53 protein-coding genes (1 of these 53 running past the window's edge) are annotated in these 57,671 nt (G+C 67.7%); 33 read left to right on the top strand and 20 right to left on the bottom strand.

The genetic code is table 11. The features are described from left to right. Positions 1-1,281, top strand: the 3' portion of a protein-coding gene (locus tag AZG88_RS06275) for an ABC transporter substrate-binding protein (protein WP_005247457.1). The gene continues 42 nt to the left of window position 1, outside the view; the window shows 1,281 of its 1,323 coding nt (coding positions 43-1,323); its start codon lies off the left edge, out of view; the stop codon is at positions 1,279-1,281. Between the two features lie 69 nt (positions 1,282-1,350). On the opposite strand, the gene AZG88_RS06270 is transcribed toward AZG88_RS06275, so the two are convergent. From AZG88_RS06270 to AZG88_RS06255, 4 genes are read right to left on the bottom strand one after another with little or no spacing between them, the layout of a single operon-like run. Continuing rightward, positions 1,351-2,145, bottom strand: a complete 795-nt coding sequence (locus AZG88_RS06270; RefSeq protein WP_005247455.1) for an ABC transporter ATP-binding protein — start codon at positions 2,143-2,145, stop codon at positions 1,351-1,353. Next, the gene (locus tag AZG88_RS06265; protein WP_025432852.1) at positions 2,142-3,161 is read right to left on the bottom strand and encodes an ABC transporter ATP-binding protein; all 1,020 of its coding nucleotides are present in this window, start codon (positions 3,159-3,161) and stop codon (positions 2,142-2,144) included. Before AZG88_RS06265 ends, AZG88_RS06270 begins: the two co-directional genes overlap by 4 nt. Continuing rightward, positions 3,154-4,143: a branched-chain amino acid ABC transporter permease gene (locus tag AZG88_RS06260; protein ID WP_005247450.1), complete on the bottom strand. Its 990-nt coding sequence runs from the start codon at positions 4,141-4,143 to the stop codon at positions 3,154-3,156. The genes AZG88_RS06265 and AZG88_RS06260 overlap by 8 nt, the downstream gene beginning before the upstream one ends. Before the next feature lie 4 nt (positions 4,144-4,147). Beyond that, a complete protein-coding gene (locus AZG88_RS06255; protein WP_025432851.1) occupies positions 4,148-5,518 on the bottom strand; it encodes a branched-chain amino acid ABC transporter permease in 1,371 nt (456 codons plus the stop codon). A 226-nt stretch (positions 5,519-5,744) separates the two neighbouring features. Between AZG88_RS06255 and polA the strand changes: the two genes are divergently transcribed. Continuing rightward, a complete protein-coding gene (gene polA, locus AZG88_RS06250; RefSeq protein WP_061044226.1) occupies positions 5,745-8,489 on the top strand; it encodes a DNA polymerase I in 2,745 nt (914 codons plus the stop codon). Between the two features lie 19 nt (positions 8,490-8,508). Here the strand turns inward: polA and trxA are convergent, their stop codons facing one another. Both trxA and AZG88_RS06240 read right to left on the bottom strand, forming a co-directional pair. Next, positions 8,509-8,877 (bottom strand): thioredoxin, encoded by a 369-nt coding sequence (trxA, locus tag AZG88_RS06245; RefSeq protein WP_005247443.1) that lies wholly within the window; start codon positions 8,875-8,877, stop codon positions 8,509-8,511. A 73-nt stretch (positions 8,878-8,950) separates the two neighbouring features. Next, positions 8,951-9,949: a helix-turn-helix domain-containing protein gene (locus tag AZG88_RS06240; protein WP_025432850.1), complete on the bottom strand. Its 999-nt coding sequence runs from the start codon at positions 9,947-9,949 to the stop codon at positions 8,951-8,953. Between the two features lie 194 nt (positions 9,950-10,143). On the opposite strand from AZG88_RS06240, the gene AZG88_RS06235 reads away from it, so the two are divergent. Beyond that, positions 10,144-11,049 (top strand): DMT family transporter, encoded by a 906-nt coding sequence (locus AZG88_RS06235; RefSeq protein ID WP_005247438.1) that lies wholly within the window; start codon positions 10,144-10,146, stop codon positions 11,047-11,049. Here the strand turns inward: AZG88_RS06235 and AZG88_RS06230 are convergent, their stop codons facing one another. After that, positions 11,050-11,571 (bottom strand): 2'-5' RNA ligase family protein, encoded by a 522-nt coding sequence (locus AZG88_RS06230; protein ID WP_005571116.1) that lies wholly within the window; start codon positions 11,569-11,571, stop codon positions 11,050-11,052. It lies immediately after the preceding gene. A 19-nt stretch (positions 11,572-11,590) separates the two neighbouring features. Between AZG88_RS06230 and AZG88_RS06225 the strand changes: the two genes are divergently transcribed. The 4 genes from AZG88_RS06225 (at position 11,591) to AZG88_RS06210 (ending at position 15,528) form a co-directional block, all read left to right on the top strand. Continuing rightward, positions 11,591-12,688 carry an isocitrate/isopropylmalate dehydrogenase family protein gene (locus AZG88_RS06225; protein WP_061697215.1) on the top strand — a complete coding sequence of 366 codons (1,098 nt, stop codon included), beginning with the start codon at positions 11,591-11,593 and terminating at the stop codon, positions 12,686-12,688. Between the two features lie 148 nt (positions 12,689-12,836). Further along, on the top strand, positions 12,837-13,766 hold the full coding sequence (locus AZG88_RS06220; RefSeq protein ID WP_005247432.1) for an ABC transporter substrate-binding protein: 930 nt from the start codon (positions 12,837-12,839) through the stop codon (positions 13,764-13,766). A gap of 20 nt (positions 13,767-13,786) precedes the next feature. Further along, positions 13,787-14,770 carry an amino acid ABC transporter permease gene (locus AZG88_RS06215; RefSeq protein WP_005247430.1) on the top strand — a complete coding sequence of 328 codons (984 nt, stop codon included), beginning with the start codon at positions 13,787-13,789 and terminating at the stop codon, positions 14,768-14,770. Beyond that, on the top strand, positions 14,767-15,528 hold the full coding sequence (locus AZG88_RS06210) for an amino acid ABC transporter ATP-binding protein (protein ID WP_005247428.1): 762 nt from the start codon (positions 14,767-14,769) through the stop codon (positions 15,526-15,528). The genes AZG88_RS06215 and AZG88_RS06210 overlap by 4 nt, the downstream gene beginning before the upstream one ends. Before the next feature lie 39 nt (positions 15,529-15,567). Here AZG88_RS06210 and AZG88_RS06205 read toward each other — a convergent pair whose 3' ends face one another. Further along, positions 15,568-16,461, bottom strand: coding sequence for a class I SAM-dependent methyltransferase (locus tag AZG88_RS06205; protein WP_005247427.1), 894 nt, complete (start codon positions 16,459-16,461; stop codon positions 15,568-15,570). A 249-nt stretch (positions 16,462-16,710) separates the two neighbouring features. On the opposite strand from AZG88_RS06205, the gene rpsA reads away from it, so the two are divergent. Further along, positions 16,711-18,195 carry a 30S ribosomal protein S1 gene (gene rpsA / locus AZG88_RS06200; RefSeq protein ID WP_025432847.1) on the top strand — a complete coding sequence of 495 codons (1,485 nt, stop codon included), beginning with the start codon at positions 16,711-16,713 and terminating at the stop codon, positions 18,193-18,195. 147 nt (positions 18,196-18,342) lie between these two features. Here the strand turns inward: rpsA and AZG88_RS06195 are convergent, their stop codons facing one another. Next, positions 18,343-18,561: a hypothetical protein gene (locus tag AZG88_RS06195; RefSeq protein WP_005247422.1), complete on the bottom strand. Its 219-nt coding sequence runs from the start codon at positions 18,559-18,561 to the stop codon at positions 18,343-18,345. A gap of 170 nt (positions 18,562-18,731) precedes the next feature. Between AZG88_RS06195 and coaE the strand changes: the two genes are divergently transcribed. Beyond that, on the top strand, positions 18,732-19,946 hold the full coding sequence (coaE, locus tag AZG88_RS06190; RefSeq protein ID WP_061697214.1) for a dephospho-CoA kinase: 1,215 nt from the start codon (positions 18,732-18,734) through the stop codon (positions 19,944-19,946). A gap of 1 nt (position 19,947) precedes the next feature. Here coaE and AZG88_RS06185 read toward each other — a convergent pair whose 3' ends face one another. Further along, positions 19,948-20,466 (bottom strand): DUF402 domain-containing protein, encoded by a 519-nt coding sequence (locus AZG88_RS06185; RefSeq protein ID WP_005260402.1) that lies wholly within the window; start codon positions 20,464-20,466, stop codon positions 19,948-19,950. 77 nt (positions 20,467-20,543) lie between these two features. Between AZG88_RS06185 and uvrB the strand changes: the two genes are divergently transcribed. The 3 genes from uvrB (at position 20,544) to AZG88_RS06170 (ending at position 24,250) form a co-directional block, all read left to right on the top strand. Further along, positions 20,544-22,706, top strand: a complete 2,163-nt coding sequence (gene uvrB / locus AZG88_RS06180) for an excinuclease ABC subunit UvrB (RefSeq protein ID WP_005260403.1) — start codon at positions 20,544-20,546, stop codon at positions 22,704-22,706. Between the two features lie 30 nt (positions 22,707-22,736). After that, positions 22,737-23,609, top strand: a complete 873-nt coding sequence (locus tag AZG88_RS06175; RefSeq protein ID WP_025432845.1) for an SCO6745 family protein — start codon at positions 22,737-22,739, stop codon at positions 23,607-23,609. A 188-nt stretch (positions 23,610-23,797) separates the two neighbouring features. Beyond that, positions 23,798-24,250, top strand: coding sequence for a universal stress protein (locus AZG88_RS06170; RefSeq protein ID WP_005247414.1), 453 nt, complete (start codon positions 23,798-23,800; stop codon positions 24,248-24,250). Positions 24,251-24,263: 13 nt separating this feature from the next. Here the strand turns inward: AZG88_RS06170 and AZG88_RS06165 are convergent, their stop codons facing one another. The 4 genes from AZG88_RS06165 to AZG88_RS06150 all read right to left on the bottom strand — a co-directional run bounded on the left by AZG88_RS06165 (position 24,264) and on the right by AZG88_RS06150 (position 28,910). Continuing rightward, positions 24,264-24,650 carry a DUF732 domain-containing protein gene (locus AZG88_RS06165; RefSeq protein WP_005247412.1) on the bottom strand — a complete coding sequence of 129 codons (387 nt, stop codon included), beginning with the start codon at positions 24,648-24,650 and terminating at the stop codon, positions 24,264-24,266. Further along, the gene (locus AZG88_RS06160; protein WP_061697212.1) at positions 24,647-26,929 is read right to left on the bottom strand and encodes a HelD family protein; all 2,283 of its coding nucleotides are present in this window, start codon (positions 26,927-26,929) and stop codon (positions 24,647-24,649) included. Before AZG88_RS06160 ends, AZG88_RS06165 begins: the two co-directional genes overlap by 4 nt. A gap of 160 nt (positions 26,930-27,089) precedes the next feature. Then, the gene (locus tag AZG88_RS06155; protein ID WP_061697211.1) at positions 27,090-28,052 is read right to left on the bottom strand and encodes a DoxX family protein; all 963 of its coding nucleotides are present in this window, start codon (positions 28,050-28,052) and stop codon (positions 27,090-27,092) included. Between the two features lie 168 nt (positions 28,053-28,220). Further along, entirely contained in the window at positions 28,221-28,910 is a 690-nt protein-coding gene (locus tag AZG88_RS06150) for an MBL fold metallo-hydrolase (RefSeq protein WP_061697209.1), read from the bottom strand. Between the two features lie 151 nt (positions 28,911-29,061). Between AZG88_RS06150 and uvrA the strand changes: the two genes are divergently transcribed. Beyond that, entirely contained in the window at positions 29,062-32,058 is a 2,997-nt protein-coding gene (gene uvrA / locus AZG88_RS06145; protein ID WP_179443384.1) for an excinuclease ABC subunit UvrA, read from the top strand. A gap of 6 nt (positions 32,059-32,064) precedes the next feature. On the opposite strand, the gene AZG88_RS06140 is transcribed toward uvrA, so the two are convergent. After that, positions 32,065-32,811, bottom strand: a complete 747-nt coding sequence (locus tag AZG88_RS06140; protein WP_061697205.1) for an alpha/beta fold hydrolase — start codon at positions 32,809-32,811, stop codon at positions 32,065-32,067. Positions 32,812-32,930: 119 nt separating this feature from the next. Between AZG88_RS06140 and AZG88_RS06135 the strand changes: the two genes are divergently transcribed. After that, positions 32,931-33,632 carry a helix-turn-helix transcriptional regulator gene (locus AZG88_RS06135; RefSeq protein WP_061044233.1) on the top strand — a complete coding sequence of 234 codons (702 nt, stop codon included), beginning with the start codon at positions 32,931-32,933 and terminating at the stop codon, positions 33,630-33,632. 7 nt (positions 33,633-33,639) lie between these two features. Here the strand turns inward: AZG88_RS06135 and AZG88_RS06130 are convergent, their stop codons facing one another. Together AZG88_RS06130 and AZG88_RS06125 are read right to left on the bottom strand one after the other, a co-directional pair. Beyond that, on the bottom strand, positions 33,640-34,053 hold the full coding sequence (locus AZG88_RS06130; protein WP_061044234.1) for a DUF1801 domain-containing protein: 414 nt from the start codon (positions 34,051-34,053) through the stop codon (positions 33,640-33,642). 1 nt (position 34,054) lies between these two features. Then, complete coding sequence (locus tag AZG88_RS06125; RefSeq protein WP_061044235.1) at positions 34,055-34,438, bottom strand: DUF1844 domain-containing protein; 384 nt, start codon at positions 34,436-34,438, stop codon at positions 34,055-34,057. Positions 34,439-34,815: 377 nt separating this feature from the next. Here AZG88_RS06125 and infC point away from each other — a divergent pair, with 377 nt between their 5' ends. The 17 genes from infC (at position 34,816) to AZG88_RS06040 (ending at position 53,181) form a co-directional block, all read left to right on the top strand. Next, positions 34,816-35,472 carry a translation initiation factor IF-3 gene (gene infC, locus AZG88_RS06120; RefSeq protein WP_080606194.1) on the top strand — a complete coding sequence of 219 codons (657 nt, stop codon included), beginning with the start codon at positions 34,816-34,818 and terminating at the stop codon, positions 35,470-35,472. 57 nt (positions 35,473-35,529) lie between these two features. Continuing rightward, positions 35,530-35,724 carry a 50S ribosomal protein L35 gene (gene rpmI, locus AZG88_RS06115; RefSeq protein ID WP_005247390.1) on the top strand — a complete coding sequence of 65 codons (195 nt, stop codon included), beginning with the start codon at positions 35,530-35,532 and terminating at the stop codon, positions 35,722-35,724. Positions 35,725-35,787: 63 nt separating this feature from the next. Then, a complete protein-coding gene (gene rplT, locus AZG88_RS06110) occupies positions 35,788-36,177 on the top strand; it encodes a 50S ribosomal protein L20 (RefSeq protein WP_005247385.1) in 390 nt (129 codons plus the stop codon). A gap of 41 nt (positions 36,178-36,218) precedes the next feature. Continuing rightward, positions 36,219-37,028: a TrmH family RNA methyltransferase gene (locus tag AZG88_RS06105; protein ID WP_061697204.1), complete on the top strand. Its 810-nt coding sequence runs from the start codon at positions 36,219-36,221 to the stop codon at positions 37,026-37,028. A 93-nt stretch (positions 37,029-37,121) separates the two neighbouring features. Beyond that, positions 37,122-38,207 carry a phenylalanine--tRNA ligase subunit alpha gene (gene pheS / locus AZG88_RS06100; RefSeq protein WP_005247377.1) on the top strand — a complete coding sequence of 362 codons (1,086 nt, stop codon included), beginning with the start codon at positions 37,122-37,124 and terminating at the stop codon, positions 38,205-38,207. A 67-nt stretch (positions 38,208-38,274) separates the two neighbouring features. Beyond that, positions 38,275-40,761 (top strand): phenylalanine--tRNA ligase subunit beta, encoded by a 2,487-nt coding sequence (gene pheT, locus AZG88_RS06095; protein ID WP_061044236.1) that lies wholly within the window; start codon positions 38,275-38,277, stop codon positions 40,759-40,761. Between the two features lie 44 nt (positions 40,762-40,805). Continuing rightward, positions 40,806-41,204 carry a hypothetical protein gene (locus AZG88_RS06090; protein WP_061697203.1) on the top strand — a complete coding sequence of 133 codons (399 nt, stop codon included), beginning with the start codon at positions 40,806-40,808 and terminating at the stop codon, positions 41,202-41,204. Positions 41,205-41,272: 68 nt separating this feature from the next. Continuing rightward, on the top strand, positions 41,273-42,328 hold the full coding sequence (argC, locus tag AZG88_RS06085; RefSeq protein WP_005247372.1) for an N-acetyl-gamma-glutamyl-phosphate reductase: 1,056 nt from the start codon (positions 41,273-41,275) through the stop codon (positions 42,326-42,328). Beyond that, the gene (gene argJ, locus AZG88_RS06080; protein ID WP_061044237.1) at positions 42,325-43,569 is read left to right on the top strand and encodes a bifunctional glutamate N-acetyltransferase/amino-acid acetyltransferase ArgJ; all 1,245 of its coding nucleotides are present in this window, start codon (positions 42,325-42,327) and stop codon (positions 43,567-43,569) included. The genes argC and argJ overlap by 4 nt, the downstream gene beginning before the upstream one ends. Continuing rightward, positions 43,566-44,492: an acetylglutamate kinase gene (gene argB, locus AZG88_RS06075; protein WP_061697202.1), complete on the top strand. Its 927-nt coding sequence runs from the start codon at positions 43,566-43,568 to the stop codon at positions 44,490-44,492. The genes argJ and argB overlap by 4 nt, the downstream gene beginning before the upstream one ends. Further along, on the top strand, positions 44,489-45,688 hold the full coding sequence (locus tag AZG88_RS06070) for an acetylornithine transaminase (protein WP_061044238.1): 1,200 nt from the start codon (positions 44,489-44,491) through the stop codon (positions 45,686-45,688). The genes argB and AZG88_RS06070 overlap by 4 nt, the downstream gene beginning before the upstream one ends. Continuing rightward, complete coding sequence (gene argF, locus AZG88_RS06065) at positions 45,685-46,632, top strand: ornithine carbamoyltransferase (RefSeq protein WP_061044239.1); 948 nt, start codon at positions 45,685-45,687, stop codon at positions 46,630-46,632. Before AZG88_RS06070 ends, argF begins: the two co-directional genes overlap by 4 nt. After that, positions 46,629-47,165 (top strand): arginine repressor, encoded by a 537-nt coding sequence (locus AZG88_RS06060; protein ID WP_005247363.1) that lies wholly within the window; start codon positions 46,629-46,631, stop codon positions 47,163-47,165. The genes argF and AZG88_RS06060 overlap by 4 nt, the downstream gene beginning before the upstream one ends. Before the next feature lie 47 nt (positions 47,166-47,212). Further along, positions 47,213-48,412: an argininosuccinate synthase gene (locus AZG88_RS06055; protein ID WP_005247359.1), complete on the top strand. Its 1,200-nt coding sequence runs from the start codon at positions 47,213-47,215 to the stop codon at positions 48,410-48,412. 2 nt (positions 48,413-48,414) lie between these two features. Further along, positions 48,415-49,833 (top strand): argininosuccinate lyase, encoded by a 1,419-nt coding sequence (gene argH, locus AZG88_RS06050; protein ID WP_005247355.1) that lies wholly within the window; start codon positions 48,415-48,417, stop codon positions 49,831-49,833. Between the two features lie 106 nt (positions 49,834-49,939). After that, positions 49,940-52,930, top strand: a complete 2,991-nt coding sequence (locus AZG88_RS06045; RefSeq protein WP_082833243.1) for an acyl-CoA synthetase — start codon at positions 49,940-49,942, stop codon at positions 52,928-52,930. Between the two features lie 38 nt (positions 52,931-52,968). Beyond that, a complete protein-coding gene (locus AZG88_RS06040; RefSeq protein ID WP_005247353.1) occupies positions 52,969-53,181 on the top strand; it encodes a Trm112 family protein in 213 nt (70 codons plus the stop codon). Between the two features lie 25 nt (positions 53,182-53,206). Here AZG88_RS06040 and AZG88_RS06035 read toward each other — a convergent pair whose 3' ends face one another. Genes AZG88_RS06035 through AZG88_RS06025 form a run of 3 tightly spaced genes read right to left on the bottom strand, consistent with a single transcriptional unit; the run spans position 53,207 to position 55,316 of the window. Further along, positions 53,207-53,833, bottom strand: coding sequence for a TetR/AcrR family transcriptional regulator (locus AZG88_RS06035; RefSeq protein WP_005247352.1), 627 nt, complete (start codon positions 53,831-53,833; stop codon positions 53,207-53,209). After that, positions 53,830-54,585, bottom strand: coding sequence for an ABC transporter permease (locus AZG88_RS06030; protein WP_025432839.1), 756 nt, complete (start codon positions 54,583-54,585; stop codon positions 53,830-53,832). The genes AZG88_RS06035 and AZG88_RS06030 overlap by 4 nt, the downstream gene beginning before the upstream one ends. Continuing rightward, on the bottom strand, positions 54,585-55,316 hold the full coding sequence (locus tag AZG88_RS06025) for an ABC transporter ATP-binding protein (protein ID WP_025432838.1): 732 nt from the start codon (positions 55,314-55,316) through the stop codon (positions 54,585-54,587). The genes AZG88_RS06030 and AZG88_RS06025 overlap by 1 nt, the downstream gene beginning before the upstream one ends. A gap of 39 nt (positions 55,317-55,355) precedes the next feature. On the opposite strand from AZG88_RS06025, the gene AZG88_RS06020 reads away from it, so the two are divergent. Next, a complete protein-coding gene (locus AZG88_RS06020) occupies positions 55,356-56,027 on the top strand; it encodes a DNA-3-methyladenine glycosylase (RefSeq protein ID WP_061044241.1) in 672 nt (223 codons plus the stop codon). A gap of 8 nt (positions 56,028-56,035) precedes the next feature. Beyond that, a complete protein-coding gene (tyrS, locus tag AZG88_RS06015; RefSeq protein ID WP_025432836.1) occupies positions 56,036-57,313 on the top strand; it encodes a tyrosine--tRNA ligase in 1,278 nt (425 codons plus the stop codon). Positions 57,314-57,671: the final 358 nt, after the last annotated feature.

Below are 57,671 nucleotides of genomic sequence, written 5' to 3'. Positions count from 1 at the left end.
GCGGCATCACTCGCACTGGCAGGTTGTAGTTCGGACAGTGGCGACGACTCCGCGAGCGGGAGTGACAGCTCTGCCTCGGCCACCACTGTTTCCACCGACTGCACGCCCGAAGAGGCGGCGGCAGCGGGTGCCCCGTCCACTGCGCCGCTGAAGATCGGCACTCTGCTTCCCGATACGGGAAGCCTCTCCTTCCTCGGACCGCCGATGGTGGCGGGCACCCAACTCGGTGTCAACGACGTCAATGCGGCCGGTGGAGTTCTCGGCCAGCCCGTTCAACTGATCCCCGGCGACTCGGGCGACACCACCACCGACACGGCGAACACCACCGTGGACCGGGAACTCGCCGCGGGCACCCAGGTGATCGTCGGCGCGGCGTCGTCCTCGGTGTCGCTGAAGGTCATCGACAAGGTGTCCAGCGCCGGCGTCGTGATGTTCTCCCCGGCCAACACGTCCGACCAGTTCGTCTGCTACCCGGACAAGGGCCAGTACTTCCGCACCGCCCCCACCGACGTGTTGCAGGCTCAGGCTGTGTCGCAACTCATCTCGGACGACGGCGGCCAGCGCGTGTCCATCCTGGCCCTCAACGACCCGTACGGAACCGGGCTCGCCGACAACATCCAGAAGAACCTCGTCGACGCGGGCATCCCCGAGGACCAGATCCAGAAGATCATCTACGACCCCAACGCGCAGTCGTTCAACTCCGAGATCGACCAGGTCAAGGACTTCGCCCCCGACGCCGTCGCGGTGGTCGGATTCGAGGAGTCCGCGAAGATCATCACCCGCATGCACGAGGTCGGCATCGGCCCGTCCGACGGCATGAAGGTCTACGGCGTGGACGGCAACATGGGTAACGCGCTCGGCGAGTCGGTGGCCGCACCGCTGCTCGACGGCATGCAGGGCACCACGCCGCTCACGGACGTCGGCCCGGCCTTCCAGGATCGTCTCAAGGGCATCAACCCGGGGCTGATCGACTTCAACTACGCCGGTGAGTCCTACGACGCCGTAGTCGTTTCCGCGCTCGCCGCGGAAGCCGCGAAGTCGACGGCCGGTCGCGACATCGCCGCGAACATCAACGCCGTCACCGAAGGCGGAACCCCGTGCACGTCGTACCAGGAGTGCCTGCCGCTCGTGCAGGCCGGCACGGACGTCGACTACAACGGCATCACCGGCAAGCTCGACTTCGCCGCCGCAGGCGAGCCGTCCATCGGGTCGTACGGCAAGCTGAAGTTCGGTGCCGACAACAAGCTGACGACGGACGGATACATCGTCGTCGGCGGGTGATCGCACTCACCTGAAACGGACTGTGGGCCAGGGAAACCTGGCCCACAGTCGTGTCCGGAACCACCGGACCTACTTCTTCTCCTGACTTCCCGCGAGGGTCCCCAGGTACAGCTCGATCACCTTCGGGTCGTGCATCAGGTTGGGTCCCGAGTCGGTGTAGGCGTTGCGGCCCTGGTCGAGGACGTAGCCGCGGTCGCAGATCTGCAGGCACCGGCGGGCGTTCTGCTCGACCATGATCACCGAGACGCCCGCGGCGTTGATCCGCTTGCAGCGGATGAACACCTCGTCCTGGAACATCGGGGACAGTCCGGCGGACGGCTCGTCGAGCAGCAGCACGGACGGTTCCATCATCAGCGCCCGTCCCATCGCGACCATCTGCCGTTCACCGCCGGACAGGGCGCCTGCCTTCACCTTCTTCCGCTCGACGAGCAGCGGAAAGAGGTCGCCGACGAACGCGAATCTCTCCGCGAAGAGCTTGGGCCGCAGATACATCCCCATCTCGAGGTTCTCCTCGATGGTGAGCGACGGAAAGACGTTCTGCGTCTGCGGGACGTAGCCGACGCCCTTCTGCACGAGAACGTGGGCGGGTTTGGACGTGATGTCCTCACCGCGCAGGGTCACCGATCCCTCACGCACCGGTATCAGCCCGAACAGCGACTTCAGGAGCGTGGACTTCCCGGCGCCGTTGGGACCGATGATGCCGACGATCTCGCCCTCGCGCAGGAAGAAGTTGCATTCGCGGAGGATGTTGACGCCGGGGATATATCCGGCCACCACACCGTCCGCGCGGACGAGGGCACCCTCGGCGAGCCGGGCATGCTCCTCGGGTGTGGCCGCGAATTCCGCTGGGGTCAGTTCGGTCATGGGTTCTCACGCCTCAGCTCGGTGATGTCGGGTTCGGAGAGGTCGCCGCCGGTCTCGAGGGTTTCGGCCTCGGCGTTCTCGAGTGCCTCGGCCAGAACGGCCGTCGCGCCCACCGGATTTCCCTCGTCGTCGAACTCGAGTGCCTGATCGTGGTGGCTGCCCAGGTAGGCGTCGACCACCGCGTTGTTGGACGAGAGGTGTCCCGGTGTGGACTCGGCGATCACGCTGCCCTGCGCCATCACCACCACCCAGTCACTGATGTCGCGGATGACGTCCATGTCGTGTTCGACGAACACGACGGTCATGCCCTCGTCCCGAAGCGATTTGATGTGACCGAGCAGGCTCTGGGTGAGCGCCGGGTTCACGCCGGCCATCGGCTCGTCGAGCATCACCACGGTCGGCTCGGTCATCAGGGCCCGCGCCATCTCGAGCAGCTTGCGCTGACCGCCGGACAGCGAGCCGGCGAGGTCGTCGGACTTGGTGTCGAGTGTGAACCGCGCGAGCAGCTCGTTGGCGCGTTCGGTGACGGCCCGTTCCTGCGCCTTCCACGTCCACGGCAGAAGCGTGTTGAAGATCCGCTCGCCGCGTTGCCCGGTGGCGCCGAGCCGCACGTTGTCGAGCACCGTCAGCTTCGACAGCGCCTTGGTGAGCTGGAACGTGCGGACGACGCCGCGGCGGGCCACCTGGTGCGGATACATCCGGCCCAGCGACTGGCCATCCATCGACCACGTGCCGCTGTCCGGCCGGTCGAAACCGGTGAGCAGGTTGAACAGGGTGGTCTTACCTGCGCCGTTCGGACCGATCAGTCCGGTGATGCAGCCGCGCTGAATCTCCAGATGCGCCACGTCGACGGCCTTGAGCCCGCCGAACGTCCGGGACACGTTGTCGACCACGAGGATCGGGTCGGGTTTCGGTGCGCCGGGGGAGTGCGGGACGTCGGTGAAGATCGAGGCCCGTTCCTCGGCGGTGAGCACGGTGTCGGTCTGCAGATGATCCGGCAGTCTGTGGTCAGGCATTGAGCTGCACCTCCCGCTTGTTGCCCAGTATGCCCTGAGGCCGGAAGACCATCAGCACCGCGATCATGATGCCGAGCAGGACGAACCGCATGGCCCCGACCTGCTGTTCCGTCAGCGGCAGCAGCGGATCCGGCCCGGAGATGGCCTGCCGCAGCAGGGCGTCCGGGATGGCCAGCAGGAACCAGAACAGCATCGCGCCGACCACCGGTCCGAAGACCGTCGCCGCGCCGCCGAGGATGAGGGCGCCGAACGCGAAGAACGTCTGCGCGGTGGAGTAGAAGTCGGGGTTGATCGACTTGGTCTGCAGTGCGTTGAACACGCCGCCGAGCCCGCCGATCATGCCGCCGAGGACCAGCGCCTGCATCTTGTAGACGAAGACGTTCTTGCCGAGTGCGCGTGCGGCGTCCTCGTCCTCGCGGACGGCCTTGAGGACACGGCCCCACGGACTGTGCGTCAGGAGGAACACGAACCCGCACAGCACCAGGACGAGAGTCCATCCGACGACCATCGACCAGAGGTCGTCACCGTAGAACTTCACGCCGAGGAAGTTGTACTGCTTACCCGAGTCGAACGGGCTGAGCGTGGTGAACGGGTCGGCGAAACCGAACAGGCCGTTGGTGGATCCGGTGATCGAGTCCGAGGCGGTGGACCGGAAGATCAGCCGCAGGATCTCGGACGCGGCGATCGTGACGATGGCGAGGTAGTCGGCCCGCAACCGCAGCGTCGGGATACCGAGGACGACGGCCAGCAACCCGGCCGCGGCGAGACCGACGAGGATGCCGACCCACAGCGGCTGCTGGTAGGTGACGGTCATGATCCCGACGCCGTAGCCGCCGAGGAGGGCGAACCCGATCTGACCGAAGTTCAGCAGTCCGGCGTAGCCGAAGTGCAGGTTGAGGCCGATCGCCAGCAGCGCGTAGAAGATCGCGGACGGGCCGATCAGCTGGGCGAGCGAGACCTGGAGTGCTCCTGCGATGTCCATGCCCTCACCCGATCCTTTGCCGGCTGCCGAGAATGCCCTGAGGCCGGACGACCAGGATGACGATCAAGATGAGCAGTCCTCCGATGTACTTGAGGTCGGGGTTGATCACCAGCGTCGACAGCTGGACGAGCAGACCGACGATCACACAGCCGAGCAGCGCGCCGTATGCGGTGCCGAGTCCGCCGAGCGTGATACCGGCGAACATCAGCAGCAGGAGCTTGAAGCCCATCTCCCACTGCACGCGGCCGCCGAGTTCGGAGATGCCGAACAGGACGCCGCCGAGCGCGGCGAGTCCGCCGCCGAGACCCCACACGAAGCGGATCACCCGTTCGACGTCGATGCCGGACGACGCGGCCAGGTCGCGGTTGTCGGACACCGCGCGCATGGCCTTGCCGATGCGCGTCTTCTGCAGCAGCAGGGCCACTCCGAGGAGAACGACGAGACTGATGCCGATGCTCACGAGGTTGGCGTCGGTGATCGCGATCGGACCCCAGTGCCTTTCCACCTGTGCCTGGTAGTCGACGAACGGTTCCGCGCGATCGGAGAAGAAGATCAGGATCAGGTAGCGCAGGGAAATCGCGAGTCCGATCGACACCACCAGCTGCGCTATCAGGCCGGTCTTGCGTCGTCGCAGCGGTTTCCAGATCCCGGCATTGTTCAGCAGTCCGATCAGGATTCCCACGAAGACCGCGAGGATCGTGGCCGGGATCAGCTGCACGCCGAACGTCACGTTGATGACCCATGCCGCGACCGCGCCGAGGGTGACGAGTTCACCGTGCGCGAAGTTCGTCAGGCCGGTGGTGCCGTAGATCAGGCTCAGCCCGACACCGGCGATGGCGATGACGAGACCGAACCGGAGTCCGTCGATGGTCTGGCGAATCAGCTTCTCGTAGAACGGGACCGCGGAACCGGTGCGAGCCTCGCCGAACGAGAAGATCACCGTGTTGGTGCGACCGGCCACCACTTCCCGCTGCACCGTGGCCTGCACGCTGACGTCGTCGGGAAGCGAGTCCGCCACGATCTCGAACGTGTACGTGCCGGGCGCGACCTGGAGTTCCCAGCGGCCGTTCGCCTCCGACGTCGCCTTCGCCACCTCGTTGCCCGACGAATCGAGAGCGCGTACCTCGACGTCCGCGAGCCGTTCGCCCGCGTTGTTCAGATTGCCGCTGACCCGCACCGCGTTCTCCGGGGGCGCCGGTTGCCCGCTCGTCGCGGGTGGTGGGGGCGGCGGGGTGGGTTCCTGCGCCGCCGCGGGACCGCCGAAGGCGATCGCCGCGACGAGGCCGAGCAGGACGAGGACGAACGCACGGCCGAGTTGCCGGGTGACCGACCCTCGCCTCGTGCGTTTCCTCGCGGATTTCGGTCGCGTCCTCACTGCTGGGAGTCGCTTCCTCACGGTTGGGGCCACGCAGGTCCTCCGGGGACGTGTAGATCGGTCAGGAACGTGCTGCGACGGACTCGACTACCGCCCGTGCCGCAATTTCCGGACTCTAACGGCTCCGGTCGCGCGAAATGGGGTTCTCGGATTTCCGGCACGTTTCGGTTGGGTATCGAACCATCCGGCTGATCGGTGTCGGATCCGCTCCCTAGACTGGGCAACCGTGAGCCCTGCAACCACCCCCCGGTCCACCACGTCCCCCGCGTCCGGCGCCGCCGCGTCGTCCGACGATCGCCCCACCCTGATGCTGCTCGACGGCCACTCGCTGGCCTTCCGCGCGTTCTACGCCCTGCCCGCCGAGAACTTCAAGACGCACAGCGGTCAGGTCACCAACGCCGTCTACGGGTTCACGTCGATGTTGATCAACCTGCTGCGCGACGAACAGCCGAGCCACGTGGCGGCGGCGTTCGACGTGTCCAGGCAGACGTTCCGGGCGGAGAAGTTCCCCGAGTACAAGGCGAATCGCAGCAAGGCTCCGGACGAGTTCAAGGGGCAGGTCGAGATCACCAAGGACGTACTCGGGGCCCTCGGCATCCCGGTGATGGCCGAGGAAGGCTTCGAGGCCGACGACATCATCGCCACGCTCACCACCCAGGCCGAGGCGCTCGGGTACCGCGTCCTCGTGGTGACCGGCGACCGGGACTCGCTCCAGCTGGTCACCGACGGGGTCACGGTGCTCTACCCGAAGAAGGGCGTCTCGGACCTCACCCGGTTCACGCCCGCGGCCGTCGAGGAGAAGTACGGGCTCACACCTGCGCAGTACCCCGACTTCGCGGCACTGCGCGGCGACCCGAGCGACAACCTGCCGGGCATCCCGGGTGTCGGGGAGAAGACCGCCACCAAGTGGATCAAGGAGTACGGCGATCTCGTCGGCCTGGTCGACAACGTCGACAAGGTTCGCGGCAAGGTCGGTGACGCACTGCGGGAGAACCTGCCGAACGTCCTGCTCAACCGCGAACTGACCGAGATGGTGCGCGACGTCCCGCTGCCGTACACCCCGGACCAGCTGATGCTCGCGCAGTGGGATCGGGAGAAGATTCACGCGCTGTTCGACGACCTCGAGTTCAAGGTGCTGCGCGACCGGCTGTTCGCCACGTTGGCCCCGGTCGAAGCGGAGGCCGAGGAGGGGTTCGAGGTGCGCGGGAGCGCGCTCGATCCCGGGGCCGTCGCGGACTGGCTGTCGGCGCACGCGTCGACGGGCGAGCGATCCGGCGTGTCGGTGGTCGGCACCCGCACCCCGTACGGCGGTGACGTGACGGCGATCGCCATCGCCGCCGCCGACGGCGAGGGCGCCTACGTCGCCACCGCTTCCGCCACCCCGGAGGACGAGAAGGCGCTCGGCAACTGGCTCGCCGACGCGGATCAGCCGAAGGCCCTGCACGAGGCCAAGTGGGCGATGCACGCGCTGCGCGGACGCGGCTGGGTGCTCGGTGGTCTCACCAGCGACACCGCGCTGGCGGCCTACCTGGTGCGGCCCGGGCAGCGGACGTTCAACCTCGACGACCTGTCGCTGCGGTATCTGCGCAGGGAGCTGCGGGTGGAGGAGACCGGCCAGGAGCAGCTGTCGCTGCTCGACGACGCCGACCAGGTCGACGCGGAAGCCGCCGAGACCGAAATTCTCAGCGCCCGCGCCGTCCTCGACCTCGCGGCCGCGCTCGACACCGAACTCGCGAACATCGAATCGACGGCGCTGCTGTCCGAGATGGAGTTGCCGCTGCTCGAGGTGCTGGCCGACATCGAGGCGTCCGGTATCGCCGTCGACGGTGACCACCTGCACGACCTGCAGAGCCGGTTCGCGGCCGAGGTCTCCGCGGCGGCGGAGGCGGCCTACGGGGTCATCGGCAAGCAGATCAACCTCGGGTCGCCCAAACAGCTGCAGGTCGTGCTGTTCGACGAGCTGGAGATGCCCAAGACGAAGAAGACGAAGACCGGTTACACCACGGACGCCGAGGCGTTGCAGAACCTGTTCGAGAAGACGTCGCACCCGTTCCTCGAGCACCTGCTCGCGCACCGCGACGCGACGCGGCTGAAGGTGACCGTCGACGGGCTGCTGAAGACGGTCGCCGAGGACGGCCGTATCCACACGACGTTCAACCAGACCGTCGCGGCCACCGGCCGGCTGTCGTCGACAGAGCCCAACCTCCAGAACATCCCGGTCCGCACCGACGCCGGCAGGCAGATCCGGGACGGTTTCGTCGTCGGCGAGGGCTACGACTCGCTGCTCACGGCCGACTACAGCCAGATCGAGATGCGGATCATGGCCCACGTGTCCGGTGACGAGGGGCTGATCGAGGCGTTCAACACCGGCGAAGACCTGCACAGCTTCGTCGGCGCGCGTGCGTTCGGCGTGCCGATCGAGGAGGTCACCCCGGAGCTGCGCCGCCGCGTGAAGGCGATGTCCTACGGGCTGGCGTACGGGCTGAGCGCGTTCGGTCTGGCCGCCCAGCTCAAGATCTCGACCGAAGAGGCCAAATCGCAGATGGAGGCGTACTTCGCGCGGTTCGGCGGGGTACGCGACTACCTGCACGAGGTCGTGGAACAGGCCCGCAAGGACGGCTACACGTCGACGCTGTACGGGCGTCGCCGCTACCTGCCCGACCTCACCAGCGACAACCGCCAGCGTCGGGAGGTCGCCGAGCGGGCCGCGCTCAACGCCCCCATCCAGGGCACGGCCGCCGACATCATCAAGGTCGCGATGATCAACGTGCAGCGGTCGCTGCGCGAGGCGGGCCTGAAGTCGCGGATGCTGCTGCAGGTCCACGACGAACTCGTGCTCGAGGTCGTCGATTCGGAACGGGAACAGGTCGAACAGCTGGTCCGCGACAAGATGTCCTCGGCCATCGAGCTGTCGGTGCCGCTCGACGTGTCCGTCGGCACCGGTCGCAGTTGGGACGCCGCCGCACACTAGGCGGCGGCGGTCCTCCGCCCTATTCGGCCGGCGCCTGCTCGGCGATCTGCTTGCGCACCTCGTCCATGTCGAGGGCCTTGACCTGCGTGACCAGATCCTCGAGCGCCGCGGGCGGCAGCGCGCCGGGCTGGCTGAACACCAGCACACCCTCGCGGAACGCCATGATGGTCGGGATCGACCGGATGTTCGCGGCGGCGGCGATGCCCTGTTCCGCTTCGGTGTCGACCTTGGCGTGTACGACGTCGGGGTGCTGCTCCGACGAGGCCTCGAAGGTGGGGGCGAAGGAGCGGCACGGTCCGCACCACGATGCCCAGAAGTCGACCAGAACGACATCGTTGCCGGTCACGGTCTCGTCGAAGTTCTGCTGAGTCAGAGTCTTGGTGGCCACGAGGGTCCTTTCGTTCGGTGACTGCTTTGCGTGTGCAACGCCGCGTCGCCGTCGATTCTTCCCTGCGGCGTCGTCAGCCGGTGCGCTCCGTGTCCCGGAACGTGCGGCGGTAGGCCTGCGGGGTGGTGTGGCGCAGCCGGAGGAAATGCTGCCGCAGGACGGCGCCGCCGCCGAAGCCGACCCGTTCGGCGATCACGTCGACCGAGAGGTCGGAGTTCTCCAGCAGGTGCTGCGCGGCCAGCACCCGCTGATCGCTGAGCCATCGGGCCGGGGTGGTCCCGGTCTCGGCCTGGAACCTTCGCGCGAACGTGCGGGGAGACATGTTGGCCTTGGCCGCCACCGCGGTCACCGACAGGTCGAGGGCGAGGTGCTCGGTCATCCAGTCGAGCAGCGGCCCGAGGGTGTCGATCGTCGTCGACGGCAGCGGCATCGCCACGTACTGCGCCTGACCGCCGTCCCGGTGCGGTGGGACCACCATGCGCCGCGCGATCCCGTTGGCCACCCGGCTGCCCTGTTCCTTGCGCACGATGTGCAGGCACAGGTCGATGCCCGCGGCGGTGCCCGCGCTGGTCAGGACGGGATCGTCGTCGACGTACAGGACGTTCGGGTCCACCGTCGCCGCCGGGTGGAGGTCGGCGAGCCGCTGGGCGTGCCGCCAATGGGTGGTGCACTTGCGTCCGTCCAGCAGTCCGGCCGCGCCGAGCACGAAGGCGCCGCTGCAGAGGCTGGCGACCTTGGCGCCCCGGTCCACCGCGGCCCGCAGTTTGTCGAGGAGGGGGTCCATGCACGGGTCGGGGTCCTTCGCGCAGACGAATGTGCCGTCCGCCTCGGCGTAGGTTCCGCCCGCGGGAACGACGACGAGGTCGGCGTCGTCGAGCCGGTCGAGGTCGTACGGGACGTCGATGCCGTATCCGAAGCGGGTGCGGATGGGTTCCGGTGAGCCGGCGACGAGGGAGAAGTCGTAGGTGGGAAGTCCGTCGTCGGATCGGTCGAACCCGAACACCTCGCAGGCGACTCCGAGCTCGAACGCTTCGGTGAGCGGCATGAGCGGTACGACGACTTTCTTCAGCACCGTCCCAGTATGGCAGAAATACGGTCAACAATGTCGTTTCTGCCACTTTTTCTCGGAGGTCGATGCTACGAGGCTGAAGACATGACAATCCTGGTCGTGGTACTCCTCGTGTTCCTGGCGCTCGACGCGCTGGCGCTCGCCGGCCGCACGCCCGACACGCACAACGAAGTCACCCAGCACGGGGACTTCCGGTTTTGAGAGGGAATCTGGCGGTCCAGTACGCGGGCACGGCGCTCGCCTGGGGCGCGAGTTTCCTCTTCATCAAGGTCGGCCTCGACGGCCTGTCCTTCACGCAGGTCGTGCTGTGGCGACTCGTGTTCGGGGCGGTGACGCTCGGTGCCGTCCTCGGACTCACCCGGACACGGTTGCCGCGCCAAGCGGCGACGTGGGCGCACCTGTCGGTACTGGCGGTCGCCCAGTGTGTGGTGCCGTGGTTGCTGTTCAGCTGGGCCGAGCAGAGCATCAGTTCGGGCTTGGCCAGCATCTACAACGCGACCACGCCGCTCATGACGATGTCGGTGGCCCTGGCGTTCCTGCCGGGGGAGAAACTCACGGACGCAAAGCTGTTCGGCCTCCTGCTCGGATTCACGGGGGTGGTCGTGGTGCTGGCGCCGTGGCAGGCGGGGATCATCGGCAGCGTCTCCGCCCAGCTCGCGTGCCTCGGCGCCACCGCGTCGTACGGTGTGGCACTGGTCTACCTGAGGCGGTTCATCCTTCCGCGGGGCGTCGGCACGCCCACCATCGCGTTCATGCAGGTGTCGATCGCCGCTGCCGCCATGGTCCTCGCCGCCCCGTGGGTCGCGAGCACGCCGATGCACCTGACTCCCGCGATCGTCGCGTCGATGATCGGGCTCGGGGCGTTCGGCACCGGGCTGGCGTTCGTGTGGAACACGAACGTGGTGCGCGGCTGGGGGCCCACCGCGGCCTCCACCGTCACCTACCTGACACCGGTGGTCGGCGTCGTGCTCGGTGCGGTCGCACTCGACGAGAACATCTCCTGGAACCAGCCTGTCGGGGCACTCGCGGTGATCGCGGGAATCGTCGTCACCCAACGGTCTTCGCGCAAGGCAGCCGACGCGGTCGCCGTGGACGCACCGTGATCACGGTGGTGCCGTGACGACCCACTCGCGTTTGGCGTCGCCGTCCCACCGGCGCACCACCGACGCCCGGCCGATGATGTCGCCGCCGTCGAGGAGCCGCGCGGCCTCCGCGATCTGATCGGCCGGCAGTCGCCGCGCGAGAGTCACGTGCGGCGTCCACTCGCCCGGGCGGATGTGCGGCGTGATCTCCGTAGCGTGCGCCGCGAGATCGAACACGCTGCGGTGCAGGGACAGCAGCGCCTTCGACGGCACCACCAACCGGGACAGCGTGACGTGCCTGCCGCCGAACATCACGAGCCCGCCCAGCCGGATGTGGAACGAGGGCGTCGCGATCCGGCGGCCCAGCAGTTCGTCGATCTCGGGTGGGATGTGGCGTGCCACGAACAGGGTGATGTGGGGCCGATTCGATTCGGCGCGAACGCGAGTGCGGCTGGGCATCCCGGCATCCCACAGGCGTTGCCACTCCGCGCGCACGGCAACGTCGGTCGCTTCGTCGAACAGCAGTTCCACCGACTGGACCATGGTAGGCAATGATGGCCTCATGAGCGGTGCTACGGCAAACATTTCCGATACCCGGATCGGGGTGCTCCTCGGCGACGGCATCGGTCACGAGATCGTCCCGGCCACCCAGCGGGTGGTCTCGGCCGCGGTGACCGCGGCAGGAGGCGGCGACGTCGACTGGGTGGAACTGCCCCTCGGCCTCGGCGCCATCGAGTCGCACGGCACGCCGATCCCCGAGTCCACGCTCTCCGCGCTGGACGAACTCGACGCCTGGATCCTGGGCCCGCACGACAGCGCCGCCTACCCGGAACCGTTCCGCGGCCGGCTGACCCCCGGCGGGGTGGTGCGCAAGAGATTCGACCTCTTCGCGAACATTCGCCCCGCGCGCTCGCTCGGGGGCGTCGCCTCGACGGTCCCGGACATGGACCTGGTGATCGTCCGGGAGAACACCGAAGGGTTGTACGCGGATCGGAACATGTTCGCCGGCAGCGGCGAGTTCATGCCCACTCCGGACGTGGCGCTGGCGGTCGGCGTCGTGACGAGGAAGGCGTGTGAGCGCATCGCGCACACCGCATTCGCGCTGGCGCGCACACGCGGCCGGCACGTCACGATCGTGCACAAGGCCAACGTGCTGTCGATGACGACCGGGCTGTTCCGCGACGTCTGCCGGGAGGTGGGGGAGCGCGACTACCCGGACGTGCGGATCGACGACGAGCACGTGGACGCGATGACCGCGCATCTCGTGCGCCGGGGAGCCGATTTCGATGTCGTGGTCACGGAGAACATGTTCGGCGACATCCTGTCGGATCTGACCGGGGAGCTGTCCGGCTCGCTCGGTACGGCGCCGTCGATCAACCGTTCCGAGACCCAGGTGATGGCGCAGGCGGCGCACGGCGCGGCACCTGACATCGCCGGGCGCAACCGCGCCAACCCGACGGCGCTGATGCTGTCGGCCGCGATGATGCTGGAGTGGCTCGGGGACCGCCGCGCGGACCGGCATCTGGCCGGCGCGGCCCACCGGATCCGCGACGCCGTCCGCGTGACGATCGCATCCGGCGTCGCCACGGCTGACCTGGGTGGACTCGCGTCGACCAGTGAATTCACGGAGACGGTCCTCGCCCGCACACTCCGTCGCTGAAACCGCCGCCACAGGCCGCGGCAGGCCGTTAATGTTCGGTAACGACGTCCGCAGATGTGGGTGCCGTAACCTACCGTTCGACTATTCGGAGTTCGAGAGTTCTCCGTCGCCGTAGCTCGCTCGGTGTACCACGATTTCCTTGGAGGACATGCCAGTGTCTGGTCGATCCGTCTTCGCGCGAGGCCGAGTGGCCCGCACCATCTGTGCACTGGCGGGTGGCAGCGCTCTGCTGCTCGCCGGCTGCGCCAGCAACACCGAGGGCGGTGGTACGCCGTCCGGCGAAGAGACCGTCGCCGTGGAAGTCGACAAGGTGGATGCCATCGCGGCGACGCTGCCGGAAGAGATCGCCTCGTCCGGCAAGATCATCGTCGGTGTCAATATTCCGTACTCGCCCAACGAGTTCAAGGATCCGAGCGGCAAGATCGTCGGCTTCGACGTCGACCTCGTCGATGCGGTGGGCAAGGTGCTCGGCGTGACACCGGAGTACACCGAGGCGGACTTCGACAAGATCATCCCGTCGATCCAGGCCGGCAGCTACGACATGGGTATGTCGTCGTTCACCGACACCAAGGAGCGCGAGCAGTCGGTCGACTTCACCACCTACTTCAGCGCCGGAGTGCAGTGGGCGCAGCCCGCCGGTAAGTCCGTCGACCCCACCAACGCGTGCGGCCTGCGGGTCGGCGTGCAGACCACCACCATCGAGGATCTCGAGGAGGTGCCCGCCAAGAGCGCGGCGTGCGTCGCGGCCGGGAAGCCGCCCATCGAGATCGTGAAGTTCGACAGCCAGGACGACGCCGCCAGCGCCGTCGCACTCGGCAAGGTCGACGCGATGTCCGCCGATTCGCCCGTCACCGCGTACGCGATCAAGCAGAGCGAAGGCAAGATCGAGGCTGCGGGCGAGGTCTTCGACGCCGCGCCGTACGGCTGGCCCGTCGCGAAGGGTTCGCCGCTCGCGCAGACCCTCCAGCAGGCGCTGCAGCACCTCATCGACGACGGCACCTACCGGACGATCGCGGAGAACTGGGGCGTCGAGGCGGGCGTCATCACGACTTCGCAGATCAACGGCGCCACGAGCTGAGCGGTTGACGAGTGTCTGACGTGGAGAAGGCCCCGGACCGGTCCGGCACCGAGCCGGGGCAGGAACCGGAGCCAATCAAGGCGATTCCGCTGCGGCGGCCCGGCCGCTGGATCGCCGCGATCGTGGTCGGCCTGCTGCTGGCGCTGTTCGTCAACGGTGCACGCACCAACGAGGCGTACCGCTGGGACATCTACGCCCGCTATCTGTTCGATGCACGGATCTCGGCCGCGGCGTGGAACACCATCCAGCTGACGATCCTGTCGATGGCGATCGCCATCATTCTGGGTGTGGTCCTCGCCGTCATGCGGCTGTCTCCGAACCCGGTGCTGAAGGCGGCGTCGTGGGGTTACCTGTGGATCTTCCGCGGGACTCCGGTCTACGTGCAGTTGGTGTTCTGGGGACTGTTCCCGTCCATCTACAAGCAGCTGGATCTGGGAATCCCGTTCGTCCACCAGTTCGTGCACATCGATCTGCAGGGAATCAACGCGGCGTTCCTGTTCGCGGTGATCGGGCTGGGACTCAACGAGGCCGCGTACATGGCCGAGATCGTCCGTGCCGGCGTGAACTCGGTCGCCGAAGGGCAGACCGAGGCGTCGGTGGCGCTCGGTATGACGTGGTCGCAGACCATGCGCCGCACGGTCCTGCCGCAGGCCATGCGAGTGATCATCCCGCCGACCGGCAACGAGCTGATCAGCATGCTGAAGACGACGTCGCTGGTCACCGCGGTGCCGTACAGCCTGGAGTTGTACGGACGTGCCAGAGACATCTCGGGCGCGAACTTCCAGCCCATCCCGCTGCTGATGGTGGCCGCCACCTGGTACCTCGCCATCACCAGCCTGCTCATGATCGGCCAGTTCTACCTGGAGCGGTACTACTCGAAGGGTGCGTCCCGCAAGCTCACCCCGCGGCAACTGCAGGCGCTCGCCGACGCGCAGGGCAAGCCGCTCGTGATCGAACCCGGGCCGGAGACCTTGCCCGACACACCCGGAGGGGAACGACGATGACGCCGATGGTCAAGGCGGACCGGGTCTGCAAGAACTTCGGGGCGCTGAAGGTACTCAAGGGTGTGTCGCTGGAGATCGACGCCGGCCAGGTCCTGTGCCTGGTCGGGCCGTCGGGCTCGGGGAAGTCGACGTTCCTGCGGTGCATCAACCACCTCGAGCAGGTCAACGCCGGGCGGCTGTACGTCGACGGTGAGATCGTCGGGTATTCCGAGCGGGGCGGCAAGCTCTACGAACTCCATCCCAGGGCGGCCGCGAAGCAGCGCCGCGACATCGGGATGGTCTTCCAGCACTTCAACCTCTTCCCGCACCGGACGGCACTCGAGAACATCATCGAGGCGCCCATCCAGGTGAAGAGGCTGAGCAAGAAGAAGGCGCTCGAGCGAGGACGTGATCTCCTCGAGCAGGTGGGCCTGAGTGAGAAGGCGGACGCGTACCCGGCGCAGCTGTCGGGTGGTCAGCAGCAGCGCGTCGCGATCGCCCGCGCGCTGGCGATGGATCCCAAGCTGATGCTGTTCGACGAGCCGACGTCCGCCCTCGACCCGGAGCTGGTCGGGGAGGTGCTGACCGTGATGAAGGATCTTGCGGCCGGCGGCATGACGATGGTCGTCGTCACGCACGAGATGGGCTTCGCGCGCGAGGTGGCCGACCAGCTCGTGTTCATGGACGCCGGCGTCGTCGTGGAATCGGGCAACCCCCGCGAGCTGCTCGCCAATCCGCAGCACGACCGCACCAAGCTGTTCTTGTCGAAGCTGCTGTAGTGGCCTCCGGCCCCGTGAGTACTTCTCAACCGCGGGCGGTTAAGAAGTACTCACGGGTTTGCGGCAGCTGAAGATGGCGGTGCCGGGGAAGATCTGTCCCCGCAGCGGGCTCCACTGCCCCCATTCCCGGTCGAGCCACTCGGGCCACTCCGGCTCGATGATGTCGCGCACCTCCAATCCTGCCGCCACGATCTCGCGCACCCGGTCGCCGATCGTCCGGTGGTGCTCGACGTAGGTGGGGACGCCGTCGCCGTCGACCTCCACGTACGGCGTGCGGTCGAAGTAGGGGAGCGACGCAGTGAGCCCGCGTGGGCCCGGATCGTCCGGGAAGATCCAGCGGATCGGATGGTTGACGGCGAAGACCCACAGCCCACCCGGGCGAAGAATGCGCGCCACCTCGCTCATCACCTGCTGTGAGTCCGCCACGAACGGAACTGCTCCAAAAGCCGAACATGCGATGTCGAAGCTCGCGTCGGCGAAGGGGAGGTGCTCGGCTCCCGCATGAACGAGCGGCACGGTCGCGCCGCCCGCCCGCATGGCCTCGACTCCGCGGGTCAGCATCGACATGGACAGGTCGAGCCCGACCGCCCGGGCGCCCCGGCCGGCGAGCCACCGCGCGCAGGGAGCGGAACCGCAGCCCACCTCGAGGACGTCCTTGCCTGCCACGTCACCGAGAAGGTGGTAGTCGCCCTCGTGGAGTCCCTCCGGACACCAGACGAACTCACCCTCGGACGAGTCCACGCCGAGGAACTCGCCGTGGGTGCGGTGGTAGTCGTCCGCATCGGCGTCCCACCAGGCACGGCTCGCGCGTTCGCTGGACTCCGAATCGACGCGGACGCGGCTCACCCCCGATGTTCCGAGGACGCTGTTGGCGGTGCCGTGACGGTCGTCTTCGGGCGAGAGGGGAGAATCGGACGGGCGAGGATCGGGCATGGGCAACAGAGTAGAGCGTGGGAACGTGCCCGGGTTTGCCCAGCTTGCCCACGGGCGCGTAGCCTATTGCACGCGAGTGTCTATGTGTGCGGCATCGGATTCGGTTCAGTTCGAGTTTGTTCGGTTCCAGTCGGGTGTCGTTCACTGCGCTTGCGGTGATCTGATTCGGCGGAATGTTTCGTCGGTTCAGGTTGCTTGTCCGACAGAACACCATCAACCGACCACAACCCGTCCGGAGCAACTCAACACATGCCCTCCACCACCGTGACCTCGCCGCAGGTAGCCGTCAACGACATCGGCTCCGCCGAGGACTTCCTCGCCGCCATCGACGCAACGATCAAGTACTTCAACGATGGCGACATCGTCGAAGGCACCATCGTCAAGGTCGATCGCGACGAGGTCCTGCTCGACATCGGTTACAAGACCGAAGGCGTCATCCCTTCCCGTGAGCTCTCCATCAAGCACGACGTCGACCCCAACGAGGTCGTCTCCGTGGGCGATGAGGTCGAAGCTCTCGTCCTCACCAAGGAGGACAAGGAAGGCCGACTGATCCTGTCGAAGAAGCGCGCTCAGTACGAGCGTGCCTGGGGCACCATCGAGGAGCTCAAGGAGAAGGACGAGGCCGTCAAGGGCACCGTCATCGAGGTCGTCAAGGGCGGCCTGATCCTCGACATCGGCCTGCGTGGCTTCCTCCCCGCTTCGCTCGTCGAGATGCGCCGTGTCCGCGATCTGCAGCCGTACGTCGGCAAGGAGATCGAGGCCAAGATCATCGAGCTCGACAAGAACCGCAACAACGTCGTCCTCTCGCGCCGTGCATGGCTCGAGCAGACGCAGTCCGAGGTTCGCAGCGAGTTCCTGCACCAGCTGCAGAAGGGCCAGGTCCGCAAGGGCGTCGTGTCCTCCATCGTCAACTTCGGTGCCTTCGTGGACCTGGGCGGCGTCGACGGCCTGGTGCACGTGTCCGAGCTGTCCTGGAAGCACATCGACCACCCGTCCGAGGTTGTCGAGGTCGGCACCGAGGTCACCGTCGAGGTTCTCGACGTCGACCTGGACCGCGAGCGCGTCTCCCTGTCGCTCAAGGCGACGCAGGAAGACCCGTGGCGTCAGTTCGCCCGCACGCACGCCATCGGCCAGATCGTGCCCGGCAAGGTCACGAAGCTGGTTCCGTTCGGTGCCTTCGTGCGCGTCGAAGAGGGAATCGAAGGCCTCGTCCACATCTCCGAGCTGGCCGAGCGCCACGTGGAGGTCCCGGACCAGGTTGTCGGAGTCAACGACGATGCACTCGTCAAGGTCATCGACATCGACCTCGAGCGTCGTCGCATCTCGCTGTCGCTGAAGCAGGCCAACGAGGACTACAACGCCGAGTTCGATCCGTCCAAGTACGGCATGGCGGACAGCTACGACGAGCAGGGCAACTACATCTTCCCCGAGGGCTTCGATCCCGAGACCAACGAATGGCTCGAGGGCTTCGACAAGCAGCGTGAAGAGTGGGAGAACCGCTACGCCGAGGCTGAGCGTCGCCACAAGATGCACACCGCTCAGATGGAGAAGACCGCTGCAGACGAGGCCGCCGAGGCTGCCACCGCTGCTGCCGGCTACTCCTCCGAGTCGGGTGCCGGCGACGCCGACGCCGCTTCGTCCGCCAGCACCTCGTCGTCCGAGTCTGCCGGCGGATCGCTGGCCAGCGACGCACAGCTCGCCGCTCTGCGCGAGAAGCTGTCGGGCAACGCCTAGCACGTCCGCCTGACTCGTCAGGCAAAGCCGAAGACCCCGCTCCTGCACTGCAGGGGCGGGGTCTCGTCGTTGCCGGACATCCCAACATGACTGTGGCCCAACCTCTCCGGAGGTTGGGCCACAGTGAGTGTCGGGTGAGGCGGGTACTCAGTTCGCGGTGGCGGGAATCCAGTAGCCGGACGACGACTGCACCTCGGCACGCTTGCGCATCGTTGCGAAACTGTGCCTGCCCTGGCTGATGAGTGCCGTGAGCCAGGTCCGGCGATGCTCCGCGAGTGCGGACGCCACCTCGGGGATCTCGATGCAATGCACCCCGCCCGCAATGCCGAGGCGGTGCCGACCGAACTGGTTGCGGTGATCGCGCATGGCGTTCCTCTTCTTCGAGAAGGTGCAGGTCGGGTGCGTTCGCTAGAACATAACCGACCATGTCGGACATCTGTGGTATTTGGGGCAGGTGAGTCTGCAGAGAGGGAAGAGGGTGGAGATCGGCGAGGGACGTGCGTACTCGTTCCGCGGCGGGTGCAACACTGGGAGGCGTGTTGAGAATCGGCCTCACTGGAGGCATAGGAGCCGGTAAGTCCACCGTGTCGAAGGTCCTCGCCGAACTCGGGGCCGTCATCGTCGACGCCGATCTGATTGCGCGGGAGGTCGTCGAACCCGGAACACCCGGCCTCGCCGCCCTCGTCGACCGGTTCGGTGAGGAGATCCTGACGGAGGACGGCGCACTCGACCGGCCTGCCCTGGCAGCGCGTGCCTTTGCGGAGGACGAATCACGGCTGGCGCTGAATTCGATCGTCCACCCGCTCGTCGGGGCGCGCACCACCGAGACGATCGAATCGGCGCCACAGGACGCGATCCTCGTTCAGGACATTCCGTTGCTGGTCGAGGGCGGAATGGGCGCGGCGTTCCACCTGGTCGTCGTCGTGTTCGTCGATGCCGAGGAGCGGGTGCAGCGGCTCGTCGGATCGCGGGGGATGCCCGAGACCGATGCGCGGGCGCGGATCGCAGCCCAGGCGGACGACGATCAACGGCGGGCGGCGGCCGACGTCTGGCTCGACAACAGCGGCGCCCCGGGCGCGCTCGAACCGGAGATCCGGGCACTGTGGTCGGAGCGTCTCGTGCCCTTCGAGTCCAACATCCGCACACGGTCCGTCGTCCGTGTCCTGCCCGAACTCGCCCCGCCGAATCCGCAGTGGCCGGCGCAGGCGGACCGGTTGATCGCTCGATTGAGACTGGTGTGCGGCGATCGCGCCGTCCGGATCGACCACATCGGGTCGACGGCCGTCGAAGGATTGCCCGCCAAGGACGTCATCGACGTCCAGGTGACCGTCGCGAACCTCGAGACGGCCGACGACCTGGCAGAATCTTTCGCCGACGCCGGGTTCCCTCGCATCGAGCACATCACCGCCGACGACCCGAAGCCCGCGTACCAGGGCGGAGAGACCGACCCGGCGCTGTGGGGCAAGCGAATCCACGGCGGCGCGGATCCGGGCCGGCCCGTCAACATCCACGTTCGGGTCGACGGGTGGCCCGGACAGCAGTTCGCGCTCGTGTTCCGCGACTGGCTCCGCGCCGACACCGACGCCCGCACGGAGTACCTCGCGGTCAAGGAAGGTGCGGCGGAGAAGGCGGCCGGGCACACGGACTACCGGGACGCGATCACCGCCTATGCGGACGCGAAGTCCCCGTGGTTCGATCGCGCCTATCACCGGGCGTGGGAATGGGCCGAGCAGACCGGCTGGACCGCGTAGGTCACCGCCAGTCGATCGGCATGCCGATCGAGGCCAGCCAGCGGCCGAGGTCGTGGCCGTGCGCGGCGATGCCGTCGATCGCCGTGGTGGCGGTGAGGATCGCCTGCTCGACCGTCGCGGTGTCGAGCAGGCCGGTGCTGTGCGCCTCGATCAGCTCGTCGACGTCGAGGAGTTCGGTGTCGCGGCCGGTGCGCACCACCAGATCCAGGTAGTGGTCCTCCGACTTCCACACGTCGTCACCCCGGGTGAAGGTGCCGATGTCGACATAGTGGTCCTGATCGCGCTGGTGGTAGGGGTGGTAGTGGAAGATCGACGCGCGCAGACCCAGGTCGGGGAGCAGCCACGACTCCAGGTAGTGGAACTGGCGGTGGTCGGAGGTGCGCGCCATGTACAGCCCCCACGGTTCGACCCGGTAGTGATCGACGTGGCGGACGAAACCCTTGGGGTCGGTGTTGGTGTGATCGCGAAGGTCGAAGTATTCGACCTTCGGTGGGTGGATGTCGTGACTCGCGCCTGCCATGGTGGGGAACCTACCGGGTTTTTCAGCTGACCGAGATCGTCGGGGAGTTTGTCGGTACCTGCGCCTACCCTGGTTGCATGGCGTTTGCATCCGAGCACCCCGTGGTGGCACATTCCGAGTTCCGTCCCATCGGGGATATCGAGCGGTCGGAAGCGCGGTTCGAGGTGGTCAGCGACCACAAGCCGGCCGGCGACCAGCCCACCGCGATCGCCGATCTGGAACGCCGTATCAACGCCGGTGAGAAGGACGTGGTCCTGCTCGGCGCCACCGGTACGGGCAAGTCCGCGACCACGGCGTGGCTGATCGAGAAGGTGCAGCGGCCCACCCTGGTGATGGCGCCGAACAAGACGCTCGCCGCGCAGTTGGCCAACGAGCTGCGCGACATGCTGCCCAACAACTCGGTGGAGTACTTCGTCTCGTACTACGACTACTACCAGCCCGAGGCGTACATCGCGCAGACCGACACCTACATCGAGAAGGACTCGTCGATCAACGACGACGTCGAGCGACTGCGCCACTCGGCGACGTCGAGCCTGCTCTCGCGGCGGGACGTGGTCGTGGTGGCGTCCGTGTCGTGCATCTACGGCCTCGGCACCCCGCAGTCGTACCTCGACCGGTCGGTGCAGCTCGAGGTCGGTGTGGAGGTTCCGCGCGACGCTCTGCTGCGGCTGCTGGTCGACGTGCAGTACACCCGCAACGATCTGGCGTTCACCCGCGGATCCTTCCGGGTGCGCGGCGACACCGTCGAGATCATTCCCTCGTACGAGGAGCTGGCGGTCCGGATCGAGTTCTTCGGCGACGAGATCGAGGCGCTGTACTACCTGCATCCCCTCACCGGGGACGTGGTGCGGAAGGTCGACTCGGTGCGCATTTTCCCGGCCACGCACTACGTCGCGGGTCCCGAGCGGATGGAACGCGCCGTCAAGGACATCGAAGCCGAACTCGAGGAACGGCTCGCCGACCTCGAGAACAAGGGCAAGCTGCTCGAGGCGCAGCGTCTCCGGATGCGCACCCAGTACGACCTCGAGATGATCAAGCAGGTCGGGTTCTGCTCCGGCATCGAGAACTACTCGCGTCACATCGACGGTCGTGGACCGGGCACTGCGCCCGCCACGCTCATCGACTACTTCCCGGAAGACTTCCTCCTCGTCATCGACGAGTCCCACGTGACGGTCCCGCAGATCGGCGCGATGTACGAGGGCGACATGTCGCGCAAGCGGAACCTCGTCGAGTTCGGGTTCCGGTTGCCGTCCGCCACCGACAACCGTCCGCTGACGTGGGAGGAGTTCACCCAGCGCATCGGGCAGACGGTGTATCTGTCGGCCACACCCGGCAAGTACGAGCTGGGGCAGGCCGGCGGGGAGTTCGTCGAGCAGGTCATCCGCCCCACCGGTCTCGTCGACCCCCAGGTGGTCGTCAAACCGACCAAGGGGCAGATCGACGACCTCGTGCACGAGATCCGCGAACGCGCGGACCGGGACGAGCGCGTCCTCGTCACCACGTTGACGAAGAAGATGGCGGAAGATCTCACCGACTACCTCCTCGAGCTCGGTATCCGGGTGCGGTACCTGCACTCGGACATCGACACGCTGCGACGGGTCGAGCTGCTCCGGCAGCTCCGGCTGGGGGAGTACGACGTTCTGGTGGGTATCAACCTGCTGCGTGAGGGCCTCGACCTTCCCGAGGTGTCGTTGGTCGCCATCCTCGACGCCGACAAGGAGGGGTTCCTCCGGAGCTCGACCAGCCTCATCCAGACGATCGGCCGTGCGGCTCGTAACGTCTCCGGCCAGGTCCACATGTACGCCGACAAGATCACCGACTCGATGCAGCACGCGATCGAGGAGACCGAGCGGCGGCGTGAGAAGCAGATCGCCTACAACGAGAAGATGGGCGTCGATCCGCAACCGCTGCGGAAGAAGATCGCGGACATCCTCGACCAGGTCTACGAGGAAGCCGAGGACACGGCCAGCGGAGTCGACGTCGGCGGTTCCGGACGCAACGCCACCCGCGGGCGCCGTGCGCAGGGCGAGGCCGGGCGCTCGGTCAGCGCCGGGGTGTACGAGGGTCGTGACACGAAGTCGATGCCCAGGGCGGAGTTGGCGGACCTGGTCAAGGAATTGACTGATCAGATGATGAACGCCGCCCGTGATCTGCAGTTCGAACTCGCCGGACGACTGCGCGACGAGATCGCCGACCTGAAGAAGGAACTGCGCGGAATGGACGCCGCGGGCCTGAAATAGCGACGGCGCCGAGGCAGTACGGTCTGAAGTATGGATGCACACAACGCAGGTCGTACCGCCCGGTCCTTGGAGCTGCTTCATTCCCTCAGCTATTTCGTTCCCGAGGTCGAGGATCGTCTGGTCGAGGCGGGACTCGAGCCGGGTCGGATGGGCTACTTCGCGGGCCGCTCCGCGCCGATGGGCGCGGTCGGTGCGGGCGTCGTCACTGCGACCTTCTTCAACTTCAGTCCGGCAGTGATCGAGTCGGTCATTCCGCGTGCCTGGGGTCTGGCCTCGCCCGCGGCAGTCGTCGAGGCGCGGTACCGGGCGGTCGGGGAGGCGTATGTGCGACTTCTCGGCGAATCGGTGACGAGTTCACCGGAGATGGCCGAGGCCGCCGAACTCGCGTCGATCGCGGCCCGGGGGATCCCGGGTGTCGAGGGCAGGCCGCTGTATGCGGGGTACGCGGAGGTGGCGTGGCCGGACGCACCGCACCTCGCTTTCTGGCATGCCCTCACATTGCTGCGGGAGTACCGCGGCGACGGTCACGTCGCCGCCCTGCAGACAGCGGGACTGAGCGGACTCGAATCGCTGATCACACACACCGCGACCGGGTTCGGCTTCCAGAAGAAGTTCGCGATCACGCGCCGTGCCTGGACCCAGGACCAGTGGGACTCGGCATGCGAGAGTCTCCGTGACCGGGAGATCCTGGACGCCCGGGGCGAACTCACCGCCGACGGTAAGGAACTCCGGGAACTGGTGGAGGACCTCACCGACGATCTCGCGCTCGCCCCGTGGGCCGCGCTGGGGGAGGACGGGGCGGCCCGGCTCGTCGCACTCGCGACCCCGTGGCGTGACGCGATCGTCGCGGCGGGGGTGTTCCCCGCCGGCGTTTTCGGTCCCAAGGTCGGCACGTCGCGCTGACGCCGATCACAGCCCGCACGCATCCGGAATGTGATCCGTCATGCACTGGGGATATCCCTTGTGGCATGTGTTGCAAATGCACCTATGCGGGCAGCGATACGGCTAGGGTCAGCGCAGTGGCTGCTGGGTCCAGGCATGACGTATGTCCGGACCCCGGCCAATTGACCACCGCAGACATGGAGGAATGAATGAGCGCCTACCGGACCGTTGTCGTCGGAACCGATGGCTCCGAGTCGTCGTTTCTGGCCGTCGAGAAGGCTGCTGCCATCGCGGGAGACGCCGGTGCCAAGCTGATCATCGCCTGCGCGTACTACCCGGCCGATCCGAAGGACGTCGGGCAGGCCGCCGACGCGCTCGGCGACGAGGCCTACCAGATCACCGGTTCCGCCCCGACGTACGAGATCCTCCGCACCGCGAAGGAGCGCGCCCACGCCGCCGGCGCCAAGGAGGTCGTGGAGCGCGCTGTCGTCGGTGCCCCCGTCGAGTCGCTGCTGAACCTGGTCGACGAGGTCGAGGCCGGTCTTCTGGTGATCGGCAACCGCGGACTCAACACGCTCACCGGGCGTCTCCTCGGCTCCGTTCCGTCGGATGCCGCACGCAAGTCGACGTCCGACGTCCTCATCGTCCACACGGTGCGCTGAGACCAGGGACTGATCAGCAGTAGTTCGCCTCGGCGGCATCGAGATAGACCTGCGCCACCTGTTCGGCGGTCAGGCCGATATCCGATGTCGCCGAGGCGAACTGCGCCATCGGGGTCAGATGCGCGAGGATCGTGGCCTCGTCGGTGCCGCCGGACCGTTGACCGCAGATCCCGTTGGCCAGCGCCATCACCGTGTCGTCGGGCAGCGCCGGTATGCCGGCCTCGATCAGTGACTCCTTGTAGCGCAGGCCACGGGCGTCCAGGTGTGATGCGGACGTAGTGGGCGCAGGCGGGGCCGTCGACGGCGGGTCGGAAGCGGTGGCCTCCGAACACGCGGTCAGCACGATCGTGGTGAGGGCGAGCCCACACCCGATCAGCCGACCGCGACCGCCCGGTGTCACGACAGGATCCCGACCTCGGCCGGACCGAGTTCGGACAGCACCGCGGGCAACGTCTTCGTGTGCACCACACCGAGTCGTTGCGTCGCGCGGGTCAGGGCGACGTAGAGGTCGTTCATTCCCCGCGGCGACTCGTCGAGAATGTCCTGTGGCTCGGCGATGAGCACCGAGTCGAACTCCAACCCCTTGACGTCCCGCACCGTCAGGACGCTGACGGTGTCCGACTTCAGATCGGCCAGTACGGCGACGAGGTCGTGGCCCCCGATCACGACAGTCGTGCCCGGTCCCGATTCCCGGGACACGCAGGTGCGCACGGTGTCTACGAGCTCGGATTCGGACACCTGCAGTGCCCATGGTGCGAAACCGGATTCGCGCACCGACCGCGGCACGGTCTGCTCGGCGTCGATCTCGGCGAGAACTCGCCGTGCCGACGTCATGATCTCCGCCGGAGTGCGGTAGTTGACGGTCAGTTCTGTGAGCTTCCACCGGGTGGCCACGTACGGTTCGAGGATCCGTTGCCACGACGACGTTCCCGCCGGGTCGCCGGTTTGCGCCGTGTCGCCGACGAGCGTCATCCAGCGATTCGGTATGCGCCGCATCAGCATTCGCCAGGCCATCTCCGAGAGCTCCTGCGCCTCGTCGACGATCACGTGGCCGTAGGTCCAGGTTCGGTCGCCCGCAGCGCGCTCCGCGGTGGTCTGGTGCTGTCCCACGTCGTGGCGTTCGGCCAGCTGACTGGCGTCGATCAGGTCGTACGCCATCAGAATTTCCGGGTCCAGCTCGTCCTCGAGATCCTGCGGCGCCGAACCGGTCAGGATGTCCAGAGCGCCCTGGGCATCCGCGATCTGCGCTCGCCACTGGCGGCGGGCGCGCTCCCGTTCGGCGGCGTCGTCGACGCCGAGCAGTTCCGCCAATTCGTCGAGGAGTGGCGCGTCGGCGGCGCTGAAGCCGCGCATGACGGGGCGTCGCAACGACTCACGTTGCGTTTCGGTCAGATTCGGGGCGGCGTCGGCCAGTCGCTTCGGCGACGCATACAGCTCGGCGAGGACCTGCTGCGGCGACAATTCCGGCCACAGCGCGCTGATCGCCGTCATGATGTCCGGGTCTTCACGCATCTCGTCCCGCATGTCGGCGATGTCGTCCCGGCTCAGCAGGTTCCCGCCGTCGACGACGTTGGCGCCCAGTGTGTCCGCGAGTTGCTGGGCGAGCGCTTCGATGACCGACGAGACGAAGATGGGCCGGGCCAGGTTGTGCGGGCGCCGCGACGACCTCGCCCGGCCACGAGCGCGGGTGACGACCTTGCGGTCGAGGGTGATCCGGTAGGTGTCGAAGGTCAGCTCGACGGGATGCGACGGCACTTCCTGCCGATCCCGGACTGCCTTCTTGAGCACGTCCAGCATGTCGAGCGAGCCCTTGATCTCGCCGGCGTCGAGGCTGTCCTCGACGGTGGCGCGGACACCGGGGTAGAGGTCGCCGATGGTCGAGAGCAGCACACCGGTCTCGCCGAGCGACGGCAGCACCTGGCCGATGTAGTCGAGGAACGTGGCGTTGGGGCCGATGATGAGGACGCCGGCCTTCGCGAGCTGCTGCCGGTAGGTGTAGAGCAGGTAGGCGGCGCGGTGCAGAGCGACCGCGGTCTTGCCGGTGCCCGGTCCTCCCTGGACCACCAGCACACTCTTGTGCTCCGACCGGATGATGGTGTCCTGCTCACCCTGGATGGTCTCGACGATGTCGTTCATCTGACCGGTGCGGGCCGCGTTGAGCGCGGCGAGCAGTGCACTTTCACCCGCGACGCCGTCCGAGCCGGTGATCGTGCCCGCGGCCTCCGCCGCCGCCAGATCCAGATACTCGTCGTTGACGGCCGTCACCCGGCGGCTCCGCGTCCGGATGTGCCGTCGACGGGAGACGCCGTCGGGGGCTGCGGGGGTGGCGAGGTAGAACGGGCGGGCAAGGGGCGCACGCCAATCGAGGAGCATCGTCTCGTAGTCGTTCTCCTCGTCGAGGATGCCGAGTCGGCCGATGTAGCGATGCTCGCCGTCGAGATCGATGCGCCCGAAGCACAGTCCGTTCTCCGCGGCGTCGTACTTGGCGAGGTCTTCGGTGTAGAGCTGGTTGAACGACTCCCGCTCGCTGCGGGCCTGCGGGGTCCCACCGGTTTCGAGCAGTACACGGCTCAGCCGGTTCGCCGCGTACTGGCGAAGGCCGTCCAGTCGGGTGTAGAGCATCGTCACGTACTGCTGCTCGAGCTCGCGCTCGTCGCGTGACGTGTCCTCGTCGGGCAAGAGGTCTCCTTGACTGGTTCGGCTGCAGCCGGATCGGCTGCAAAAGTGCCTGGACAGTCTAGTCGGCCCCGGAGGCCGCCCGCTGACATTGCAGGTCAGGGGCGATCTCCGGGGCCGATCAGATCGATTATCCGGCGCAGGTCGGCGCCGCGGCTCGGGGTCAGTGAGACAGTTCGTCCCGCTTCGCTCGGGCCTTCTCGAGCGCGGCTTCCGCTTGCTTGCGGGCCCGCTTGCCCAGGACCTCGCCGTGTTCCGCGGCGGTGCCGGCCCATTCGCCGCCCTTCTCGCGGGCGACCTCGGCCAATTCCGGGCCGCGCTCCTTCGCGACGTCGACGAGTTCCGCTCCGCGTTCCTTCGCCAGTTCGACGAGTTCCGCGCCGCGCTCCTTGGCGACCTCGGCCCACTCGGAGCCGTGTTCCTTGGCGACCTCGGCCCACTCGGAGCCGTGTTCCTTCGCGACGTCCGCCCACTCGGGGCCGCGATCCGCCGCGACCTTCGCGAGTTCGGCGCCACGGTCTTTCGCGACCTCGAGGAGTTCGGATCCGCGCTCTGCGGCCTCTTCGGTCAAGATGCGGGCACGCTCCGACGCCACAGCCAACGCCTCCGCGATCTCGGGACCGTGATGGTCGTGACCCGATCCGAGCGGCAGGGCCGCGACCACGGTCTCCTGTGCGTGCCGGGCGGCGCGGCGGCCACGCCAGCCGAGGGACGGTTTGCCCTCGGTGTCGACGGCGGCGATCAACAGTCCGCCGAGCAGGCTGACGTTCTTGAGGAACTGAGTGCGCTGTGCCGCCTTCTTCGCCGGGTCGGTTTCGTTCCAGAAGTCGTGCCCCACAACGGTCGTGGGCACGAGGCTGCCGGCCAGCGCGAGCGATGCGAGTCGCGGTGCCTTCCCGGTGGCGAGAAGAATTCCGCCGCCGATCTGCACGGCGGCGTTGATCTTGACCAACGTCTCCGGGTCGGACGGGATCTTCTGCGTGACGGACTCGGGAAGCGTCTCTGTGGACTTGTCGATCAGTGGTGCAGCGGCCTGTGCTCTCTGCGCCGGATTTCGAAGTGCATCGATCCCTCCGCTGATGAAGACTGCGGACAGCAGTGGGCGAGCGATACGACGGACAAGCATTCCTGGCCTCCCAATCTCGAGTTCTCCCGTCTCACACTAACGAGAGTTCAGGGCAGTCGTCGGCGTACGAGCATGTTGCCGAACCGACAGGCTGCCCATTCACCAGTACCCAGGGAGGCCGATCGCCAATCGCGGACCGTCCGGTGCGCAATCGGCGATCGGTTGCGGTCACCAGCCGCGCTCGCGCCACTCCCCGAGGTGGGGGCGCTCGGTGCCGAGGGTGGTGTCGTCACCGTGGCCGGGGTAGACGACCGTGTCGTCGCCGTAGCGGTCGAAGAGCTTGGTTTCGACGTCGGAGAGCAGTGATGCGAACTTGCCGGCGTCGGCGGTCTTGCCCACGCCGCCGGGGAAGAGGGAGTCACCGGTGAAGAGGTGGGTGCGTCCGCCGCCGGCCTCGGTGAGCGCGAGCGCGACGGAGCCGGGGGTGTGGCCGGCGAGATGGATCACGTCGAGGGTGACGTCGCCGACGGTGACCGTGTCACCGTCTTCCAGGAGGCGGTCGGGCCGGACGGGCAGTGCGTCGGCGTCGAGTGGATGCGCGGCGGTGTCCACGCGGGTGGCGGCCGCGACGTCCTCGAGCGCCAGCCAGTGGTCGCCGTGCTGGTGCGTGGTGACGATCAGCTCGAGGGACGGCGCGTGTTCGCCGATCAACTGGTTGACGCGGTCCGCCTCGTTGGCGGCGTCGATGAGGACGGATTTTCCGGTTGTGGAACAGACGACCAGGTACACGTTGTTGTTCATGGGGCCGACGGACATCTTCGTGATCGTGGCTCCCGGAACCGTGCGGCGCTGCGGCGCCGCACCGGGGGAGACGTGGCCGGTGTACGAGTCTTCTATCACCATGGGCTGCTCGGTCATGATGGGGAGGCTACCGTCGAATACAGGCAGGTGAGTGGCAGGGCGGCCATCCGTCCCACAGAACGTGTCGGTGCCCCGGCCTACCATGGCACGGCCAGAGGGCTCAGCGTTCGTGCGCGTCCTCGGTTGTCGAACAATGAAGGGACATGGAGTGGCGGATCGCCTTATCGTGCGGGGTGCCCGTGAGCACAATCTGCGAGGGGTCGATCTCGATCTGCCCCGCGACAGCCTGATCGTGTTCACCGGGCTGTCGGGCTCGGGCAAGTCGAGTCTGGCGTTCGACACGATCTTCGCCGAGGGCCAGCGACGCTATGTCGAGTCGCTGTCGGCGTACGCGCGCCAGTTCCTCGGTCAGATGGACAAGCCCGACGTCGACTTCATCGAAGGCCTGTCGCCGGCGGTGTCCATCGACCAGAAGTCGACCAACCGCAACCCGCGGTCGACGGTCGGCACCATCACGGAGGTCTACGACTACCTCCGTCTGCTGTACGCCCGGGCGGGCACCGCCCACTGCCCGGTGTGTGGCGAGCAGATCGCGCGGCAGACGCCGCAGCAGATCGTCGACCAGGTCCTCGACATGGAGGAAGGCACCCGCTTCCAGGTGCTCGCTCCCGTCGTGCGTACCCGCAAGGGCGAATTCGTCGACCTGTTCGACCAGCTCAACATGCAGGGCTACTCGCGTGTGCGGGTCGACGGCGTGGTGCATCCGCTCTCCGATCCGCCGAAGCTCAAGAAGCAGGAGAAGCACGACATCGAGGTCGTCGTCGACCGCCTCACCGTCAAGGCCGGCTCCAAGCAGCGGCTCACCGACTCCGTCGAGACCGCGCTGCGGTTGGCGGAGGGCATCGTCGTCCTCGACTTCGTCGACCGCGAAGAGAACGCCGCAGACCGGGAACGCCGATTCTCGGAGAAGCTGGCATGCCCGAACGGCCACGCTCTCTCCATCGACGACCTCGAACCCCGGTCGTTCTCGTTCAACTCCCCCTACGGCGCCTGCCCCGAGTGCACGGGTCTCGGAATCCGCAAGGAGGTCGACCCCGACCTCGTGGTCCCCGACCCCGAGCTGTCCCTCGAGGACGGCGCCATCGCGCCGTGGTCGATGGGGCAGAGTTCCGAATACTTCGGCCGCCTGCTGTCCGGGCTCGGCGACATTCTCGGCTTCGATATGAAGACGCCGTGGAACAAGCTGCCCGCGAAGGCACGTCGGGCGATCCTCGAGGGCAGCGAGGAGCAGGTCCACGTCCGGTACAAGAACCGGTACGGGCGTACCCGTTCCTACTACGCCGAGTTCGAGGGCGTCATGCCCTTCCTGCACCGCCGCCTCGAGCAGACCGAGTCGGACCAGATGAAGGAACGCTACGACGGCTACATGCGAGACACCCCCTGTCCCGCATGTGGCGGTGCGCGTCTGCGCCCCGAGATCCTGTCGGTCACGATCGCGAACGAGAAGTTCGGCATGAAGTCGATCGCCGAGGTCTGTGAACTGTCGATCTCCGATTGCGCCGACTTCCTGAACAGCCTCACGCTGGGCAGTCGCGAGGAGGCCATCGCCGGTCAGGTGCTCAAGGAAGTTCAGGCGCGTCTCGGCTTCCTTCTCGACGTCGGCCTCGAATACCTGTCGCTCGCTCGCGCCGCCGGGACGCTGTCCGGCGGTGAGGCGCAGCGTATCCGCCTCGCCACCCAGATCGGCTCGGGCCTGGTCGGCGTCCTGTACGTCCTCGACGAGCCGTCGATCGGTCTGCATCAGCGCGACAACCGGCGTCTCATCGAGACCCTGACGCGCCTGCGCGACCTCGGGAACACGCTCATCGTGGTCGAACACGACGAGGACACCATCCGCACGTCCGACTGGGTCGTCGACATCGGGCCGCTCGCCGGCGAACACGGAGGCAAGGTCGTCCACAGCGGGCCGTACGAGGAACTGCTGGACTGCGAGGAATCCCTCACCGGGGCCTACCTGTCGGGCCGCAGTCACATCGAGATTCCGGCCATCCGCCGACCGGTCGATCGCAAGCGGCAGGTCACGGTCATCGGTGCGCGCGAACACAACCTCGGGGGCATCGATGTCAGCTTCCCGCTGGGCGTGCTCACGTCGGTCACCGGTGTGTCCGGGTCCGGTAAGTCGACGCTCGTCAACGACATCCTCGCGACGGTGATGGCGAACAAGCTCAACGGCGCCCGCCAGGTACCGGGCAGGCACACCCGCATCAACGGGCTCGACCAGCTGGACAAGCTCGTGCAGGTCGACCAGTCGCCGATCGGCCGCACCCCGCGGTCCAACGCGGCCACCTATACCGGGGTGTTCGACAAGATCCGCACCCTGTTCGCCGCCACCACCGAGTCGAAGGTGCGCGGCTACCAGCCGGGCCGGTTCTCGTTCAACGTCAAGGGCGGCCGGTGCGAGGCCTGCTCCGGCGACGGCACGTTGAAGATCGAGATGAACTTCCTTCCCGACGTGTACGTGCCGTGCGAGGTCTGCCACGGCGCCCGGTACAACCGCGAGACTCTCGAGGTCCACTACAAGGGCAAGACCATCGCCGAGGTGCTGGACATGCCGATCGAGGAGGCCGCGGAGTTCTTCGAGCCCATCACCTCGATCCACCGCTACCTCAAGACCCTGGTCGAGGTCGGTCTCGGGTACGTGCGGCTCGGTCAGCCCGCACCGACGCTGTCCGGTGGTGAGGCGCAGCGCGTGAAGCTCGCCGCCGAGCTGCAGAAACGGTCGACGGGCCGCACGGTGTACATCCTCGACGAGCCCACGACGGGTCTGCACTTCGAGGACATCCGCAAGTTGCTCGGGGTCGTCAACGGGTTGGTCGACAAGGGCAACACGGTGATCGTGATCGAGCACAACCTCGACGTGATCAAGACCTCCGACTGGGTGGTCGACATGGGGCCCGAGGGCGGGTCCGGCGGCGGCACCGTCGTCGCGCAGGGCACCCCGGAGGAGGTGGCGCAGGTTCCGGAGAGTTACACGGGTCGGTTCCTGGAAAACGTCCTCGAGGTGCCGGCGCCTCCCGCTGCGGCGAAGTCGAAGGCGGCCAAGTCGACGTCGACGCGGAAGCCCGCTTCGACGAAGAAGACTGCCGCGGCCGCCACGGCGACACCACGCAAGCGGGCGCCGAAGAAGGCCGCAGCAGTCAGCTGAGCTCGGTCAGTCGCTCGCGGCCGCGTCGATCGCGGTCGCGAGGTCTGCGGGCCGCGACCACATCGGCCAGTGGCCGGTCGGCAGATCGACGTAGTCGACCTTCGCGATCTGCGCGAGTTCGGCGGCCATCGGATGACCGGCGCCGGCCATCTGCTGGATGACCTCCGACGGGAAGCTGGTGCAGATCACCGTGGTCGGCACGTCCAGACGGCTGCTGTCGACGAGTTCGAGCCTGTCCCTCGCCGGGCCGGCGGGTTCGGGCACTGCGCGGCTTCGAAATATCTCGAGCGTGGCGTCGTCCAGCCCGTCGAGGCTGCTGCCTTCGGCCTCGAGTTCGGACCACGACGGAAGCGGGATCTCGGTGACCGAAGAATCGAGATCCTCCCGGAGTGCGGTGCCGTTCTGCAGCGGCCCCGAGTCGACGTAGACGATGCGGGCCAGTCGGTCGTGCGCTCGATCGCTCGCCGCGTAGGCCACCGGACCCGCACCGCTGTGCGCCACGAGCACCACCCGCTCCGACGACGGTGTGGCCGCGACGGCGTCCGCGATTGCGGAGATGTGATCGTCCAGTCCGATGCCTGCACGGTCGCTGTCCGCTGAGTCGAGTCCGGGCAAGGTCACCGCGGTGACGTGGTGACCTCGCCGGACCAGGTCGGAAGCCACTGCCTCCCAAGCCCATGCGCCGAGCCAGAATCCGGGAGCCAGGATGATGTGAATGCCTGTGCTGTCGTGTGCTTCGCTTGTCTGGGTCATGAGACAAGAGTGAACCCGTATCGGTGACATCTGCGTGTCACCGTATGTGTCACAGTCGCGTAACGGAATCGGTCGGCGAGAATCGGGACTTTGCCGCGGTCGTTCGGCAGACTGCCCTCATGGACCGTCCAGCCCGCCTCCACGCCCTGACGGAAGAACTGCGCCGCGCGGGGAACCGGGGCCGGACCGCGGAGCAGTTGGCGGAGCAGTTCGAGGTGACCACCCGGACGATCAAGCGGGACATCGCCGTGCTGCAGTCCTCGGGCGCCCCGATCCGGGCCACTGCCGGGCCGGGCGGGGGATACGGGATCATCGGGAACGGCACGTTGCCGCCGGTGAATTTCACTCCCGCTCAAGCAGTTTCGGTGGCGTTGGCCCTCGCGGCGTTTCGCGATGCGCCGTTCGCGACCGACGGCCGGGCCGCGCTGGCCAAACTGCTCGACGTGATGGACGCCGAGTCGAGGGAGCGGGTGGAGCGACTCGGCGCGAAGGTGTGGATCCGGCGAGACGCCGACACGGCGAGCACGGAACCACGCATCCGCCGCGTCGTCGAAGACGGAGTGCAGCGCGAGCTGATGGTGTCGCTGCGGTATGTGGACCGGGATGGTGAGCGCACCGAACGCGTCGTCGAACCGCACCTTCTCGCTCACACGAGGGGATCGTGGTTCCTCGTCGCGTGGTGCCGGAGCCGGGCGGGTGTGCGGTGGTTCCGGCTGGATCGGGTGTCCGACGCCACCCTCACCGGCCGGTCGTTCGTCCCGCGCGATCCGAGCCTCTTCGGCGAACCGCCGGCCGACGCGCGCAGCGTGTTCGAACGGTGAGATCCGATCAGAGCGCGCGGGCGGCGGCCACGGATCGGTTCAGCAACGAGACGAGAACCGACTCGTCGACGTCGGCGAGCCTCTTGACGTAGAGGCACCCTTTGCCGAGTGTGTGCTTGCCGAGGGCGGCGAGTTCGGCCTCGTGTTCGGTGAAGTCGAGCGAGAGGTACAGGGTGAGTGCCGCGGCCCGGGGCGAGAAGCCGATCAGTGCGGTATCGCCCTCGTGCCCGCTGGCGTACCTGTAGTGGCGGGAGCCGAACCCGACGATGCTCGTGCCCCACATCGCGGCGGGCTCCCCGCTCGCGGCGGTGAGCAGTTCCACCAGTCGTGCGCTGTCGGCGCGCTTGACCGGATCGGCGATCGTGGCGAGGAACTCGTCGACGCCGGCGGGCGTCTGCGTGGTCTTGTTGCGGCTCGCCATGTCAGTACACGGGGCCGGTGTACTTCTCGCCCGGACCCTTGCCCGGCTCGTCCGGATGCGAGGACGCTTCGCGGAACGCGCGCTGCAGCGCCTGGAGGCCTTCCCGGATCGGTCCCGCGTGCGGTCCGAGGTACTCGATGGACGCGGTCACCAGGCCGGCGAGGGCGGTGATGACCCGGCGGGCTTCGTCGAGGTCGCGGTGGGGGCTGGAGTCGGGGTCGGCGTCGGACAGGCCGAGCTTCTCGGCTGCCGAACTCATGAGCATGACCGCGGCGCGGCTGATGACCTCGACCGAGGGAACGTCGGCCAGTTCCCGGACGTCGGTATTCTGGTCACCGCCGGTCAGGGTGCCGTCGGTCGGGGTGTCATCGATGTTGTCCGTCATGCCTTAGAGGATTCCACCAGCGTCCGCCGGCGCAACGTCCCGGTATCGATTAGCTCACGACGTGCGCAAATGTTACTCTTGACGCAACGACCGCCTTCGGATTTGTCGGGGGCAGCAAGTGGAGTCCGACTCCCACCTCTGCGCGGCAGGTAAAACTGCAGTTCAGTGGTCCGGTCGCTCGGTCCGAGGCTACTCGGTTCGAGTTCCTCGAGTGTGAGGAGATGAGGGATCGGCGTGAGCCGTGAGTTCGTCTGATCGGTCGACATCGGGCCCCGCATGGTGAGAGTCATTCACCGCAGCGGGGCTTTTTTGTTGGGAATCCGGGCGTACGGGCTGCTGGCGGTCTCGAGACAAGACCGTTCAACCTAGGAGGCCCCATCAGCACTGAGACCCGCATCAACGATCGCATCCGAGTTCCCGAGGTCCGCCTCGTCGGACCCGGAGGTGAACAGGTTGGCATCGTGCGTGTTGAAGATGCACTCCGCTTGGCCCTCGAGGCCGATCTCGACCTGGTCGAGGTGGCCCCCGACGCTCGCCCGCCGGTCTGCAAGATCATGGACTACGGCAAGTTCAAGTACGAGGCCGCGCAGAAGGCGCGTGAGTCGCGCAAGAACCAGCAGCTCACGGTCATCAAGGAGCAGAAGCTCCGCCCCAAGATCGACGATCACGACTACGAGACGAAGAAGCGCAACGTCGTGCGCTTCCTCGAAGCCGGATCCAAGGTCAAGGTCACGATCATGTTCCGCGGACGTGAGCAGTCGCGTCCGGAGCTCGGATTCCGGCTGCTGCAGCGTCTCGGTGCAGACGTGGCGGATCTCGGGTTCGTGGAGACGTCCGCCAAGCAGGACGGTCGAAACATGACGATGGTGCTCGCTCCGCACAAGGGCGCGAAGACCCGTGTGAAGGCGCAGGAAAGCGCCGCTGCGCCGCCGGCGCAGCGGGCAACTCCCGCGCCGGCCGCGCCGGCGCAGGCTCCGGCGGCACCTGCGGAGCAGGCGGGCGACAGTGCGCCCGGCGAAGCGCCGACCAGCTAGTCCGACTACACCAGCACGACCCGGATCACGGTCCGGATACAGAGAACTGAGGACTCCATGCCCAAGTCGAAGACCCACAGCGGCACCGCGAAGCGATTCAAGGTGTCCGGCAGCGGAAAGATCCTGCGCCAGAAGGCCGGTCGCCGCCACCTGCTCGAGCACAAGGCCACGAAGGTGACCCGTCGCCTCGATGGCGTGGCTGTCGTCAGCAAGGCTGACACTCCTCGCATCAAGCGCCTGCTCGACATCTGAGTCGACACCCTTTTACTGACCACCCGGGGCAGCTCACCGCCCCAAGATTGACAGGATTTTTCAGTGGCACGCGTAAAGAGGGCGGTAAACGCCCAGAAGAAGCGTCGTTCGATTCTCGAAGCCTCCAGCGGCTACCGCGGACAGCGCTCGCGCCTGTACCGCAAGGCGAAGGAACAGCAGCTCCACTCGCTGACCTACGCCTACCGTGACCGCCGCGCGCGCAAGGGCGACTTCCGCAAGCTGTGGATCACGCGTATCAACGCTGCTGCACGGGCGAACGACATCACGTACAACCGCCTGATCCAGGGTCTGCGTCTGGCCGAGATCGAGGTCGACCGCAAGAACCTCGCCGAGCTGGCCGTTTCCGACGCGGCGGCATTCGCCGGCCTCGTGGCCCTCGCCAAGGCGGCGCTCCCGGCCGACGTGAACGCTCCGGCCGGAGAAGCAGCCTGAGTCTCGCAGCACCCCGGCCTTCAGAGCCTCGGAAACGACCCGTGGACCCGCTCACCGAGCGCACCCCACGGGTCGTTTCTGCTGTCAAGCTGCTGCGCACCGTGGAACGCCGCAAGGTCGGGCGGTTCCTGGTGGAGGGCGAGAACTCCGTCGGCGAGGCACTCGACACCCGCCCCGTGCACGACCTCTTCTACACCGAGGACGCGGAGCAGCGGTACTCGAGGCTGATCGAACGGGCACACACTGCGGGCGTCCGTACGTCACTGGTGACGGACCGGGCGGTCCGAGCTCTCAGCGACACGGTGACCCCGCCGGGTCTCGTCGCGGTGTGCGATCTCCTCGACGTTCCGCTGGCGGAGGCGATAGGCCCCGGAACTCGTCTGCTCGCGGTTCCGGTGGCTGTCGCGGAGCCCGGTAACGCGGGCACGGTCATCCGGGTCGCGGACGCGGTGGGCGCGGACGCAGCGATTCTGGCGGGCGACAGCGTCGACCCGCACAACGGCAAATGTGTCCGGGCGTCCGCCGGAAGCCTCTTCCACCTTCCCGTCGTGCGTGAACGGGACACCGCTGCGGTCCTCGACAGCATCAGCGCGGCGGGAATTCAATTGCTCGCCACGGCGGCTGACGGCGAAGTCGATCTGGACGACGCCGACGAACTGCTGGCCCGCCCCACGGCGTGGCTGTTCGGCAACGAGGCCCACGGCCTCGATGCAGCCACCTCGGCGCGAGCTGATCATCGGGTGCGGATTCCGATCCACGGTCGGGCCGAGAGCCTCAACCTGGCGACGGCGGCGTCGATCTGCCTGTATTCGAGCGCGCGGGTCCAGAACCGCAAGCGAACCGACAGCTGAAACGGCGAAAATCGGATCGCATAGGATTTGACGGCGAGCTGTTTCGGTTTCGTCGAGAGTGTTGACTGAAGAACTTAAGGAGTGGCACCGGTCGTGGCTAAAAAAGAGGGCGCTGCCTCCACGGGGGTCGAAGGCGGCGCGGTCGATGCGAGTGCGCTCACCGAAGACGCTCTGACTGCGGCAGCGGAGAGCGCCGAGAAGGCGTTCGCGTCGGCGACGGATCTCGACGACCTGGCGAAGGCCAAGGTCGAGCACATGGGTGACAAGTCGCCGATCGCCCTCGCCCGCCGCGGACTCGGAACCCTCCCGGGCAAGGAGAAGGCCGACGCAGGCAAGCGCGTGAACGTCGCCCGCACCCGGATCAGTGCGGCGTTCGACGAGCGCCGCGCCGTCCTGCTCGCCGAGCGCGACGCGGCCGTCCTCGTGGCCGAGGCCATCGACGTGACGCTGCCGTCGCAGCGTCAGCCGGTGGGCGCTCGCCACCCGATCAGCATCATCTCCGAGCAGGTCGAGGACGTGTTCGTCGCGATGGGCTGGGAGGTCGCCGAGGGCCCGGAGGTGGAGACCGAGCACTTCAACTTCGATGCCCTCAACTTCCTGCCCGATCATCCCGCGCGGACGATGCAGGACACGTTCCACATCGCACCGGAGGGCTCGCGCCAGGTGCTCCGCACGCACACGTCGCCGGTGCAGGTGCGCACCATGCTCTCGCGCGAGGTGCCGATCTACGTGGTGTGCCCGGGGCGGACGTTCCGCACCGACGAACTCGACGCGACCCACACCCCGGTCTTCTCTCAGGTGGAGGGACTCGCCGTCGACAAGGGCCTCACCATGGCCCACCTGCGCGGGACGCTCGACGCGTTCGCCCGCGCACTGTTCGGTCCCGAGACCCGCACCCGGATGCGCCCGAACTACTTCCCGTTCACGGAACCGTCCGCCGAGGTGGACGTCTGGTTCCCGAACAAGAAGGGCGGCGCAGGCTGGGTCGAGTGGGGCGGCTGCGGAATGGTCAACCCGAATGTGCTGCGCGCCTGCGGAATCGACCCCGATGTGTACACCGGGTTCGCGTTCGGCATGGGGCTCGAGCGCACACTCCAGTTCCGGAACGGGATCCCGGACATGCGCGACATCGTCGAGGGCGACGTGCGATTCACGCTGCCCTTCGGTGTCCAGGGCTGACCCCGCGTCACCCGGATCCCGCCCACCACAGTCACGACATTTTCACGAACGAGAGAGCTGAGCAGACGTGCGAGTAGCGCAATCCTGGCTGACCGAGATCCTGCAGCGTGCCACCCCGGACTGGGACGTCACCGCCGAGGAACTCGACGCAGGTTTCGTCCGGGTCGGGCTCGAGGTCGAGGAAGTCGACCGGCTCGAGCCCGTCGACGGCCCCCTCGTGGTCGGCAAGGTTCTCGAGATCACCGAACTCACCGAGTTCAAGAAGCCGATCCGCTTCTGCAAGGTGGATGTGGGGGCGGCCGAACCGCAGGGCATCGTGTGCGGCGCCCGGAACTTCGCTGTAGGCGACCTCGTGGTGGTCGCACTCCCCGGCGCAGTCCTTCCCGGTGGTTTCGCCATCGCGTCCCGCAAGACGTACGGGCAGGTTTCCGACGGGATGATCTGCTCGGTGGCCGAACTCGGCATCGGCAAGGACCACTCGGGCATCCTCGTGCTCGAGCCGGGCACCGCACTCCCCGGCGCGGACGCCAACGAGTTGATGGGCCTGCACGACACGGTCATCGAACTCAACATCACCCCGGACCGCGGCTACTGCTTCTCCGTCCGTGGGCTCACCCGTGAACTGGCGTGCGGGTTCGACCTCGACTTCGCCGACCCGGCGTCGGTGGCGCGGTACCCGGCGGAGGGGGAGGCGTGGCCGATCCGCGTCGAGCCGGAGTCGAAGGCGACGCGTTTCGCGGCCCGCCGGGTGACGGGGATCGATCCGAAGGCGGTCAGCCCGTGGTGGCTGCAGCGTCGGTTGCTGCTGTCGGGGGTCCGCCCGATCTCGCCGGCCGTCGACGTCACCAACTACGTTCTGCTCGAACTGGGCCAGCCGCTGCACGCGTTCGATGCCGCGAAGATCAGCGGCGAACTCGTCGTGCGCCGCGCGGTGGCGGGGGAGAAGCTGACCACTCTCGACGAGATCGAGCGCGCCCTCGACCCCGAGGACGTCGTGATCGCCGACGATTCGGGCGTCGTGTCGCTGGCCGGGATCATGGGTGGCGCGTCCACCGAGGTCGGCTCGGAAACCACCGACATCCTGCTCGAGGCGGCCACGTGGGATCCGCTCGCGGTGTTCAAGACCGCGCGCAGGCACAAGCTGTCGAGCGAGGCCGGCAAGCGTTTCGAGCGTGTTGTCGACCCCGAGATCCCCGTCGCGGCACTGGACCGGGCGGCCGCGCTGCTCGTCGACATCGCCGGCGGGCGGGTCGAGCCGGCGCTCACCGACATCGGTGAGGTCACCCCGCACGAGCCCATCCACATGGACATCGACCTCCCCGACCGCGTGGCGGGTGTCGACTACCCCAACGGCACCGCTGCGCGCCGGCTCACGCAGATCGGCTGCAACGTCGAGGTCGGGGTCAGCGACAGCGGACACGGTCAGCTCGTCGCCGGCCCGCCGTCCTGGCGGCCCGATCTGGTGCAGCCCGCCGACCTGGTGGAGGAGGTGCTGCGCCTCGAGGGGCTCGAGAAGATTCCGTCGGTGCTGCCCGCAGCCCCCGCGGGTCGTGGGTTGACTCCGGCGCAGCGTCGCAAGCGCGCGGTCGGCAGGGCCCTGGCGTTCTCGGGATACGTCGAGATCCTGCCTCCGGTCTTCCTGCCCACGGCGATCTTCGACACATGGGGGCTGGATCCCGAGGATCCGCGCAGGAACACCAGCACGGTGCTCAACCCGCTCGAATCCGATCGGCCGGAACTGGCCACCACGTTGCTGCCCGGACTTCTCGAGGTCCTCGCCCGCAACGTCTCCCGCGGTCAGCGCGACCTGTCGCTGTTCGGCATCGCGCAGGTCGTGCTGCCCGGCGCCGACACCAAGCCGGTCGAGGCGCTGCCGGTGGACCGGCGCCCGACCAACGAACAGATCACGGCACTGCTGCAGTCGTTGCCGGACCAGCCGGTGCACGTGGCGGCGGTGCTCACGGGGCAGCGTGAGCCGAGTGGTCCGTGGGGCGAGGGCCGAGCGGCCGACGCCACCGACGCGTTCGCCGCCGCCCGGACGGTCGCCGCCGCCGCCGGTGTCGAACTGGAGTTCCGCGCGACGCAGTACCTGCCGTGGCACCCGGGCCGCGGCGCCGAGCTGCTCGTGAACGGTGTCGTCGTCGGACACGCGGGCGAGTTGCATCCCGCCGTGCTCGAGCGCGCCGGACTTCCCCCGCGGACGAGTGCCGTGGAGATCGATCTGGACGCCCTGCCGCTGGTGGAGAACCTGCCTGCGCCGAAGGTCTCGCCCTTCCCCGCGGTTCTTCAGGACGTGGCGGTGGTGGTCGACACCGCGGTCCCCGCCGCCGAGGTCCAGGCGGCCCTGCGGTCGGGCGGAGGAGAGCTCCTCGAGGACATCCGGCTGTTCGACGTGTTCGAAGGTGAGCAGGTCGGGGAGGGCCGGAAGTCGCTGGCGTTCGCGCTGCGATTCCGCGGCGTCGACCGCACTCTGACCGAGGACGAGGCGAGCGCCGCCCGCGACGCCGCGGTGGCTGCGGCGTCCGCTGCCGTGGGTGCCGAACTGCGCAGCTGACCCGTAGCCTGGGTGGAGGGCCCGGGACGGTGAGGAGCGGTGCGATGACCGAAGTGCGCGACGTCGTGGCGGCGGCGAGTCAGTTGACCGACGCCGAGTTCCTCGAGGTGGTGCGTGCGGTGGCCGCGGGTCGTCCGGGCCTCGGCGCGCTCCTCGCGGCGGTGGACGTGGGTGCGGCGATTCCGGGCGAGGATCCGGTGACCGCGGAGGTCGTGCCCCACATCGCACCGGGTGTGCCCAAGCCGGACTACACGCCGGGTGGGGTCCCGACGTTCGACCGCGTGCGTGAGCGGATCGAGGGACGGTTCGGGACGGCGATGGGCTCCTCCGAACTCGCGCACGACAGCCCGTCGGGGCAGTCGCTGGACGAGGCGTGGGAGAAGCGGGAGAAGGCGGGCAAGGCCAAGCTCGACGAGATTCGGCGGTCGCTCGGCAAGCAGTGACCACGGATTGCGGCCCGTGGAGAGACCGCGGTGTGTATTAGCTTGCATGATGATGCATAATCAATCGTATGACTGAGCACGCGGGAAAACCGATCAGGATTGCCGTCGCCGGCGCGAGCGGATACGCCGGTGGCGAAGTGCTGCGTCTGCTGCTGGGGCACCCGTCGTATGCGGACGGTTCGCTCGTCATCGGCGCGCTCACAGCCGGCGGCAACGCCGGATCGACTCTGGGCTCGCACCATCCGCACCTGCTTCCCCTCGCCGACCGAGTGCTCGAGGACACCACCGTCGAGACGCTCGCCGGGCACGACGTGGTGTTTCTCGGTCTGCCGCACGGCAATTCGGCGCAGTACGCGAAGGCGCTGCCCGAGTCCACGGTCATCATCGACTGCGGCGCCGACTTCCGGCTGACGAACGCCGAGGACTGGGAGCGGTACTACAAGAGCCCGCACGCAGGCAGTTGGCCGTACGGACTTCCGGAACTCCCAGGTGCCCGCGAGAAACTCGTCGGCGCCACCCGCATCGCCGTCCCCGGGTGTTTCCCGACGGTGTCGAGCCTGGCGATGGCTCCGGCGGTCGCGGCGGGTGTCGTCGAACCCCGGGTCACGATCGTCGCCGTCACCGGCGCCTCCGGCGCGGGACGCGCACCCAAGGCCGATCTGCTCGGCTCCGAGGTGATGGGTTCGGTCCGTGCCTACGGTGTGGGCGGCGTGCACCGCCACACCCCGGAGATCATCCAGAACCTCTCCGAACTCGCCGGTGAGCGCGTCACCGTGTCGTTCACCCCCGTGCTGGCGCCGATGCCGCGCGGCATCCTCGCCACGTGCACCGCGGCCACCACCGCGTCCGAGGACGAGGTGCGCGCGATCTACGAAAAGGCTTACGCGGACGAGCCGTTCGTGCACGTGCTGCCCCGGGGCGTGCTGCCACAGACCGGGGCCGTCGTCGGATCGAACGCGGTCCAGATCGCGGTGACGGTCGACGCCGACGCCGGTCAGATCGTCGTGGTCGCGGTGATCGACAATCTTGCGAAGGGCACCGCCGGGGGAGCGGTGCAATCGATGAATCTTGCGCTTGGACTACCCGAGACCGCCGGTCTCTCGACAGTGGGAGTTGCCCCGTGAGCAGTGACAGCACGATCGATCCGCATCCGACCCGGGAGGTCGCCGGCGGCACCCTGGTCCGAACCCAGGGAGTGTCGGGGCCCGCGGGCTTCCGCGCGGCCGGGATCAAGGCGGGTATCAAGGCGAGCGGCAACGCCGACCTGGCTCTCGTCGTCAACGAGGGACCCGAGCTTGCAGCGGCGGGCGTCTTCACCGCGAACAAGGTGAAGGCCGCCCCCGTGCTGTGGTCGCAGCAGGTGCTCACCACGGGCAGGCTGCGCGCCGTCGTGCTCAATTCCGGTGGGGCCAACGCGTGCACGGGTGCAGGCGGGTTCCAGGATGCGCACAAGACGGCCGAGGAAGTGGCGTCCGCGCTGAGCAACTGGGGAACCGAGACCGGCGCCGTCGAGGTCGCGGTGTGTTCCACCGGTCTGATCGGCGACCGCCTGCCCATGGACAAGGTCCTTGCCGGTGTCACGGAGGCCGTGCACGAACTCGCCGGGGGAATCTCGGGCGGCACCGACGCCGCGTACGCGATCATGACCACCGACACGGTGCCGAAGCAGGCCGCCCTGCACCATGCGGACAAGTGGAACGTGGGCGGAATGGCGAAGGGCGCAGGCATGCTGGCCCCCGCGCTGGCGACGATGCTGTGCGTGGTGACGACCGACGCCGTCGCGACTGCCGCGCAACTCGACGCCGCGCTGCGGGCGGCGACCCGGGTGACGTTCGACCGGCTGGACGTCGACGGCGCCACGTCGACCAACGACACGGTGCTGCTGCTCGCGTCCGGTGCGAGCAACGTGACACCGACCCAGGAAGAACTGAACGCGGCCGTGACGGCCGTCTGCGATGATCTGGCCGATCAGATGATGGCCGACGCGGAGGGCGTCACCAAGCGGGTGCGGGTCACGGTGAGCGGCGCGGTCAGCGAGGACGACGCCCTGATCGGCGCCCGGACGGTGGCGCGGGACAGCCTCGTCAAGACGGCACTGTTCGGATCCGACCCCAACTGGGGCCGGGTGCTCGCCGCAATCGGCATCGCGCCGATCGAACTGGACCCCGACAAGATCTCGGTGTCGTTCAACGGCGCCCCCGTCTGCGTCGACGGCGTCGGCGCACCGGGTGCGCGGGACGTGGACCTGAGCGACATCGACATCTCCCTCGACATCGACCTCGGTCTCGGCGAACACGCGGTGACCATCCGGACCACCGACCTCTCGCACGCGTATGTCGAAGAGAACTCGGCGTATTCGTCATGACAGCGACCAGCGAGGCACTCAGCGGCATCACCGATCACCAGAAGGCGCACGTCCTGGCGGAGGCGCTGCCGTGGCTGCAGCAGTTCCGCGACAAGGTCGTCGTCGTGAAATACGGCGGCAACGCCATGGTCGACGACGCATTGAAGACGGCATTCGCGGCCGACATGGCGTTCCTGCGGACGGTCGGAATTCAGCCGGTCGTCGTGCACGGCGGCGGCCCCCAGATCAATGCCATGCTCGGAAAGCTCGGCATGACAGGTGAATTCAAGGGCGGTTTCCGCGTCACCACCCCCGAGGTCATGGACGTCGTCCGGATGGTGCTGTTCGGCCAGGTCGGCCGCGAACTCGTCGGACTGATCAACGCGCACGGACCGTACGCCGTCGGCATCTCCGGCGAGGACGCGCACCTGTTCACCGCCACCAAGCGCACCGTGATGGTCGAGGGCAGGCCGACCGACATCGGTCTCGTCGGCGACGTCACGACCGTGAACCCGGAGGCGGTCCTCGATCTGATCCGCGCGGGCCGAATTCCGGTGGTGTCCACGATCGCCCCCGACTCGGACGGTGTGGTGCACAACATCAACGCGGACACCGCCGCCGCCGCGCTCGCCGAGGCCATCGGCGCCGAGAAACTTGTGGTCCTCACGGATGTCGAAGGGCTGTACACGAACTGGCCGGACCGCGATTCGCTGGCCACCGAGATCGGCGTCGACGCACTCGCGCAGTTGCTGCCCAGCCTCGACGCCGGCATGGTGCCCAAGATGGAGGCCTGCCTGCGCGCGGTCCGCGGCGGTGTGCCCACCGCGCACGTCATCGACGGCCGTGTCGCGCATTCCGTTCTGCTCGAACTGTTCACCGGCGAGGGCATCGGCACGATGGTCACGCCCGGCCCGACGTCACCTACCGAGGGAGTTGCCTCATGACCGGAACCCCGGAACTCCAGCAGCGCTGGTCCGGCGCTCTGATGAACACGTACGGCGTCCCCAGAGTGGCGCTCACGCGCGGTCAGGGAGCGGTGCTGACCGACGCCGACGGCAAGGAGTACGTCGACTTCCTCGCCGGCATCGCCGTCAACATCCTCGGACACGCACACCCGGCGATCATCGAGGCCGTCACGACGCAGTTGTCGACCCTCGGGCACGTGTCGAACCTGTATGCCAGCGAGCCGGCGATCGAACTGGCCGAGAAGCTGCTCTCCCACCTGGGCGCTCCCGGACGTGTCTTCCTGTGTAATTCCGGCACGGAGGCCAACGAGGCGGCGTTCAAGCTCGCGCGGGCCACGGGACGATCGAAGATCATCGCCGCGGAGAACTCTTTCCACGGCCGCACGATGGGTGCTCTCGCGCTCACCGGCCAGGCCGCCAAGCGCGCGCCGTTCGAGCCGATGCCCCCGGGTGTCGAGCACGTGCCGTACGGCGATCTCGACGCTCTCGATCGCGCCGTCGACGCCGACACCGCGGCCGTGTTCCTGGAGCCGATGATGGGCGAGGGCGGCGTCGTCGTTCCGCCGGAGGGGTACCTCGTGGGCGCACGGCAGATCACCGCCGATCGCGGCGCCCTGCTCGTGCTCGACGAAGTGCAGACCGGGATCGGGCGCACGGGCTGGTTCTACGCACATCAGGCGGTCGGGATAGTGCCCGACGTCATGACCCTTGCGAAGGGTCTCGGTGGCGGGATGCCGATCGGCGCGTGCATCGCGACCGGTGCGGCCGCGGACCTGTTCGGGCCGGGCAAGCACGGCACGACGTTCGGCGGGAACCCCGTCTGCGCGTCGGCGGCCCTCGCCGTGCTGCGGACGATCGCCGAGGACGACCTCATCTCCCGCGCCGACACGCTCGGCAAGTCGCTGTCGGCCGGCATCGAAGGTCTCGGACATCCGTTGATAGACCACGTCCGCGGCGCCGGGCTGCTGCTCGGCATCGTCCTGACCCAGGACGTGGCCCCCGCGGTGGAGAACTCCGCGCGCGAGGCCGGATACCTGATCAACGCCGCGCAACCGGGCGTCGTCCGGCTGGCTCCGCCCCTGGTCCTCACGGACGACCAGGCCGAAGGTTTCGTCGCGGCGCTGCCCGCGATTCTCGACAACGCGCAATCGGCCGCTCAGCCGGGAAAGCAGTGACGACCGTGGTGAAACACTTTCTCCGGGACGACGACCTCACCCCTGCACAGCAAGCCGAGGTTCTCGAGCTCGCCGCCAGGCTGAAGAAGGCCCCGTTCGCCGAGCGCCCGCTCGAAGGTCCCCGTGGGGTCGGCGTGATCTTCGAGAAGAATTCGACGCGTACCCGGTTCTCGTTCGAGATGGGCATCGCCCAGCTCGGCGGTCACGCGATCGTCGTCGACGGGCGCAGCACCCAGCTCGGCCGCGAGGAGACGCTGCAGGACACGGGCCGCGTCCTGTCGCGGTACGTCGACGCCGTGGTGTGGCGCACGTTCGGGCAGAAGCGGCTCGAGGCGATGGCGTCGGGTGCCGACGTCCCGATCGTCAACGCGCTCTCCGACGAGTTCCACCCGTGCCAGGTCCTCGCCGACCTGCAGACCCTCGTGGAGCGCAAGGGTTCGCTGAAGGGGTTGAAGCTCACCTACCTCGGCGACGGCGCCAACAACATGGCGCACTCGCTGATGCTGGGCGGTGTGACCGCAGGCGTCGACGTGACCATCGCCGGCCCCGAGGGATTCGCACCCCTCCCGTGGGTGGTCGAGGCGGCCCGCGCGCGGGCCGCCGAGACCGGCGCGACCATCACCCTCAGCGGTGACCCGCAGGCGGCGGTCGTCGGCGCGGACGCACTCGTCACCGATACGTGGACGTCGATGGGCCAGGAGAACGACGGGCTCGACCGGGTCGGTCCGTTCCGCCCCTTCCAGATCAACGAGGCGCTGCTCGCGAAGGCCGACGCCGACGCGGTGGTCCTGCACTGCCTGCCCGCCCACCGCGGGGAGGAGATCACCGACGCGGTTCTCGACGGACCGCAGAGCGTCGTGTGGGACGAGGCGGAGAACCGGCTGCACGCGCAGAAGGCACTGCTGGTGTGGCTGCTCGCACAGCGAACCGGAGACCGTCCGTGAGTGCGGCACCTCCGCAGAGTGCAGGTGCGGCTCAGCCGCAGCGCGCCGCCAACGCGGCGACGGCACCGACACGGGCGGGACGGCAGGCGCGCATCGTCGCGATCCTGTCGAACAACCCCGTCCGCAGCCAGACCGAACTTGCGGCGCTGCTCGCGGCCGAGGGCATCGACGCCACCCAGGCCACGCTGTCGCGAGACCTCGAAGAACTGGGTGCCGTGAAGCTTCGCGCCGCAGACGGCGGCGCCGGGGTCTACGTGGTGCCCGAGGACGGAAATCCCGTCCGCGGCGTCTCCGGCGGAACCGACCGGCTGTCGCGGTTGCTGGGGGAGTTACTGGTGTCGACCGATGCCAGTGGCAACATGGCGGTGCTGCGAACTCCCCCGGGGGCAGCGCACTATCTGGCGAGTGCACTCGATCGGGCATCATTACCTGACGTCGTGGGAACCATCGCGGGGGATGACACCATTCTCGTAGTGGCACGCGAGCCGCTGAGCGGGGCGGAACTCGCGGCCAAGATCGAATCCCTCGCCTGACAACTGAATCATCTCTACAGATCTTCAACCTAAGGAGCACAAGGACCATGGCCGATCGCGTCGTACTCGCCTACTCGGGCGGGCTGGACACCTCAGTCGCCATCAGCTGGATCGGCAAGGAGACGGGCAAGGAAGTTGTTGCTGTCGCCATCGATCTCGGCCAGGGCGGCGAGGACATGGAGGTCGTGCGTCAGCGTGCACTCGACTGCGGTGCGGTCGAGTCGGTCGTGGTGGATGCGCGCGACGAGTTCGCCGACGAATACTGCCTGCCGACCATCCAGGCCAACGCCCTCTACATGGACCGCTACCCGCTCGTGTCGGCCATCAGCCGCCCGCTGATCGTCAAGCACCTCGTCGAGGCGGCGCGTGCCCACGGCGGCACCACGGTCGCGCACGGCTGCACCGGCAAGGGCAACGACCAGGTCCGGTTCGAGGTCGGCTTCGGATCGCTCGCTCCCGACCTCGACGTGATCGCACCGGTCCGCGACTACGCGTGGACCCGTGAGAAGGCGATCGCGTTCGCCGAGGAGAACGAGATCCCGATCAACGTCTCCAAGAAGTCGCCGTTCTCGATCGACCAGAACGTGTGGGGCCGCGCCGTCGAGACCGGGTTCCTCGAGGACCTGTGGAACGCGCCGACCAAGGACGTCTACGACTACACGCAGGATCCGACCGTCAACTGGCAGGCCCCGGACGAGCTGATCATCAGCTTCGAGGCCGGCCGCCCCGTCGCGATCGACGGCAAGCCGGTCAGCGTCCTCGAAGCGATCCAGGAGCTCAACCGCCGCGCCGGCGCTCAGGGCGTCGGGCGCCTCGACGTCGTCGAGGACCGTCTCGTCGGCATCAAGAGCCGTGAGATCTACGAGGCTCCCGGAGCCATGGTCCTCATCAACGCTCACCAGGAACTCGAGCACGTCACGCAGGAACGCGAGCTCGGCCGTTACAAGCGTCAGACGGAGCAGCGCTGGAGCGAGCTGGTCTACGACGGCCTCTGGTTCTCCCCGCTCAAGGTCGCGCTCGACACGTTCATCGAGAAGACGCAGGAACGCGTCTCCGGCGACATCCGGCTGGTGCTGCACGGCGGTGCGATCATCGTCAACGGCCGCCGCAGCAACCAGTCCCTGTACGACTTCAACCTGGCCACTTACGACGAGGGCGACACGTTCGACCAGTCCTACGCCAAGGGCTTCGTGCAGATCCACGGACTGTCCTCGAAGGTCGCGGCGAAGCGCGATCTGGGCCTCTAGGTATGAGTGCTCACGGCACCAACGAAGGAGCCCTCTGGGGCGGCCGGTTCGAGTCCGGACCGGCCGCCGCCATGGCGGCGCTGAGCAAGTCCACCCACTTCGACTGGGTGCTGGCTCCGTACGACGTGCGCGCGTCCCAGGCGCATGCCCGGGTGCTGCACAAGGCCGGCCTGCTGGGTGACGACGACCTGGCGGCGATGCTCGACGGTCTCGGCAGGCTCGCGGCCGACGTCGCGAGCGGCGAGTTCGTCCCGAGCGAATCCGACGAGGACGTGCACGGGGCGCTCGAGCGCGGCCTGATCGATCGGGTCGGTCCCGAGGTCGGGGGACGCCTGCGCGCCGGGCGTTCGCGCAACGATCAGGTGGCGACGCTGTTCCGGATGTGGCTGCGGGACGCCGTCCGCCGCGTGGCCGCGGGTGTCCTCGACGTCGTCGACGCACTCGCGACGCAGGCCGCGGCGCACCCCTCCGCGGTGATGCCGGGCAAGACCCACCTGCAGGCCGCGCAGCCGGTGCTGCTCGCGCACCACCTGCTGGCACACACGCACCCGTTGCTCCGCGACGTTCAGCGGCTGCGGGACTTCGACGTGCGGGCGGCCGTGTCGCCGTACGGTTCCGGAGCGCTGGCCGGCTCGTCACTCGGACTCGATCCCGAGGCGATCGCCGCGGAGCTCGCCTTCGATTCGTCGGCCGAGAACTCGATCGACGCCACGTCGTCGCGGGACTTCGCGGCCGAGGCGGCGTTCGTGCTCGCGATGATCGGCGTCGACCTGTCGCGGATGGCCGAGGAGGTCATCCTCTGGAGCACTCCGGAATTCGGCTACATCACGCTCGCGGACGCCTGGTCGACCGGCTCGTCGATCATGCCGCAGAAGAAGAACCCGGACGTGTCCGAGCTCACCCGCGGCAAGTCCGGGCGGCTGATCGGCAACCTGACCGGTCTGCTGGCCACTCTGAAGGCGCAGCCTCTCGCGTACAACCGGGATCTGCAGGAGGACAAGGAGCCGGTCTTCGATTCGGTGGCGCAGCTCGAGTTGCTTCTCCCGGCGATCACCGGACTGGTCTCCACTCTCGAATTCCACACGGACCGAATGGCGGAACTGGCACCGGCGGGATTCACGCTGGCCACCGACATCGCCGAGTGGCTCGTTCGTCAGGGCGTCCCGTTCCGGGTCGCGCACGAGGCGGCGGGGGCGTGCGTCCGCGTTGCCGAGGCGCGGGGCGTCGGACTCGAGGATCTCACCGACGACGAACTCGCCGGGGTCGACCCGGCGCTCACTCCGGACGTGCGGGAGGTGCTCACCGTCGAGGGCTCGATCGCCTCGCGTAACGCCCGCGGCGGTACGGCCGGTATCCGTGTGGCCGAACAGTTGGGCGGGGTCCGTCAGCTGTCCGAGTCACTGCGTGAGTGGTGTCGATGACGCCCGTGTCGGACGCCCCGGATTAGGGGCTGTGTGACGCGTCGAGCGCAGTAGGGTGAGGGCGGGCGGCAGTGAGACGTGCGTCACGGTTCGAGAGTCTGGGAGAGTGTTCGTGGGACTGAATACCGAAACGGTGATGGGCCCGATCCGTCGCGTGGTGGCGACGGCGCAGAACGGGTTGGAGGTAGTTCGCCTCGGTGGACTCGAGACGGACCTCACCACGTCGCCGTTCGAGGTGGTCGAACGCGCACCGATGTATCGGCTCCGCAGGTATTTCCCCGACACCGACCCTGCCGACGCCGGGCCCCCGATCGTTCTGGTCCCGCCGATGATGATGTCGGCCGACGTCTACGACGTGACCCGCGATCAGGGCGCAGTCGGCATCCTGCACTCGATGGGGATCGACCCGTGGGTGGTCGACTTCGGATCGCCGGATTCCGAAGAGGGCGGGTGGGATCGGAATCTCGCCGACCACATCGTCGCGATCAGCGAGACCATCGACCAGGTGCGGGCGCACACCGGTCGCGACGTCTACCTGTCCGGATACTCGCAGGGTGGCATGTTCGCCTACCAGGCCGCCGCGTACCGCCGCAGTCGCAACATCGCCGGCCTCGTGACGTTCGGCAGTCCGGTCGACACGCTCGCCGGGTTGCCGTTCGGTATCCCGGCGGGGTTCGCCACCGACGCTGCCGGCTTCCTCGCCGACCACGTCTTCAACCGGCTCGCGGTGTCGGGGTGGATGGCGCGCACCGGTTTTCAGCTCCTCGATCCCGTCAAGACACTGAAGTCGAGGCTCGACTTCCTGCGTCAGTTGCACGACCGGGAAGCGTTGTTGCCGCGGGAGCAGCAGCGGCGGTTCCTCGCGACCGAGGGCTGGGTGGCGTGGTCCGGTCCGGCTGTTGCGGAGTTGCTCAAGCAGTTCATCGTGCACAACCGCATGATGACCGGCGGGTTCGTGATCAAGGACCAGGTGGTGTCGCTCGCGGAGTTGACCTGCCCCATCCTCGCGTTCGTCGGGGAGGTCGACGACATCGGTCAGCCGTTGGCCGTCCGCGGTATCCGCCGGGCCGCCCCACGCGCGAATGTGTACGAATCAACTTTGCGGGCAGGACATTTCGGTCTCGTCGTCGGTTCGGCTGCGGCGACCCACACGTGGCCCACGACCGGGAAGTGGGTGCTGTGGAACGAGGGTCTCGGGCCGCGGCCCACCACTATCGAGCTCATGCGCTACGACGAACATTTCGGCAGCGAATCCGGAGTCTCCATCAGCGACCGCATCATTCACACCGTGGCATCGGTCGCCGAGGTCGGCGTCGGTGTCGGCAAAGGGATCAGTGATTTCGCTTCGGGGGCGCTGCGAGGAACGGTGGAACTGTCCGGCGAGGCCACGCGGGCGCTGCCGCGGCTGGCCCGGCTCGGTCAGATCCAGCCCCACACCCAGATCTCGCTCAGCCGGTTGCTGGCCGAGCAGGGTCGGAAGGCGCCGGGCGGTGAGTGCTTCCTCTTCGACAATCGCGTCCACACCTACGCGGCGGTCAATCAGCGGATCGACAACGTGGTGCGCGGCCTGATCCAGGCCGGTGTCCGTCCCGCCGCCCACGTCGGCGTCGTGATGCAGACGCGCCCGAGTGCGCTCGCCGCCATCGCGGCGCTGTCCCGTCTCGGTGCGGTGGCTGTCTTGCTGCCCCCGGGTCGGGAGGTCCACACCGCGATCCGCATCGACGGTGTCGAACGCATCGTCACCGACCCGGAGAATCTCGACGCGGCGATCGCGACCGGGATGCAGGTCCTGGTTCTGGGCGGTGGCGACCAGCGCGAACTCGACGTGGATCCGTCGGCGAACGTCGTGGACCTCGAGAAGATCGACCCCGCCGCCGTGACACTGCCTGGCTGGTACCGGCCTGATCCCGGTCTCGCTCGTGAACTGGCATTCATCATCTGCAGTGAGTCCAACGGCCACTGGGAGACGAAGCAGATCACCAACTACCGGTGGGCGCTGTCGGCGTTCGGAACGGCCTCGGCCGCCGATCTGGACCGCGGCGATACCGTGTATTGCCTTGCACCCCTGCATCATTCGTCGAGTCTGCTGGCCGCGATCGGTGGTGCCGTGGCGGGTGGCTCCCGGATCGCGCTCTCACGCGGAGTCGATCCCGAGCGGTTCGCCGAGGAAGTCCACCGCTACGGGGTGACCGTGGTGAGCTACACGTGGACGATGATGCGTGAGATCCTCGACGCCGAGAACCTCGCGCTCGACGGCAGTCACCCCGTCCGGCTCTTCATCGGATCCGGAATGCCGCAGGGGTTGTGGCGTCGCACCACGGAGCGGTTCGCACCGGCGAAGGTCCTCGAGTTCTACGCCTCCACCGAGGGCGACGTGGTTCTCGCGAATGTCGCAGGCGCGAAGGTCGGGGCAAAGGGGCGCCCCCTCCCGGGGAGCGCGGAGGTCCGGCTCGCGGCCTACGACCCGATCGCCGGCCGGCTGCTCGAGGACGAGCAGGGGTTCATCCGGGAATGCCAGGACGACGAGGTCGGTCTGCTTCTCGGCAGGGCGGGCGTGCACGCCGAGATGTCCGGCGGCGCGATGCGGGGAATCTTTGCCGCGGGCGACGCCTGGATTCCGACGGAGAACCTCTTCCGTCGCGACGCCGACGGGGACTACTGGCTGGTCGACCACAGGAAGACCGTCATCGCGACTCCGCGGGGAGCCGTGTTCACCCAGCCGATCGTCGATGCGCTCGTGTCCGTCGATCGCGTCGACCTCGCCGTTGCCTACGGGGTGGAGGTCGGCGGCCGGACACTGGCCGTGGTCGCGTTCACCCTCCGCGAAGGGCGGGCGCCGAGGCTGGCGGAAATCTCCGACGCCTTCGAGGTGCTTCCTCCCGCGCTGCGACCAGACATCATCCAGGTGGTGGAGGACATCCCGCTGGGGTCCTCGTACCGTCCGAATGCCGAGGCGCTGAGCGCGGCCGGACTGCCCAAGCCGGGAACCCGTGTGTGGTATACCGATCCGGAATCGCAGCAGTACAAGCGACTGACCAAGGCAGTGGCCGCGGAGTTTCAGAACGGCTCCGCCGGGGTGTCTGCCGGTGCGCGGTAACCTGACACTGCTCACCCGAACGGTTGGAGAGGACTTCCGTGGTTATTGATCCGACGTTGCTCGGCATTCTCGCGTGCCCACAGGACAAGGGTCCTCTGCTGTTGGTCGGCGACGAGCTGCTCTACAACCCTCGCCTGCGGCGGGCCTACCCCATCGAGAACGGGATTCCCGTCCTCCTCATCGACGAGGCCCGGGACGTCGGCGCGGACGAGCACGAGACGCTGCTCGCCCGGGCTGCCGGCGAGGCCTGATCACACCGGACTCAGGCGAGCCCGATCACACCGGCAGAGCACCGGTGAGGTAGCGCTGCAACGTCGGTCCGACGATCGCGACGAGATCGTCGACGGGCAGCGACGCGAGTGGCTCGAATTCGAGGATGTACCGCGTCACCAGAACCCCGGCCATCTGGGATGCCACCAGCTGCATGCGCAGCATCCCGGTTCCCGGCGGCTCGTCGACGCGCGGTCCGAGGTCTCGGAGCACGACCTCCAGCAGGAACGTGCGAATGAGATTGGGTTCGTTTCCCGCCATCGCGGACCGGAACGCCGCGACCACGGCGGGCTTGTGCGGCGACTCCCAGACGGAGAAGACGGCCCGGGCGAGGTGACTACCGACCTCGCCCGTCGGAATGTCGAGCACCGGAGCGATCACCTGCGTCGGATCCACGGGAATGTCCACCGAGGCGAGGAACAGTTCTCGTTTGGTTCCGAAGTAGTGGTGGATCAGGGCGGAGTCGACGCCGGCTCCGGTGGCCACGGAGCGCACGCTGGTCTTGTCGAAGCCGTTCTGTGCAAACAGTTTCCGTGCACTCGCCAGGATTCGTGACCGTGTGTCCGGGTTGCCCGGGCGTCGACCCGTGCGCAGACCCGGGGTGGCGTCCGCGCGTGTCGCGGGGCCGGTCATGGTGTGCGACGCCTCAGGGTCGCGGCGCCCAGCGACAGTGCGAGGAGCGCGAAGGCGGCGACCACCGCCAGGTCGCGCCACATGAGCCCCGTCGCCCCGGGATGGGTGGCGACCTGCTGCAGCGCCTCGACCGCGTAGCTCAGCGGGAGGACGTTGCTGATCCACTCGAGCCACGTGGGGAGCTGATCTCGCGGAACGAGCAGACCGCACAGGAACAGCTGGGGCACCACGACCACCGGCATGAACTGCACCGCCTGGAACTCGGTGCGCGCAAAGGCGCTGCACAGTAGGCCGAGGGCGACGCCGAGTATCGCGTTCAGCACGGCGATCAGCAGCACCCACGTCACGCTGCCCTCGGTGGTGAGGCCGAGGAATCCGAACGAGACGACGCAGGCCAGCGCCGCCTGCGCCGCTGCGGCCGTGGAGAACGCCGCCGCGTAGCCGCCGAGCAGGTCGAGTTTGCCCATCGGGGTCGTGAGCAGGCGTTCGAGTGTTCCCGACGTCCGTTCGCGCTGCATCGCGATTGACGTGACGAGGAACATCACGACAAACGGCAGGATGCCGAGCATCGTGATCGCGACGCGCTCGAACAGCGACAGCTGACCGGGTGGCGCCGGAACGTTCTGATACAGGAAGTACAGCAACACCATCAGCAGACTGGGTACCACCAGAATCATGGCGACGGTGCGGTGATCCGTCCGCAGTTGCGCGAGGATCCGGCCCGCAGTGGCCGCGAAGATCGTGACGTTCATCAGTTCTCGCTCCCGACATGTGATGCGCGAATGAGGTTCAGGAAGGCGTCTTCGAGGCTCGCCTCACCGGTCTGCTCCCGGAGTTCGCCGGGGGAGACCTGCGCGAGAACGTAGCCGTCGCGCATGAGGAGGAGCGAAGCGCAGTGCTCGGCCTCGTCCATGACGTGGCTCGACACGAGCAGGGTGGTACCGGCGTCGGCGAGAGCGTCGAACCGTTCCCACAGTTCGACGCGCAGGAGTGGGTCCAGGCCGACCGTCGGCTCGTCGAGGACGAGGATTTCGGGGCGTGCCACCAGTGCGCAGGCGAGGCTGACCCGTCCCAGCTGTCCTCCCGACAGATCTGCCGCCTTCTGGGTTGCGAAGCGGGTCAGGCCCACCGCGTCGACGGCTTCGGTGACCGCGTTCGACGGCTGACCGTAGAGCGCGGCGAAGTAGGCCACGTTTTTCTTGACCGTGAGGTCGGAATACACGCTGGGTGACTGGGTGACATATCCGACGCGGCTTCGCAGCGAGACCGAGCCTGCGGGGGAACCCAGCACCGTGACCGTCCCCGATTCCACGATCTGCGTGCCGACCACGCACCGCATCAGCGTGGTCTTTCCGCAGCCGGAGGGTCCGAGGAGGCCGGTGATGGATCCGCTCGGCACCTGGACGTCGATGCCGTGCAGCACTTCGTTCTTGCCTCTTCGCACGTGCAGATCTCGGATGTCGATCGCCGGGCTGCCGGTCATGGCGGGCCTCAATTCATCACTGGGTGAATTCATTGCTTGATGAATTATGCGACCGTCGGGGTGGCGTCGTCAACGGTTGTGGAGAATCGGGACGTGACCATCGATCGACTTGACCGGGCGGAACCCGTCGATGCCGCGCGAATCGTTCTCGGATCCATGCTGATCGTCGGAGACGTCCGCATCCGCATCGTCGAAGTGGAGGCGTACGGCGGGGAGAAGGACGGCCCGTGGCCCGATCCGGCATCGCACTCCTACCGAGGGAGGACGCCGCGCAACGAGGTGATGTTCGGCCCGGCCGGGCACCTGTACGTCTACCGCAGTTACGGGATGCACTTCTGCATGAACGTGTCGTACGGGCCGGTCGGAAGCGCGGGCGGGGTGCTTCTCCGGGCAGGCGAAGTGCTCGACGGTTGCGCGACGGTTCAGGCGCGCCGGCCCCGCGTCACGCGACCTGCGGATTGGGCGCGCGGTCCCGGCAACCTGGGGTCCGCGACCGGCGTAACCCTCGCCGAGAACGGTGCGGCGTTGTTCGAGCACGATTCGCCGGTTCGACTGGAGGTCGCGGAGTCGGACGGCTGGGTGAGTGGCCCCCGTGTCGGTGTCAGCACGGCCGCCGACCGGCCGTGGCGCTTCTGGATTCCGGAGTCGCCGGCGGTATCCGCGTACCGGAGAAGCCCGCGTGCGATGCCCGCCGACGAGCAGATGGGATGATCGAACCCGTGACTGAGAACATCATCGATGAACTGACCTGGCGCGGGCTCATTGCCCAATCAACCGATCTGGACGCGCTGCGTCGTGATCTCGACGCCGGACCGGTCACGCTCTATGCCGGTTTCGATCCAACCGGACCGAGTTTGCACGCCGGCCATCTCGTGCCCCTGCTCGCGCTGAAGCGATTCCAGCGTGCGGGTAACCGCCCCATCGTGCTGGCCGGTGGAGCGACCGGTCTGATCGGCGATCCCCGCGACGTCGGTGAGCGGACGATGAACTCCGCCGACACCGTGGCCGAATGGGCCGATCGGATCCGGGGTCAGCTCGAACGCTTCGTCGACTTCGACGACTCGCCGAGCGGCGCGATCATCGAGAACAACATGAACTGGACCGGCAAGCTGTCGGCCATCGACTTCCTGCGCGACGTGGGCAAGCACTTCTCCGTCAACGTGATGCTCGCGAGAGACACCGTCAAGCGGCGCCTCGAATCCGACGGCATGTCCTACACCGAGTTCAGCTACATGCTCCTCCAGGCCAACGACTACCTGCACCTGCGGCGCAGTCACGGCTGCTCGCTGCAGGTCGGCGGATCCGACCAGTGGGGCAACATCATCGCCGGCGTCGAACTGAACCGTCGCATCGACGCCGAGTCGGTGCACGGTCTGACCGTCCCGCTCGTCACGTCGGCGGACGGCAAGAAGTTCGGGAAGTCGACCGGAGGCGGAAGCCTGTGGCTCGACCCGGAGATGACGAGCCCCTACGCGTGGTACCAGTACTTCGTGAACACCGGCGACGCCGACGTGATCAAGTACCTGCGGTGGTTCACCTTCCTCACGGCCGAGGAGTTGGCGGAACTGGAGACGGCGACGGCCGAGCGGCCGCATGCACGCGAGGCGCAGCGCCGGCTCGCCGCCGAGATGACGACTCTCGTGCACGGCGAAGCCAACACTCGCGCCGTGGAGCTCGCGAGCCAGGCACTGTTCGGCCGCGCAGAACTGCAGGACCTGGACGAGCCGACGCTCGGTGCCGCCCTCCGGGAGGCGTCCGTCGCGGAACTTGCGCCGGGGGAGCCCGCCGGCATCGTCGACCTCCTGGTTCTCAGCGGATTGTGCGAGAGCAAGGGTGCGGCACGCCGCACCGTGAAGGAAGGCGGCGCGTCGGTGAACAACCAGAAGATCTCGAGTGAGGACTGGGCCCCCGCACCGACCGATCTGCTGCACGGAACGTGGCTCGTAATTCGCCGTGGAAAGCGCAACTTCGCCGGCATCAAGGTGCTGTCGAACTAGCGTGCGGCGGGTCACACCGGCGTAATTCGGCGAAATCCGGTCCGGTGGCCCGCGCGCAGCGCGGGCCACCAGCGGATTTTACATGCCGGATGCCTGTGACCTGGGGATTTGACGCTCCGTTTCCCGTCGCGTAACTTATTCCAGGTCAGAGCGACACGGACACCGACCCCGGCCGGAAGGCGGGGGACACGAGGTTGGACGCAGGCGCCTGAACTTCCCGAGAATACCGAACTTGGTTCGATGCTTTCGAGATGTCCTGATCGCCCCGGTTTGCGCCGGGAAGCGGCAGGAGATAAGATGGAACGGTTGCCCCGGAGCGGCTGGCGAGTGTGCCAGAAGTGATGGTGTGTGCGTGTTC

The sequence above is a fragment of the Rhodococcus sp. LB1 genome, assembly GCF_001583455.1.
GTDB lineage: Bacteria > Actinomycetota > Actinomycetes > Mycobacteriales > Mycobacteriaceae > Rhodococcus_F > Rhodococcus_F opacus.
The sequence above is the reverse complement of the archived record's forward strand: the minus strand, read 5'-3'. Positions and strand labels throughout refer to the sequence as shown.

Coding starts and splice junctions, on each gene's coding strand:
- AZG88_RS06270 (WP_005247455.1), bottom strand. CDS start 2,145: ATGACCGAACTGACCCCAGCGGAATTCGCGGCCACACCCGAGGAGCAT.
- AZG88_RS06265 (WP_025432852.1), bottom strand. CDS start 3,161: ATGCCTGACCACAGACTGCCGGATCATCTGCAGACCGACACCGTGCTC.
- AZG88_RS06260 (WP_005247450.1), bottom strand. CDS start 4,143: ATGGACATCGCAGGAGCACTCCAGGTCTCGCTCGCCCAGCTGATCGGC.
- AZG88_RS06230 (WP_005571116.1), bottom strand. CDS start 11,571: ATGGTCCAGTCGGTGGAACTGCTGTTCGACGAAGCGACCGACGTTGCC.
- AZG88_RS06225 (WP_061697215.1), top strand. CDS start 11,591: ATGAGCGGTGCTACGGCAAACATTTCCGATACCCGGATCGGGGTGCTC.
- AZG88_RS06220 (WP_005247432.1), top strand. CDS start 12,837: ATGCCAGTGTCTGGTCGATCCGTCTTCGCGCGAGGCCGAGTGGCCCGC.
- AZG88_RS06210 (WP_005247428.1), top strand. CDS start 14,767: ATGACGCCGATGGTCAAGGCGGACCGGGTCTGCAAGAACTTCGGGGCG.
- AZG88_RS06205 (WP_005247427.1), bottom strand. CDS start 16,461: ATGCCCGATCCTCGCCCGTCCGATTCTCCCCTCTCGCCCGAAGACGAC.
- rpsA (WP_025432847.1), top strand. CDS start 16,711: ATGCCCTCCACCACCGTGACCTCGCCGCAGGTAGCCGTCAACGACATC.
- AZG88_RS06195 (WP_005247422.1), bottom strand. CDS start 18,561: ATGCGCGATCACCGCAACCAGTTCGGTCGGCACCGCCTCGGCATTGCG.
- AZG88_RS06185 (WP_005260402.1), bottom strand. CDS start 20,466: ATGGCAGGCGCGAGTCACGACATCCACCCACCGAAGGTCGAATACTTC.
- uvrB (WP_005260403.1), top strand. CDS start 20,544: ATGGCGTTTGCATCCGAGCACCCCGTGGTGGCACATTCCGAGTTCCGT.
- AZG88_RS06175 (WP_025432845.1), top strand. CDS start 22,737: ATGGATGCACACAACGCAGGTCGTACCGCCCGGTCCTTGGAGCTGCTT.
- AZG88_RS06170 (WP_005247414.1), top strand. CDS start 23,798: ATGAGCGCCTACCGGACCGTTGTCGTCGGAACCGATGGCTCCGAGTCG.
- AZG88_RS06155 (WP_061697211.1), bottom strand. CDS start 28,052: ATGCTTGTCCGTCGTATCGCTCGCCCACTGCTGTCCGCAGTCTTCATC.
- AZG88_RS06150 (WP_061697209.1), bottom strand. CDS start 28,910: ATGACCGAGCAGCCCATGGTGATAGAAGACTCGTACACCGGCCACGTC.
- AZG88_RS06140 (WP_061697205.1), bottom strand. CDS start 32,811: ATGACCCAGACAAGCGAAGCACACGACAGCACAGGCATTCACATCATC.
- AZG88_RS06135 (WP_061044233.1), top strand. CDS start 32,931: ATGGACCGTCCAGCCCGCCTCCACGCCCTGACGGAAGAACTGCGCCGC.
- AZG88_RS06130 (WP_061044234.1), bottom strand. CDS start 34,053: ATGGCGAGCCGCAACAAGACCACGCAGACGCCCGCCGGCGTCGACGAG.
- AZG88_RS06125 (WP_061044235.1), bottom strand. CDS start 34,438: ATGACGGACAACATCGATGACACCCCGACCGACGGCACCCTGACCGGC.
- rpmI (WP_005247390.1), top strand. CDS start 35,530: ATGCCCAAGTCGAAGACCCACAGCGGCACCGCGAAGCGATTCAAGGTG.
- AZG88_RS06090 (WP_061697203.1), top strand. CDS start 40,806: ATGACCGAAGTGCGCGACGTCGTGGCGGCGGCGAGTCAGTTGACCGAC.
- argC (WP_005247372.1), top strand. CDS start 41,273: ATGACTGAGCACGCGGGAAAACCGATCAGGATTGCCGTCGCCGGCGCG.
- argB (WP_061697202.1), top strand. CDS start 43,566: ATGACAGCGACCAGCGAGGCACTCAGCGGCATCACCGATCACCAGAAG.
- AZG88_RS06070 (WP_061044238.1), top strand. CDS start 44,489: ATGACCGGAACCCCGGAACTCCAGCAGCGCTGGTCCGGCGCTCTGATG.
- AZG88_RS06055 (WP_005247359.1), top strand. CDS start 47,213: ATGGCCGATCGCGTCGTACTCGCCTACTCGGGCGGGCTGGACACCTCA.
- argH (WP_005247355.1), top strand. CDS start 48,415: ATGAGTGCTCACGGCACCAACGAAGGAGCCCTCTGGGGCGGCCGGTTC.
- AZG88_RS06035 (WP_005247352.1), bottom strand. CDS start 53,833: ATGACCGGCCCCGCGACACGCGCGGACGCCACCCCGGGTCTGCGCACG.
- AZG88_RS06030 (WP_025432839.1), bottom strand. CDS start 54,585: ATGAACGTCACGATCTTCGCGGCCACTGCGGGCCGGATCCTCGCGCAA.
- AZG88_RS06025 (WP_025432838.1), bottom strand. CDS start 55,316: ATGACCGGCAGCCCGGCGATCGACATCCGAGATCTGCACGTGCGAAGA.
- AZG88_RS06020 (WP_061044241.1), top strand. CDS start 55,356: ATGAATTATGCGACCGTCGGGGTGGCGTCGTCAACGGTTGTGGAGAAT.